Source organism: Sedimenticola selenatireducens, assembly GCF_007625115.1.
Classification (GTDB): domain Bacteria; phylum Pseudomonadota; class Gammaproteobacteria; order Chromatiales; family Chromatiaceae; genus Sedimenticola; species Sedimenticola selenatireducens_A.
The window spans coordinates 1-57,671 of sequence record NZ_VMNH01000011.1; the positions used below are offsets into that span (position 1 = coordinate 1).

The following is a 57,671-nucleotide window of genomic DNA, read 5'->3' on the forward strand; positions in this document are numbered from 1 at the left end:
CACTATCTGTCTCAAGGAGAGCGAACATGGAGATCAATGCATTACCCAAATACGACATGAGCGACAACCCGACCAGCTGTTGCCCGCGTTTTCATCCTGAGGGTTGGGATAATCAGGCGCTACACTTCAAAGACAAACTGTTTGTACGCGCAACCACTAACAGCCTCTTCCACATGCCCATCAACATGGGTTCTGTTTTTGCAAAAACATTGGGCGCCATCGAAAAGGCCGAAGCCACCAGCGACACTGATTTCATAGTCCTGTCACATGACCCTTCGGCTTGGCGTGCCGAGCACCTGTTTGCCGTCACAAAAGAGGTTCCAGAACAGGAGATGGTACGTCTATCCGGGGATTATTTAACGAAAGTATTTGAAGGGCCCTATAAAAACATGGGGCAGTGGGACAAAGCGATGCGGGACTTTGTGAAACAACAAGGCAAGCAGACAAAAAAGAGTTACTTCTTCTATACCACCTGCCCGAAGTGTGCCAAGTTTTATGGGAAGAACTATGTGGTGGCGGTTACACAAGTGCAGTAGTTTGACTTGCCGGAATGTATGATTGGAAACATACCTTATCCAGCGCCAATGACGATCATTGCCGATATAAACCACGAATCAAAGCGGGTATCTCACTCGGATGCATCACCGTATGGTGCGGCGTGATACCCAGCTCAGCATCCAGTGGTTGCTGGTGCTGTACCCATACAGAGGTGATGCAGCTACCCTGCGCACCCGCTATATCTGCTGCCAGACTATCGCCTACATGAATAGCTTCATGCGCTTCACAGTTAGCCAACCGTAGGGCCTTTTCAAAAATGGAACGCGCCGGCTTCTCTTCTGGCTCCTGACCACCGATGATAATATGATCCACATGGGCCGATAGATTTACCGCCTCAATCTTTGGGATTTGGGAAAATTCAGGGCCGTTGGTAATCACTACGGTAGTGAATAGCTGACGGGCCTCTGCAAGAAACGCTAAAATTCCCGGAAAATAATCAAAGGCTTCAAGACGATCCCGGTCAAACTGATCCTGTAGCGCTTGAGCCTCATCATCACTCACCGTCGCCACTCCCTGTTCAATCAACAGATCTCTAATCAACTGCAGTCGAAAGGCGTCTTCGCCTTGTTGCTGGATAATGGGTAAATAGCGCACTCGCTGGTCGTCACGCCATAAGCGATATATACCATCCAGATAACCGTTAGCAAACAAATCACCTTCAATATCGAATACAGAACCTACCGACTTCGCGAGTAACGCCTTGGCAAGATTATTGGCCTTTCTGGTATCACAGAGGGTTTCATCTAAATCGAGAAAAAGGGCTTTAAGCATAGTGAAGCTATTTCAATCACACTCGATCTTGCAATTATTGGCATCACCATCACAACTTGCACGTGTAACAACTGCAGAACTCGGTGCAGCACCAACCCTGCAAACATTACGAGTACGCATACTCAACGAAACACCTTTCTGATAATTGCAGGTTATTTTATACAAACCATTCGTCTGTGAAATTGCGACACTGGAGGGTTTTCCATTGCTGATCTCACTAGCTGGCGCATTACAAGTCACATAGCCCATAAACTCGCCGTCAAATGACTCCCAGAGCGCACTGTATTTTTTTTGCTTGAATTCAGCGTATTTTTCACACTCCATAGAATCTTTTAACTGCGGATCACACTCCAGCCCAAATGTTCTTTTGAACATGTTTTTTATTTCATCTTCCGTGACGCACTCACCAACCTGTTTTGCCTGTGACATATCTGGACAGAGTAATACTGTTCCCGCCAGCACATTACTGGTAGCAAGGGTTAAAGCCAACGTTATTATCAGGGTAATTACTGAATACTTCACAGGTCTCTCCAGGATCAAATCACATGAACGGCAATGGTAGGAAGGTTGCGCAGCTATTACAAGATAAATAGCATTTTCACTACTTTTTCGGATGATCCTACTGAGACAATTCCCCTGACGGCTTAGTTCAAGGAGGTGAACCTGTTTCTAATAAAACCTATCAACCACCTGCAGTAAGATCCGTTTGGGATTCGGCTCAATCTTCGCTGGGGAGTAACTTGGTATCGTTAAACTCGGTTTCATCCCACTCGGATTGATCATCGGGAAAGTCCGCCAGAGGACCAATCGCCGCCTTGTCACGCTCAAACATTGGACCACTCTGCATGTAGAGGCTGATCAGCCGGGCCACCGCTACCAGTGATTTTTCATGGGTTCGTTCATAACCGTGGGAACCATCCAGTGCAAAACAGATCAGCGCAGTACGGATATCATTACCCGCCTCCACTGCTGCTGCAGCGTCCGAGCGATAATAATTAAATACATCCCGCGAGTGCTCGATACCGTAGGTCTGGGATATGAAGATGAGTCGCCGGGTCAGATACCAGTCGAAGGGACCACTCGAGTCCTGCATGGTAATGGTTACACCGTACTCTGATGTATTCTGACCCGGTGCAATGGTCCCGTTGTCGACCGCTAACAGCTCCGCCACATCGCCGTGCAGAATATGCGAGGCCCCGGCACCGGTCTCTTCCGATATAGTAAACAGTAAGTGGCAATCCATCGGCAGCTCAGCCTTTGCCTCCAGCACCGCCTTGGTAGCCGTTAACAGGGCAGCAACCCCCGCCTTGTCATCCAGAAAGCGCGAGACCCAAAAGCCGTTTTTCAGAAACTCCGGCTGAGGATCGACAGCAATCATGTCGCCAGTGTGAATCTCAAGCTGCTGCAGATCCGCCTTGCTGGCTACCTGTTCATCAAGTCGTAATTCCAGGTTTGACCAGCTTGCCTCCTGGCTATCCACCTGTTTGCCAAACACGTGCCCTGACGCCTTCAACGGCATCAGGGTGCCGCGATACTGCCGCCCACCATCAGAAAACAACGTCACCCGCGCCCCTTCGGCAGAACGCGCCGGCCAAGTCCCCACCGAAACCACCTCCAAACGACCATTAGGCTTAAGGTTCTTGACCATCGCACCCAGAGTATCCAGATGCGCGGCAATGGCACGATCGGGTGAATGTACCTTACCAGGAAGATTGGCACGGATCGCCCCTCGCCGGGTCACCTCATAGCTAACACCCAACTCATTGAGCTTTTCGCAAACATACTGCACCACATTGTCAGTCATACCGGTCGGGCTGGGGACTTCAAGCAGACCCAGCAAAGTGTCGCGCAGGAATTGACGATCGATATCAATAGCTTTCATAACGGGTTCTCAAGGAGCGGTCGGCGGTCTGTGGAAACAGCATGTCCAGCATGCGTTCAGCGGTGGGTTGGGGTTCGTGGTTGGCAAGGCCCGGGCGTTCATTGGCCTCGATAATGGCGTAACTTGGCTGATCTGCGGATTCGACAATAAAATCAAGACCAACCAACGGCATACCCAGAACCTGGGCCGCCTCTACTGCTGCATCGCGCAGTATCGGGTGCAACTCTGCGGTTACATCATGCAGGGTGCCACCCGTATGCAGATTAGCGGCCTTACGCACCTGGATCTCCACTCCATTGGGTAAGATCTGCTCCATCTCGTAGCCGGCATTGCTGACGCAGCGCTGGGTTTCATCATCCAGCGGGATACTGCTTTCGCCCTGGGTAGCACTGCTGCGCCGGCGGCTCTGCTTCTCTATCAAGTGACGCACGGTATTGGCACCGTCCCCCACAATAGAAGCGGGACGCCTGATCGCGGCCGCCACAACTTCGTTGTTAATAACGAGAATGCGCAGATCCTCGCCCACCACAAAGGACTCACCCAGTACCTTGTCGCACAACTTGGCAGCAGTATGGAAGGCTTGCGCGGTCTCATCCGGCGCCCGAAGATCGACAAACACGCCGGCACCTTGCTCTCCCCGGGCCGGCTTGATCACCACCCGCGGGTGGCGGGAGAGGAACTCCAGGGCATCGCTTTCCGATTGCAGCTCCTGCTGATCTGGTACTTTGAGTCCAGCCCGTTGCAGGAAGCGCCGCGTGGTCGATTTATCATCGCAGCGACTCAAGGCCACCGCACTGGTCAGTTCGGTGAGGGATTCGCGACAACTCACTGTCCGGCCACCGAGGCTCAGATCAAAAAAACCACCCGATGCATCGACGATATCCACTGCGATACCCCGGCGACAGGCCTCATCCACAATGATCTGGGCATAGACATTGAGTGACTCCTCGCTACGCGGTCCGACGTAAAGCTGTTCGTTAATGACGTTCTTAGTCTTTACGCAATAGACCGGCACCTGATAGAAACCCAGCGACTGATAAAGCCGTATCGCTTCAGCATTATCGTGCATCACCGAAAGATCCATAAAGGCACGACCCGCTTGCTTAAACTCTTGTGCCAACCAGGTCACCAGCGCCCGGCCGATACCGGGGTGCAAACACTGTGGATCCACCGCCAGGGCCCATAGACTACAGCCGTTATCGGGATCATCAAAAGCTCGGTAATGATCGACCCCAGCCACGCAGCCGATTACATCCCCCGACTGCTGATCCACCGCCACCAGGGTCTGTAACGCCGGTTCAGACAACAGATGTTCGCTGAAGCGTGGCTTAAGCTCAACCATGCCGCGCGCCTTATAGATCCGATTGATGTGATACTCGTCCCAGCCACCGGTCAAGGCTCGAATCTGTACCCCCTCGGGTAATTTCAACTCCAGCTCTGCGGTCGGTAACTCCAACCGATAAGTCAGGGAGGGATCAATGAACAGTGCCTGGGGATCCTTCGATACCACTACGTGAGGGTCGCGTGTATACAGCGCAACATCACGCCGACCCGGTTGCTCGTTTTTCAGTTCTTGCGCCAAACGGCTATTCGAACCGAAGGTCTGGCCAAAGATCAACCGCCCCCAACCACAGTCGACCACAGTCTCCTGGGTGAGTTCAGGGGCAAGGGCGCTGGGGGGATCCCCCCAACTCTTGAGCGAGGCCATATTTTCGATTTCAAGCTGGCGTTGTGGTTTGTTCTTCCGAGTCTCCATTTCAGGCATTCCTATATCCCATGGGTTTGCAGCCACAACTCGAGCAGCGCCACCTGCCACAGCTTGGATCCCCGTAGAGGCGTGATGTGCTCCTTGGGCTCCTTGAGCAACAGGTCAACATAATTACGATTGAAAAGGTTGCGCTGGGCGCAAGCATCAGAGTGCAGTGTGTCTGCAACATAGTCCAGGTAGGGTCCCTCAATATACTTCAGGGCTGGCACCGGGAAGTAACCCTTGGGCCGATCAATGACTTGGCTGGGAATCACCTGCCACGCCACCTCCTTGAGAATCCATTTACCTTCATCGCGAACTTTCAATTCAGCGGGCATGCGACCGGCCAGTTCGACCAGTTCATGGTCAAGAAAGGGCACGCGCGCCTCCAGCCCCCAGGCCATGGTCATGTTATCCAGACGTTTGACCGGGTCATCGGTCAACATCACCGTGGTATCCAATTGCAGCGCCTTGTCTACCGGGTCACTGCCGTCGTTAAAAGCAAACCGCAGGTCGATGAATGCACCGGCGAAATCGTGATCAATAAAGTCTCCGTTGACTACCGAGCTGTACTCGGCAAAATCCCGGTCCATGAACAGGCGACTATAATCAGCGGAGGCGTTACGACTGTCGAGCAGTGGCGGGTACCAGTGATATCCACCGAACACCTCGTCTGCCCCCTGGCCAGATTGCACGACCTTAAGATGCTTGGATACCTCCTGTGAAAGCAGGTAGAAACCAATATTATCGTAGCTGACCATCGGCTCCGACATAGCACGAAAGGTCTCAGGCAGGGTCTCTAGGAGCTTGGCCGACGGCACCTCAATCTTGTGGTGATCAGTACCGAAATGCTCGGCAATCAGGTCCGAATACTTGAATTCGTCGCCCTTTTCACCACCCGCCGATTCGAATCCCACCGAAAAGGTGGCAAGGCCGGTCTGGCCCTGTTCAGCGAGCAACCCTACAATCAGGCTTGAGTCGACACCGCCTGACAACAGCACACCCACCGGCACATCAGCGACCATGCGGCGCTTAACCGCCAGACGCAAGGCCTCAAGAAGCTGCTCCTTCCAATCGTTTACGGTCAACGCTTGATCAGCGTCGCTACAGCCCACTTTCAGACGCCAGTAGCTCTCGCTCTGCTCTTTGCCCAGGCCGTCATAGACCCGAACTGTGGCAGGTGGTAGCTTCCTTATGCCTTTCAGGAGGGTGTAGGGAGCCGGTACCACGGCATGAAAACTCATGTAGAAATTGAGTGCCACCGGATCGATGGATTTATCGATACCCGGGCACTCGAGCAGTGCCGGCAGAGTCGACGCAAAGGCCAGACCGTTGGCAGTCTCGGCGATGTAGAGTGGCTTGATCCCCAGACGATCACGAGCCAGTATCAGGCGCCCCGTATCGCGCTCATGAATGGCAAAAGCGAACATGCCATTAAAACGCTTTACGCAATCGACACCCCAGGCGTGGTAGGCCTTGAGAATGACCTCGCTGTCACCTTGGGAAAAGAACCGGTAGCCCTGTTGCTTGAGTTCTTCACGCAGGGCTTGATAGTTGTATATGCAGCCGTTAAATACCATATCCAACCCGAGTTCCGGGTCGCACATCGGTTGTTGGGCATGCTCTGACAGGTCAATAATCTTTAAACGGCGGTGCCCCATAGCAATGCCATTGCGCACCAAAACACCCTCTCCGTCTGGCCCCCTGGGGGCCAGTCTTCGGGTCATACGCTCCACCAGTGAAACATCCAACTCCCCGGCATCGGGCGCGTACAGCCCGGCAAAACCGCACATATTTACTCCATTTACTTAGCTTCTATAGTTAGGGGTTGAAGTTTACACCACTAATGTTTAGAGTTCAAACTACATGGTTATTTTTGAGGAACAATAAATGACGAGCCGCTATACTGCGACCTCAACCCAATACCGAGATCTCAATTACATGCACGAGAACCTCTACTGGCAGGACGTCCTGGTCTCCCTGCGCCGCATCATTCGAGCCACCGATCTGCAGTCCAAGCGAATGGTGAAAAATTGCGGCCTAACCATCCCCCAAGTGATGGTACTGCGGGCCATCGACATGCTCGGAGATGTCACGGTCAAACGCATTTCGGATGAGATCTCACTCAGCCAGGCAACGGTCACCACCATCCTCAATCGACTGGAGGACCGTCAACTGGTTGAGCGCGTACGGAGCAAGACCGACAAGCGTATTGTCAACGCCCGCCTGACCGAATCGGGGTGTGAGATTCTGACCTCGGCACCGCCCCTGTTGCATGAAAAGTTCATTGAACGCTTCGAGGGACTTCAGGACTGGGAGAAATCCCAAATACTCTCATCCTTGCAGCGAGTCGCCAGCATGATGGATGCCGAGACCATCGATGCTGCACCACTGCTCGATATCGCCTCGCCCATCCCCCCAAAAAATAGCGCACCGTAGCACTGGGGACAGCACTTTGCTGGGCTACCACATTGCCCCTGACACTACCCAAGGGCGCACTACTCCACCAGCCTTACTACCTGACCTGGAGCGATCTGCCTCCACAAAGATTTGCACGCTTGCTATTTGAATTAAAACTAAAAGTCCTGCGGAACAACAGACCTGGCTCTTCAGTGAAGGCAAATACCTCGCACCGACTGCCAGCAACAAACGGAACGACCGAGCAGACCGCAGGCAAGTGATACTCTTGGTTATTTGCTGCTGTTTATCTTAAATAGTTCCAATATTAAAAGCTTAAATCAGTGAACAGTACAGACCATACAGGGATCGAATGACCTAACTATATGTTGCACCGCCACCGGTTCATTCTCACCTTCTCGTACAGGCGCACCGACCAGTGCCTGCTCAAGCGGACCGGTGACACCCGCTTGATCACGGGGTGAGAAGTTCCAGGTGGTGGGCGCGACGATCTGGTAGTTGAGAATACGGCCGTTCTTGATCCGCACCCAGTGGCCGAGACTGCCACGCGCGGCTTCTGTCAGACCGAATCCTTCCGACTCTCGAGTGACACCGCTGTCGACACAGAAGGGTTCTTTCGGCTTTAGCTGTCGACACCACTGCTCCATCTCAATCAGTACACGGGGTATTTCCAGCAATCTGGCGATGACGCGGTTGCGCACATTGCTGCCGCTGCTTGCTACCAGATCATTGATCAGCGGTTGCCCATCAATCAGTTGCCGTGCCAGTGCGCCCACTTCCACCACTTGCCCATCCAGACGAGGGGCTTTGCACCAGGTGTATCCGGAATCCATATCGGCATTGGGTAGTGTTACACCGTGATAGGGATGTGTTGGATCAGCCTGTCCTTCCATCCAGCTATGGCTGATATCTTCTGTGATCTTATTCGGATTCAATTCGGTTAACTGACCTTCATACCAGACACCTGATTTGAAAGTGCGCTCCCCATCCAGCGGATAGACACCGTAGCTCATGAACCGACCCGTTGTCTGGCCCAGCGTTTCCAGCCGCAGGTCCTGCGAGAGCTGCAGAAGACGACGGAAGTCACTCTGACCGGGGTCGCCTGCATCCCGCCAGTTATCGAGCTGTTGTTGATTGGTAATCTCCAGTATAGCTTCGAGTTCGGTTCCAAACAGTCGCGCTTCAAGAAAGCGTCTGAAACCAGAAATGATAGACAACAGTCGCACCTTTTCCGTGGCTTCGATACTTCGGGCACTGCCACCCGGCTGTATCCCCAAGGTGTGCGGCCACTTACCGGCCATGATCCCCATCAGGTGCATGAACTCAGCCCGGGCCTGCATGACATCAGCCGCGGCCCTGCCCTTCACCGCCTTGAAGCGTTTTTCGACTGCTTCAAACCAGGGCTCTTTGGTATAGATTGCCCGAGCAAAATCGGGCATGAAGAAGAGATAAAAATGGGTAAAGTGATCTGCCAGGTTTTCACAGGCGTGAATCAGATTGAGTGACAGTTCACCATTCATTGGGCGTTCAACACCCTGGGCATTGGCCAGTGCATCTGCCGCTGCAATAGATTGGGAAACAGAACAGATACCACAGATACGGGGGGTGTAGATGAGGGCATCGCGCGGATCCTTACCGTGCAGGATCTGCTCAAACCCCCGATACATCGGTGACACCACCCAAGCCTCACTTACCTTACCGTCGGCAATCTCCAGCTGTACCTCGAGATCGCCCTCGACTCGATTGAATGGACCGACGATGGTTCTGCTCATTATGTTCCCTTTTTCTTGGTCTGTGGTGGAACAACAATATGATCTGCTACGGCATTCTGGCGCAGTCTTTTAGGTGTTGCCGCCTTGGAGAGCGAGGCCAAGGCGACAAACCATGCCTTCGGCATATCCGATGGCAGGCCAATCGGTATGCCAGCAATCTTCGGAGTCTCCTGGAAACGATGCCCCGGCTCTTGGAAGCCCGGTGCCGTACAATTGATGCAGGCGTAACCACCACGCAGACAGGAGCCCTCGCCATTCCAGAGGCGGGTATTACAATCGGCATGAGCCTGTGTACCCAAACAGCCCATGTGTTCCATCATGCAACCGAGTTGTGAATGCTCTTCGGCGCTCGCCTTGAATTCGTAATATTCATTACGGGGGCAACCGTGATGAACCAGATGATCGGCATACCCCCGAGGGCGCTGCCATTCATCCAGGTCCTCCTCAGTGAAATCATCCAGTGCCAACTGCATCAGGGTTTCAGTAATCCAGTTGGGATGGGTGGGACAACCCGCCACATTGATCACCGGCATATTACTGAGTGATCGATAAGACTCACCGAGCGCTCCACCCCGTTCTGTTTCTGCATACTGAAGACCACAGGCATCGGTTGGGTTGCCGCCCCCCGCAGTGATACCACCAAAGCTGGCGCCAGTGCCAATGCCTAGTGTGTATTTCGCCACGACTGAAAGATCACGCACCCAATCAAGCATTGAGCGACCCGTTCCCGCCAGAATGTGAAAACGGCCTGTCTTATTTGGCCCGCGAAGAATTGCGCCTTCGATACAGAGGGCGTCCAATCTTATTTCACCAGCCACAATCTGTGTTAGCAGGGCAATCATCTCTGATCCAGTCTCTTCACTCAACATGGGATGCCACAACAGATTAATCCCTGCGCCTTCCAGTGTATGAAGCAGAGTGGGCGATTCAGCATTCAGCAGCGACAGGCTGCAGCCGCCGCAGCCGCCCGATTGCAGCCAGAGTACGTTGAAGCCTGTCTGTTGTGTCATTGGATTGCCATCTCTGTTGCCGCTTTCCATTATATGCATGGGCACACATAGTGTGCCGATGCCGTTATGCCATATCGTGTTCGCGTGGGCATGGACAACATCACATCACCCTACGCTGACATACCGAATATCGATTGCAATGGGCGCCTTGGGATTCCATTCACACTGCCTTCAGTGTGAGAGTAAACATGGCACCCCCATCCGGGTGGTTGGATGCTATCAGGGAACCTCCCTGATCACTTGCTAATCCATAGCTGATATAAAGACCAAGACCCGTACCTTTCCCCACATCCTTGGTGGTAAAGAAGGGATCGAACACTCGCATCAGATCCTGCTTGGGTATACCGGGACCAAAATCCCTTACCTCAATGCGCACATTATCCCAATCCTGCCAGCCACGGATCTGTAAGCGCGGCGCATCAACTTCATCCATTACATCAATCGCATTTTGTACCAGATTGACCAATATCTGGTGAACAAGCCCCTTAATACCAACAGCTTCCAGTTCTTCAGGAATATCAACGGATACTTCCGGTTTTCTACGAGCAGCCTTCACCACCCAATCCACCGCTGTAGCGACAACAGGTGCCAGTGGGAACGGCTGCGTATCTTCTTGTTGATTACCGGAGAAACGCCGCAAGTCGAGCACGATATCGCTGACCCGCTCAGCACCTTCCAGGGTGCCATCAATCAGTGATCCGATATCCGACAAGATATGATCAATCTTGAGCTGTTTGCGTAAAGCTTCTCGCTCCTCTTCGGCTGTTCCTTTATGAATGGCATCAAGATATTGAGTGATACGACTGCCGTAGCGTTTGAGTGCATGCATGTTGCCAAATACAAAACTGATAGGGTTATTCAACTCATGGGCCACGCCCGCCACCAGACGACCCAGTGAGGCCATCTTTTCAGAGTGCACCAGTTGTTCCTGCGCTTGCTTCAGCTCTCGATGCGTGGCATGCAACTCTTCATAGGCACGGCGCAGTTCACCGACGGGCCGACCAATCAGCACCATACCCACCAGCCGACCATTATGGTCATAACGTGAACTGCAATTCATCGCCAGCGGTGTTGGCTTACCATCTGCACGAAGCAAGTTAACTTCGCAATCATAGACCGTCTCAGAACGGATCTTGTCGGCAAAACCATCTACAAGATGTTGCGAGGATTCACCAAACAACTCTTTAAACGAGCGATTCAGCAACTCTTTTTCGGAGCGACCGGTGATTGTTTCCAAGGCCTTGTTGGCCTGTTGAATACGACCTTGAATATCACAGACAATCAATACATCAGTCATGGCCGTCTGCACACTTTCAATAAAGTGCTGCGCCTCTTCCAACGCACTGTTCTTCTCTTCAAGCTCTACTTGATAGCGAACCAGATCAGCATAAACCAAATCCATCTTTTGAATGACTTCGATCCACGCCTCTTCACTACCTGAGTCATGCATCATCTGATTATCCGTACCAAGGTTGGCAATCAAACCGCCAGAAGGTTTTGCTGAATAATCAGTTACCATGCCACCACCGCCCGGCTAGCGCTTGAGCAACATGGCCGCGCAATTATGCCCTGTGATTTAGATATTAGAATCGACATCCGCTTCACCACACACCTCGTCCACCTGAGAAATCTGCTCCAATCCATAGCGTTCCAATTTACTACGTAAACCAACTCTGGACAGGCCAAGATCCCGTGCAGCCTGGCTCTTGTTCCAGCGATGTCGGATCAGTGACTCACGCAGTATGCGCGCCTCTATGGACTCGATACGCTCTTTCAAAGAACCGTCCAGTGTTGCAAGCACATCCATCTGCGCCTCATCCTCTTTCGGAGCCGCACGCAGCACTCGTGGAGACAGCAGTTCTGCGCCCAGTATTTTATCGTTGCTCATTACCAGCATGTGCTGAATTTCATTCTGTAATTCACGTACATTGCCTGGCCAGTGATAGGCCTGCATGCAGGCCAGTGTTTCCCGACTGAATCCGTTGACCTGCTTGTTCAGCGATCGCATGGCAGATTGCAACAGCGCATTGGCAATGGGCGGAATATCGATCTTGCGATCACGCAAGGGCGGCAGATGAATAGAGATGGTTGAGAGCCGATAATAGAGATCCTGCCGAAAGCGTCCCGCACGCACTTCGGTCTCAAGATCTTTGTTAGTTGCGGCAATTATGCGTACATCCACATTGCGTCTGCGGGCACAGCCAAGCGGGCGAATCTCCCCCTCCTGAATAACCCGCAACAGTTTCACCTGAAATGCGGGTGATACTTCGCCGATCTCATCCAGAAAAATAGTGCCGCCATCGGCTCGTTCAAACAGGCCAGCCCGATCTTCCACTGCGCCAGTGAATGCGCCACGCTTGTAGCCGAACAGTTCACTTTCTAATAACTCATCGGGCAGTGCAGCGCAATTCTCCACGACAAAAGGTTTATCGCCACGCAGACTGTTATAGTGCAGCGCTCGTGCGCACAACTCTTTACCCGTACCCGACTCACCAGAGAGCAACACCGTGACATCGTATGGTGAAACGCGATTGACCTTGGCACAGACCACATCCATCGGACTGCCTTCGGCACGGACAATGCCGTCATCACTATGGTGCTGCTGCTTAAGCTGTTTCCGTTTATCACTGACCTTCTTTTCCAGTACATCCGGATTACGTTTCAGTTCTATATTGAGCAGTTCATTTTCACGTTGCAGCTTGAAAAGATGAGCAGCATTTTTCAAAGTCAACAGTAAACTATCGGGATGCCAGGGCTTGGTGATGTACTGATAGATACCTGCCTCGTTAATACCCTGAATAATATCTTCGGCATCGGTATAGCCGGAGATAATCATGCGTACCACATCGGGCCACTGTTGGCGTACTTTGGTCAGAAACTCTACACCGGTTGTCTCCGGCATACGCTGATCACAGAGCACAATACTGACCCACTCCCGTTCCAATATCTGTTCTGCATCCTTCGCATTGGTTGCCGTCTTAACATCAAAGTCATCTTCCAGAATACGGGCCAGCGCCTCCAGGCCACGTACTTCATCATCGACAATCAACAGGGTGGGTTGTCTGTTCATGAGACCTCACTCCAGTCTTCGCTGTTACGCCTTCTGATATCCCGGTGATGGGCAATGGTAACTGGCGTGCGTGACTTTGGTACTTTATAGACAAAGTTATACCGCGCTACATGGTAGCTGGGATCAAAGCCATAGAAGTTCAGGTTCATCCGCTCCAGCTCTTCCCGACGATACTCTGCCAGAGGTTTTTCCTGTTCATCCGCCTGCCGGGTAGAGCACTTCTGTTCGAGTTTTTCTGCTAAAGCAGGATCTTCTGCCAGTAGCTTGGCCCGCTGTTTGAGCTGTTCAACGAAGGCCACGTTATCAATGGCGAAGTAGGCATCCAACAGTCCCAGCTCGTTTGCTTCAACCGTTCCCATCGGCAGCCGGGCCTGGGTGATACGATGCGCACGCTCTTCGCCGACACGTTTCGGTAACAGATAGGTCCAGTACTCTGAACCAAACAGATTACCCATATCCTTGTAGTGAGGGTTCAGCACCACACCGCTGCGCGCCCAGACATGATCGGCCGCACGTGCGAGGAAGACACCACCCGCACCCGCGTTGCCCTGTAAGGCCGAAACCGTGACATGAGATTCTGTAGTGATGATCTCGCGAGCCAGATCATTGATGGCGTTGATATTGGCCCAGGACTCATCGGCAGGACTCTCAGCCGCTTCAATCGTATTAAGATGAATACCGTTTGACCAGAAATCCGGGCCACCCATCAGGACAATCACACGGGTATCCCGCTTGCGCGCCTCGATATAGGCCTCACGCAGGCGATTACACTGCGTGGTACTCATGGCACCGTTATAGAATCGGAAGTGCAGATAACCCACACCCTCCTGCTCTTCATAGCGGATATCACTGTAGCCATCCGTTATTTCAGTCAGCGTGGCTAACTGCTTACCCAACACCTGTGTTGCGGGCAACTTAAAGGGGTGCGCCCCCTGTTTGTCTTTCAGATGACCGATCCAGACTGCGCCATCCACGGTGGCACGACAGATCGCTACACCACAGTAACCCAGTATGGCGCCCGGCTCACCACGCAACCCTTCAGCCTTATGGGCATCAAACAGTGACAGCTCTTTTCCATACAGCATGTCCTGTACGCCAGGAAAACCATCCGCACTACGTATCTTGCGCAATACGGTTTCTGTATTATCCTGCTGCCAATCAATACGCCTATCTGTCTGGCGCATCAGTGGTTGCAGTTTTCCACGCACATCAACCTGGTTGTAATCCAGCGGCTCGGGTTTGAACTGCTCTTCACGCATAGAATCGACCGCCAGCAGTACACCCTTCAGTGCGGCCTCAGTCACCTCATTACGATAGAGACTCGCCTTGGTGGTTTCACGCATGGGGAAGTTGACACTGGCCCAGATATCGCCAGCATCCATCTCTTCTATAGCCTGAAGAACAGTGACACCCCACTCTTTCTCGCCATTGAGGATTGCCCAATCCAGAGCCGAGGGTCCGCGATCACCTTTAATACCTGGATGAACAATCAGACACAGGTATTTCGACCAGATCGATTCCGCTATGGCACGTTTGAGAAACGGTGCCAGGATAAGATCAGGAGTGGATTGATCAACTGCCTGCTGGGTAACCGCGTCATTGACATCGAACTCCACGGAAACGGCGTGACCCCGTTTTTTTAGTTCAATATGCAGTCGCTGAGTCAGGCTGTTGAAGGCGTGAGTTAAGAGTAAGATCTTCATATTCGATTCCGCTCAGCAGATTCTGGGTAACTGTTCGCCAGCCAGCCAGTCAACAATCCGACTGCCACCAAAACTGGTTTCCATCTGGATAAAGTTATGCTCATCTTCAATCACATCACCGATGATAGAGGCATCTTCTCCTTTTGGATGGGCACGCATGACCGCCAATAACTTGTCTGCGTCATCCGCTGAGCAGATAGCAATCAGCTTCCCTTCGTTCGCCACATAAAGCGGATCAAGACCCAGCAACTCACAGGCCGCATGTACCTCGGGTTTGATCGGGATATCTTCCTCACGCAATTTCATCCCGACATTTGACTGCTGTGCCATCTCATTCAGCGTCGATGCCAGTCCGCCCCGAGTGGGATCACGCAGGCAGTGAATCGTTGGAACCGCCTGCACCATCTCCGCTATCAGATCATGCAGGGCCTGCGAATCCGATTCGATGGTGGTTTCAAAGGTGAGGTTTTCACGTTTGGACATGATGGCCACGCCATGATCGCCCATACTGCCGGATACAATAATCTTGTCACCGGGTCGCGCCAGATCACCTGATATATTGACCCCTTCCGGCACCACGCCAATACCCGTGGTGGTGATGAATACGCCGTCACCTTTACCCTTTTCAACCACCTTGGTGTCACCGGTAACAACCGGCACACCCGCCAGGTTTGCAGCGGCCGCCATACTTTCGACAATACGTTTAAGATCAGCCAGCGGAAAACCCTCTTCCAGGATAAAGCCGGCAGAGAGATAGAGTGGCTTGGCTCCCGACATCGCTACATCATTGACAGTGCCATGTACCGATAACGAGCCGATATCACCGCCCGGAAAAAACAACGGAGAGATCACATGACCATCCACACTCATCACCATACGGCCCTTCTCAACATCAAAGGCCGCCTGATCATTACCCTGCCTGAGCAGTTCATTATCCAGATTGCTGATAAACAGCTCTTCAATCAGTTGCGCCATGGCACGACCGCCACTGCCATGGGTCATATCCACGGTACCGTTCTTAATATCCAAGCGTGATGTGTATCTTTTTTTGTTCATCTGATTGAATTCGTCTTGTTAGATTTCGGGGTCGGAGTCAACTTTGACTCCGACCCCTCGGTTCGTAACAGCGTGGGCACACACAACGTGCCCACCCTACAATACTTATGATGCCGCCTGTTCTCTGAAACGACCGTAGGTCCAGTAGGCGGCACAGGCGCCCTCAGAACTCACCATGCAGGAGCCCATGGGGTTTTCCGGCGTACAGACCGTACCGAACAGTTTGCAATCGGTAGGGCGTTTTACCCCGCGTAGAATCGCTGGGCATTCACACCCTTTAATATCCGCAGCAGGTACCTCTTCAACCGGAAAGCGTAACTCGGCATCGTACTCAGCAAACGGCTTCTTGATACGCAGCGCGCTATAAGGCACTAATCCAAGGCCGCGCCATTCGAACGTACGACGCAATTCGAAGATCTCTGCCACCAGCTTTTTTGCTTTGACATTGCCTTCAGCTGAAACAACCCGGGTGTATTCGTTCTCTACGTCATGCCGTCCTTCATTGAGTTGTCGCACCAACATCAGGATCGACTGCATCACATCCAGCGGTTCAAAGCCGGCAATCACTACCGGACGCTGAAACTCTTCAGCAAAAAACTCGTAGGGCTGGCTGCCGATAATGGAGCTGACATGAGAAGGGCCAAGAAAACCATCCAGTGAGACAGTTCCAAGTTCACGCACTTCGGGTGACTCCAGAATATTTTGTATCGCCGCCGGTGTAAGTACATGGTTACAGAAGACAGAGAAATTCTTCAGCCCCATGGTTTGGGCCTGTTTTATGGCGACAGCAGTAGGTGGCGTGGTTGTTTCAAATCCTATGGCAAAAAACACCACCTGCTTCTCAGGCTCCGCCTGGGCGATGTTCAAGGCATCCTGAGTGGAGTAGACCATGCGGATATCGGCCCCTTCTGCCTTGGCCTTCAGCAGGCTTCTTCTTTTGGAGGCTGGGACACGCAGCATGTCACCATAGGAGCAAAGGGTCACACCGTGTTGCTCGGCCATATTGATCGCCATGTCGATACGGGATATCGGCAGAACACAGACCGGGCAACCGGGGCCATGCACCAGTTTTACATTGTCAGGTAACAGATCCTGCACACCATAACGAAAGATGGCGTGGGTATGACCGCCACAGAATTCCATTAGATGGTATTTACGATCAGGGTGGGCTTCTGCCGCGATAGCGCGTGAAAGTTTCTGCGCAGTGGCCTTGGCACGAAATTCATCGACATATTTCATACATCGGCCTCCGTCAGGCCCGCCTCTTCAAACATCTTCAGCGTATTGGCGGCCTCCTCTTCACTGATCTTGTTCAGGGCATAGCCGACATGAATCAGTAGGTAGTCACCCAGGTTCACATCCTCAACCAAGGCAATGGAGACATCCTTTTTCACATTACCCACAGAGACCGTAGCCATATCCGTCGCTTCATCGAGGGCGACTACTTTTCCAGGTATTGCAAGGCACATGCGTTTAGCAACTCCAGATTGGTTTTACAAAAAAATCAAGACTGACTCATACGAGACTTGATCCACTGATACCAGAGATCCATTCCCTCGCCACTCTTGGCCGAGAGTTGAATCACTTCAATATCAGGATTGACCCGACGCGCATACTCAATGCACTTATCCACATCAAAATCGAGATAAGGGAGCAGATCTGTTTTATTCAAGATCATCAGGTCGGCCGCATGGAACATATCGGGATACTTGATCGGTTTGTCTTCACCTTCAGTGACAGAGAGAATTGCCACCTTGTGCGCCTCGCCCAGATCAAAGGCCGCCGGGCAGACCAGATTCCCTACGTTTTCAATAAACAGCAGGCTGTTGTTTTCCGGACGCAGTGTCTCCATGGCATGGCCAATCATATGGGCATCCAGATGACACCCCTTACCGGTATTGATCTGTAACGCCGGCACTCCGGTTTCACGAATGCGATCCGCATCATTGGCGGTCTGCTGATCACCCTCAATCACTGCGATCGAGAGATCACTCTTTAGATCATTAATACTGGCCGTCAGTAACGTGGTCTTGCCGGATCCGGGGCTGGAGACCAGATTCAGTGCCAGTATGTTGAGGTATTTGAACAGTTGTCTGTTGGCCAGTGCATACTGATTATTCTTGCCCAGAATATCCTGCTCAATCTGTACCATGCGCGATTGACTCAGACCTGGCGCATGCGCGTGAGCAGGCCCTTTGCCATAGTCATGATTATGGCCATCGTGGTGATGGTGATGCGCTTCATCATCATGGGTATGATCGTGTGAATGTGTATGGCCAGCATGGTCGTGCGAATGGCTGTGCGCATGCGCGTGCCCATGATGCTCATGGGTGTGATCATGATGGTGGTCATGGTCATGATCGTGGTGATGATGCCCCTCTTCCTGACCTTCGATGCGAGTCTCGCCCTCGCCACAGCCACATACGGTACACATCAGTCCACCTCCAGTTCTTTAATACGCAGCTCATCGCCGCCGGTAATCTGTAATTGAAAACTTCCGCAATCAGGACAGGCATCAAAGCGCTGTTTGATCGGGACATTTTTGGAACACTCCAGACACCAGGCCACACCTGGCATCTCGATAATCTCTAGTTTGGCACCTTCTGCCAGACTGTTTCGGGTGACCACATCAAAGCCAAATCGCAACGCTTCAATCTCGACACCCGCCAGCGGGCCAATCTCCAGCCAAACGGATTTCACCCGTTTGAACTGCTGGCTGCTGGCCTGTTCTTCCATGACCGTTAATATTCCTTCGCATATCGACATTTCGTGCATTCATTAGACCTGTGCGCTAATACATCCCTGTAGCTTGGTTCCGGCCTGGCCCTCCATGGCCAGTCGTTCGATACATCTCTGTAGCGCGTAGGGTGGGCACGTTGTTTGTGCCCACGCGTTTGCGCCGAATCATAAAGCTGTGTGGGCACAGAATACGTGCCCACCCTACCGCGGCTCGATGTGCAACTCATAACCCACACAGGGGTCAATCGCATTAATCAAAAAGGCTGCCTGCTGTTTCAACTGATCAATTGAATCCGCATTCAATACCTTTAAACTTTCAACGACCACACCAGATGGATGGAAATTCCACTCTGTTGGAGCCAGGATCTGGTAGCGTGTTATTAACTCATTGTCCATTACGACACGATGAATAAGCCTACCTCGGGCCGCTTCTATCTGGGCAATGCCCACGCCTTCCGACAACTGCTTATTCGGATCATCCGTTTGAACCGGCTCTTCCGTGTTTCGTAGATAGCTTGGTATACCGGCCAACTCTACCAGCCTTGCAAGCTGCCGGGTAAAGAGCCCAGCCCCATCAATCGCGCATACCGCTGCAACCAGGGGATGATCCTGAACCCGAGTAAAGGGTGATGTCTCAAAACAACAACCGTCAATTTGTGGGGCAGCTATAAACTGATCAGCCTCCACATCATCCAACTGTTGGTCATAAAATCCGTGGGACTGGTTTGGTAATGATGCAATAGAGGCCGCGCCCAGTGAATTCCACTCTTTGGTCTGAACAAACTGCAGCATGGCAGCGGCCGGTGTATCCACCTGATCAGCCCATTGCAACAACGCATCATATGAACCAAGGGCCAGCCACTCTGCGGCTGGCATTCCAAAAAACCGCTGCTCCAACAAGGTTTCCAGTTCAACGATTAAACCTGCGGCTGATCCATCAAACCCGGCCGCTGGGTGAACACCCGGAAAAAAGGGTCGCTCATTCGGATAACAAGCGAGTCGATAGCGCTTTATAAGCTGCATGGTTTCGCCAACACCCGTTGCTTCCGGCGAGAGTCCAAGCAGATCAGGCCAATCCAGCAGTACGCGCCAGAGGTGCTCTTTCGCGGTCTCTAGAGAGACCAGATGGCTTCTGGCCTTTGTACAGATGGGCTCTTGAGCAATGCCCAACGCCTGCTCACAAGCTGTAACCGCAGCATTGGCCTGGGCTGTACCACAAATGCTGTACAACAGAGGCAAGGTGGTAAGCAAATGCTCCACAGACTTGCCAGTGAAAATTCGGGGCGTGAGCAGAGGACGGGAGGATTGGATAGCCACATCCGTAATAGCCCCATCAACCAACCGAATATGGATATCCAAACGCCCTTCTATATTGTCACTACCGTTACCCATGAGCCAACCTAGCCCTCCAGATTACAGATTGTTATACCCAAGCCCGGGTGATTGAAGTAGAGCAAAATACAGGCCAGCCATAACCATTCCACTCGACTAAAGCACCGAGGCCTGCTGCAAAGCGATTAACCAGCACCATATTCCTTTCATTAAAAACCGACTAAAAGATCCTGTAATAAAGATATATTCCCTTATATTCAGTTAGTTAAAGGGATACAAATGATCTCATCAATGATCAAAACCAACCGATATAAGACTCCATACGAATCCTTTATCTGGGAGTAATTAGTAGAATGAGCAGCATAATTAAAAAATATGAAAACCTACTAACCGGTAACTTGATAACCAGTTTAGCGCAATAAATGGATAGTTTACTTGCTCTAGGGCAATTTGAAGGGATTAGCGCTGCTGACTCACGAAAGGAGAATAACCAGAACGAGATGCCTTCTATATAGTAGCTATTCAGATAACGACTTATTTACCGGGTCAGAGTCAAGTCGCTCACTGCAGTCCAGCCAGTATTATGAAAACCTGGTTCGCCTTAACTCTGACCCTGCCCTTAGAGAGACGATGCGGCACGCGCTGCCTGATCATAAAGCCCTGAGAGTGAACGCAGCACCTTGGCCAACTCACCGATCTCCTGATTGCCCGCCCCCAGAATACCGAGTGAGTCAACAAGGCAATCCTCACGAATCTCTTTATAACGGAGACAAAGCGCCTCCCCTTTTACTGTCGTCGAGAAAAAGTTCTCCTTACCCTGGCGTTCGGTCTCCACCAATTCCAGTTTGCTGAGCTTACGCAGCGAGTAGGTGGCCGTGTGGGTGTCTTCAATATTGAGATTGAAACAGATATCCGCGACCTTTTTGGCCCGGCCACGATGATTAACATTGTGGAGTATCAGAATATCGGTTGGATTGAGATCCGGCATGCCACTAGCGGTCATGCAGCGTTCAATCCAGCGATTGAATGCATTACCGGCGATGATGAGGCCATACTCTAGCTCACTGAGTTCGGTACTCTTCTCAGAGACAAGATGTGAAGAGGATACAATCGGCTGTTTCTTTTTTTCTGACATCAGGCAATACCTACGGCGAAAATCTAATCCCAGACTAGCACGCTGATCAACGCTCTGTCGTCACCAACCCGGCACCAGACTCAATGAAAAGACTTCACGTTTATTGGTTAATAGATGCAGCCGTTCTACCGGGGGTCAGAGTCACGCCGCTCACTGCAGTCCAGCCAGTATTATAAAGTATGGATCGGCTTGACTCTGACCCCAGTCCTGCAGACCATCATCAGATCAACGCTCTGTCGTTATCAGCAAGGAACCAAGTCCCACAAACAGACCACCCGACACACGATTAAATCGCCGCATCAGGTGACTCTTCAAAAAACAACGGCTGGATCGACTGGCGAGCAACGCATAGCCGAGTAAAAATAGAAATGAGAGCAGGCCAAAGGTGCCGGCTAACAAGGCAAACTGCGGTGCCATCAAAGCCGTTGGTTCTATGAATTGGGGAAACAGAGCTGTTATAAACGCGATCGCCTTCGGGTTGGTGACCGCCACAATAAATGCCTGCCGGAATAGCTGTCTCGGAGTGGGTGATTTACGGGTTGCACCAGACTCTGGCACAGGCGTCACCTGCATCTTCCACAAGCGTACTCCAAGGTAAATCAGGTAGATCCCCCCGACCCATTTGACTAACTGAAACACTAATTCAGAGGTCTGCATCAAGGCGCCAAGACCGGCAGAGGTTACTGCCGCCAGGAGAATCACCCCTAACACATTACCCAGGATAGCAATGACGGTGGGTTTGATACCATGGGTGACGGCATTGGTCACGGCCAGTAACACCGCTGGTCCCGGTGATGCCGTAGCCACAATCGCAATCAACAGGAATGCCAGATACTCAGTCAGCCCCATAGCCCCCTCCTCCTGGGGTCTCAATAATAAACAGATCACCGGGTTTCATCTCAACCTGCCCCTGATGCGCCAATTCGGTGACCCGGCCATCGCGGTGCTCAACAGTGTTATGCCCCACCCGTCCCGAGCCACCACCGGCTAATCCGTAGGGGGCCACCGAACGATGACCCGCCAGGATATTGGCCGTCATGGCTTCAAGAAAGCGTACCTGACGAATCGTCCCATCACCACCCCGATGCTTCCCTTCGCCACCAGAGCCGTGACGAATAGAGAAGGACTCCAGCCGCACTGGGAAACGCCACTCCAGCACCTCCGGGTCGGTCAGCCGGGAGTTGGTCATATGGGTATGCACGGCCGAGGTGCCGGGCCGCTGACGGGTAGCGCCAGCCCCACCACAAATGGTCTCGTAATATTGATACTGAGCATTTCCCCAGGTGAAATTATTCATGGTCCCTTGAGACCCAGCCGCCACACCCAAGGCACCCAGCAAGGTATCCACAATCACCTGTGACGTCTCCACATTACCGGCCACTACCGCCGCCGGATAATCGGGATTAATCATGGAGTGCGCTGGGATAATCACCTCAAGTGGTTTCAGGCAGCCTTCATTAAGCGGAATCATGTCGCCCACCAGACAGCGGAATACATAGAGTACAGCCGCACGGCAGACCGCCGCAGGGGCATTGTAATTACCCGGATGCTGCCCACTGGTACCGCTGAAATCTATCGTTGCCCGGCGCGCCGGCTTATCCAAGGTAATCTTCACACAAACCTGGTGACCATCATCCATGGGATAGCAGAATTCGCCATCATTGAGCACATCGAGTACCCGTCGCACAGACTCCTCAGCGTTATCCTGTACATGCTCCATATAGGCATGCACCACCTCAAGGCCGAAGTGATCTACCATGCGCATCAACTCCTGCACACCCTTTTCGCAGGCCGCGAGCTGGGCCTGAAAATCGGCAATATTGGTGTCGATATTGCGTGCGGGCCAGGGACCACTGGCCAGCAGAGTACGTATCTCCTGCTCACAGAAGCGCCCCTGATCGACCAGCTTGACGTTGTTGATCAGGATCCCCTCTTGTTCAACCGAGGTTGAATCTGGCGGCATGGAACCGGGCGTCGTACCACCAATATCGGCATGGTGTCCACGGGATGCGACATAGAAAATCACTCGATCACCCGCCGGATTGAATACCGGCTTTATCAGGGTCACATCCGGCAGATGGGTGCCACCGTTATAGGGATCGTTCAACAGATAGGCATCACCCGGTTGCATCGTGCCGGTTCGCTCCCGGATAACGGTCTTGATACTCTCACTCATGGAACCCAGATGAACCGGCATATGGGGCGCATTGGCGATCAGATCACCCTGCAGATCAAACACCGCGCAGGAGAAGTCGAGCCGCTCCTTGATATTGACCGAGGCGGCCGTATTTTCCAGCACCATACCCATCTGCTCAGCAATGGACATAAACAGATTATTGAAGATCTCCAACATCACCGGGTCAACCTGGGTGCCGATAGCCACTCGTTCCGGCAGCGGCAGGTAGCGCTCCATCACAATGTTGTTATCCGGGGTCAGGGTCGCCTGCCAGCCCGGCTCGATAACGATCGTCCCGGTGCGCTCCACCAGCACCGCAGGCCCTGATACTGGCTCATCACAGGGGAGCTGGTCCCGGTCATAAAAAGCTGTATCACAAACATCACCTGCCATGCGGGTGGTATGCATGGCACCAATCTGCAGTTCCGTTTTATCACAGGCATTAACGCTGGACAGATCTGGCTGCTCACCGGCACCGATAATCTCTACCTGAATCGCTTCTACAACCAATGTTTTTTCAGGCGACGTAAATCCGAAACGTTGCTGATGGGCCTGCTCAAATTCCGCCTGAATCTTTTCCAGGTTTGCAAAATTCACCAGCAGCGCCGTGTCTGAACCCTGGTAACGCAGGTGCAGTTTTTGCTCACACCGGATAGCAGAATACGCAACGCCCTGGACCCGCATCTCTGCCACACCCTCTGCCTCTAACGCCTCAAGCCCCCGCTTTAGTTCAGCCATAAGATCTGGTTCAAGGGACGCTTCCACCGCCTGATCCCGCATCAACCGACGGTCGGCCAACCCCATACCAAACGCAGACAGTACCCCTGAGTAAGGGTGCAGGTAGATCCGTTTCATCCCCAGAGAATCCGCTACCAGACAGGCATGCTGTCCACCCGCCCCTCCGAAACAGCAGAGGGTATATTCAGAGACATCATAACCACGCTGCACCGAGATCCGCTTGATGGCATTAGCCATATTCTCAACGGCAATCGCCAGGAAACCTTCCGCGACCTGTTCAGGCGTGCGCTGGTCACCCGTCGCCTGGTTTATCTGTTCGGCCATCGCTGAAAACTTTTGTCGAACAATGTCCACATCCAGTGGCTGATCGGCCTCTGGACCAAACACCCTGGGGAAATGATCTGGCTGGAGTTTTCCAAGCATTACATTGCAGTCGGTCACTGTCAGTGGCCCACCATTGCGGTAACAGGCCGGGCCAGGATTGGCGCCGGCAGACTCCGGTCCAACCCGAAAACGTGATCCATCAAACTGCAGCATCGATCCACCACCCGCTGCGACGGTATGAATCAGCATCATGGGCGCCCGTAACCGGATACCCGCCACTTGGGTTTCGAAGGCTCTTTCATACTCACCGGCATAGTGACTGACATCGGTGGAAGTACCACCCATGTCGAATCCGATCAGCTTATCAAAACCGGCCGCCTCGGCGGTGCGCACCATGCCCACCACGCCACCGGCAGGGCCCGACAAAATGGCATCCTTTCCTTGAAAACGATAGGCATCGGTCAAACCGCCGTTTGACTGCATAAACAGCAGACGTCCCCCGGACTCCTGCATACCGCCCAATGCAGCAGCAACCTGCTCTACATAACGGCGCAGAATAGGTGAAAGGTAGGCATCTACCACCGTGGTATCACCCCGACTAACCAGCTTCATCAAAGGGCTCACTTCCGAGCTGACAGAGACCTGGCTAAACCCAATCTCTTTTGCAATTTGTGCCACCTGCAGTTCATGGGTGGGATAGCGATAGCTATGCATAAAGAGGATCGCCAGGGTTCGCACGCCCTGATCATAGGCCTGCTGCAATCCTATGCGCACTTCCGCTTCATCCACGCCCTTGATGAGTTCGCCCTGTGCATCCACACGCTCATCAACTTCAAGCACCTGGCTATAGAGCATCTCTGGCAGCTCTATATCCAGTGCAAATAGATCCGGTCGCGTCTGATAACCAATTCTCAGCGCGTCACGAAAGCCCTTGGTCACCACCAATAGCGTTGGCTCGCCTTGACGTTCCAACAGGGCATTGGTGGCTACCGTAGTGCCCATTTTGACTGCATCAATCGTCTCTGCCGGAAGAGGCTGATCCTTTGCCACACCCAACAGGTCACGTATACCCTGAATGGCTGCATCCCGATACTGTGCTGGATTCTCGGACAACAACTTGTGGGTCACCAACTCACCATCAGGCTTGCGCGCTACCACATCGGTAAAGGTGCCACCTCGATCAATCCAGAACTGCCATTTACTATCAGCACAGTGATTCACATTTTCTGAAACATCGCTCATAAATCATCATTCCTGAGACAGCGTATTAACCCCGGGTCATCAATGCAGGCAACCAGGTGGCAATCATTGGAAAGGCCGTAACCAGTACTACCGCGATCAGCAGCAATAGAAAAAACGGTAACGAATAACGGGCAATTAGCAGGATGTTTTTACCGGTTAATCCCTGCAACACAAACAGGTTGAAACCGACCGGCGGTGTGATCTGGGACATCTCCACCACCAGTACCAGATAGATGCCAAACCAGAGCAGATCAATACCAGCCTGCTCCACCATCGGCAACACCACCGAGGTGGTCAGCACCACCACTGAGATGCCATCCAGGAAACAGCCAAGCAAGACAAAAAACAGGGTCAGGACAACAATCAGACCCAAAGGTGAAAGGCCCAGCGTGGCGATATATTCAGCCAACGCCCGGGGAATTCCAGTAAATCCCATCGCAATGGTTAAAAACGCTGCACCCGCCAGAATGAACGCAATCATGCAACTGGTACGGGTCGCCCCCATGAGACTGGCCATGAAGGTCTTACGGGTCAGCGTTCCTGTTAACCAGGACAGGACCAGCGCGCCAAATACACCGAAGACAGCCGCTTCGGTCGCCGTGGCCAACCCACCATAGATTGATCCCAACACAAACAGGATCAAGCCAATCACCGGGAACAGACTCATTGAGGCCTTGAACTTCTGAACGAGCGGCATATCCGGTTCAGCGGGTGGCATCTTACTGTGGTTCAACAGCGCCCAGATCATGGTATAGCCCATGAACAACATAATCAGCATCAGCCCCGGTAATGCCCCCGCGACAAACAATCGGGCAATAGAGACTTCAGCAGAGACACCATAGACAATCAGGATAATAGAGGGTGGAATCAGCAGACCCAGCGTGCCCGACCCCGCCAGTGTGCCAAGCGACATCCGCTCATCATAGCCACGCCGCTCCAGTTCCGGTGCCGTCATACGACCGATCGTCGCGGCGGTCGCAGCGGATGAGCCAGAGACGGCTGCAAAGATGCCACAGCCTAAAATATTGACATGCAGCAGCCGGCCAGGCAGATGATTCAGCCAAGGCGCCAGACCACTGAACAGATCCTCGGACAGTCGGGTACGGAACAGAATCTCTCCCATCCAAATAAACAGAGGAAGGGCCGTTAATGTCCAACTGGACGAGGCACCCCAGGTTGTAGTCGCCATGATCAAGCCGATATTACCGGTCTCATTCAGCACCAGGCCAACGAAGGCTACCAGGAACAAGGTAATGGCAACCCAGAGTCCACTGGCCAACAGACCAAACAACAACAGCGTGAGAATCAGTGTAAGCAGCAGAGGATCCATCTCATTCACCCTCACTCTGTATCAGCGCATCATCATGCTGCATATACAGCGGTTTCCGACCACGCAGAAGCAGGATCAATTCATCCAACACGGCTATAGAGAGAATAATCAGACCCAAAGCCATCGGTACCTGGGGTATCCAGAGAGGCACTGGAATATAACCTTGGCTCAGTTCTTCAAACTGATAGGACTCAATAACAAGCCACAGGACAGACCAGGCCGCATAGCTAATCAGGGTCAGCGCCAGTAGCAAGACCATGCCCTCAATCATATATCGAACACGCCCCTGTAGATGCGTAATCACAAGGTTGACCCGGATGTGACCACCGCTACGCAGCGTATAGGCCAACGCCAGGAAGCTTGCGGCCGCCAGCAGAAAGCCTGAGAAATCTTCAGTGGATGGAATGACCACACCAAACCAGCGACCAACAATCTGCGCCAGAATAAGCATGGCCATGAACGCTAGGCAGATACCGGCAACGATGCCCGCCGTTAGATAGAGTCTGTCGAGTAATAGACGCATGGCTAGAGTGGCGAACAGGTAACCGGGTCACCCGTTCGCCTGTCCACTATTTCATCGCTTTGAGAATATCTGCTCCAGTCTCACCTGCCTCCTTGGCCCACTCATCCCCCATAATGCGACCGATCGCTTTCAATTCTGCCTTGAACTGATCTGCGGGAGAACTGACCTGCATCCCCTTCTCCTTCAGCGTGGCCGTCTTTTCAGCCGTTTCAGTGACAGCCATCTCCCAGCCTCGCGCCTCCGCCTTGGCAGCCGCATCCAATACAGCCTTCTGCATATCTGCGGATAGACGTTTGAACGCACGCACATTAACAATGACCATATTTTTCGGAATCCACGCCTGAGTATCGGTATAGTGACCAACAAAGTCCCATGCCTGACTGCTCACACCGGTGGAGGGTGAAGTGACCATGGCATCAATGATACCCGTACTAAAGGCTTGCGGAATCTCTGGCGTCTGGACCGTGGTGGGTGCGCCCTTTAGCAAAACCGCCAGACGTGACGTAGTCGGACTATAGGCACGCATCTTGACCCCTTCGAAATCTTTCACAGAAGAGACCGCTTTTTTGGTATAGAACCCTTGGGGTGGCCAAGGCACCGCATAGAGTAACTGCAAACCATCTTTGGCCAGACTCTTCTCAACATGGGGCCGGCTTGCCTTCCACAGCTGCTGAGTACTTTCAAAATCACTGGCCAGGAAAGGAATGTTATCGACCTTGAACACAGGATCCTGGTTACCCAATAAGCCCATAAACATCTCACCAATGCTGACCTGACCGCTCCTGATCGCCCGATGAATCTCCGGGTGCTTGAACAGTGAGGCACCCGAGTGAACGGTGATATCCAGCTCCCCATTGGTCGCACTTTTCACATCCGCAGCAAACTGCCGCACATTCTTGGTGTGGTGTACCCCATCGCCATAGGGGGTTGGCATATCCCATTGCGTAGCGGCGATGGCCAAACCACTGAAAAGCACACTGCAGAGAACGGGAACCAGTATTCGATCTAACAGGATCTTCTTCACGGGCAACTCCTCCTATCCGGGTATTATAATTTCGTTTTATATGCGATTTATAGATAAATCGTATGCATAAACATAGTAGAGACCACCACCCCTGTCAAGAAAGTGCCTCATTAAGTGCTTTTAAAACAACTAGTTGGATATATTCTAATAAAGAAGATGGCAGAGACAAGCAATCACCGACACCCTCAACAGATATGTATTAACGCTCAGATAACAACAGCTTAACTGCCAGCCCGGCAAACACAAAACCACTGAGGCGATTGAGAATCAAGGCACCTTTACCTTTGCGAAGAAAGCGGCCAATTCGACCTGCGGCGAGACTGATCAGGCCAAATACCGCAAAGGCGCTGCCCATAAACATCAAACCCAGCAGTGCAATCTGCAAGGTCACACTACCCAATTGGGGATTGACGAATTGAGGCAAAAAGGCGAGAAAGAAGAGTGATACTTTTGGGTTCATGATGTTCATCAACACCCCGCGAAAGTAAAGCCGCTTATAGCTCTCGCTACTGGTCGATGACACCAGCTCCTCAGCCGGCGCCCTGAAAATCTTCCACGCCAACCACGCCAGATAGAGCGCGCCGGCCAACTTGAGCAGAGAAAACGCCAGAGCTGACTCCTGAATAAACACCGCCACACCGAGGACTACCGCAAGCGTATGGACTACCAGCCCACTACAAAGACCCAGAGTCGTTGTGATACCCGCCAGCGGCCCCCTAGAGATCGAGATGGTCAAGACAAAGATGTTATCTGGCCCTGGCGACAAGGCCAACAGGATTGCTGATGAAACAAACAACAAAATCGTAGCGACTTCAAACATCACATATCCTCATAAGATGGCGACGACCTTGCGCTGAGCAGTGTTCAAAGTTTGATTCCGAGCATCAAATCCATCACATTGGTTCCGGTTGGGCCGGTATTGATCAGGTCGCCACTGGCTTCAAGAAAGGTACCACTATCCGCCTTCAGCAAACACACCTCATAATCCAAACCGGACGCTCGACTGCCTCGGCTGATCGTTGCACCATCCACCACGGCACCGGCATCCTCACCAGGACCATCCCCACCATCCGTTCCCGCAGAAAGAAAGCAGACATGTCGATTGCCGGCAATCTGCCCTGCCACAGAGAGGGCCAGGTGCTGGTTTCGCCCCCCTCTCCCTGGCTGTTCTGGAAGCTTGATCGTCGGCTCACCACCCCAGATATATAATCCAGGCCAGGCATCGCGTAACTCATAGGCTAATCGTCGTCCAACAACCTCTACATCGCCGCCGATATGGGCATGGTATACCGAAACCACGTAGCCCAGCTCACGCGCCTTTTCTGCCGCCGCTTCACGGGCCATTCGCAGTGAAGCGACAATATCCACCTGGATATGCGTTAGCCCCTCCACGGCAGGGTCAGTCGGTTCGGGTAGACATTCTAGCAGCCAATCTGGCAACTGGAGATCCTGCAGATCATCAGCCGCTGCCTGCTGTGGAACAAGCAAGCCCGACCCGATCACAGCAGGATCATCACCCGGCACATCAGAGATCAACAACACACGTGCAGGACGCCCCCCAAGAGTATTAATCAACCCACCTCCCTTGATGCATGAGATTGATTTACGCACCCGGTTCATTGCATCGATGGGCAGACCACTTCCGAGCAACCAGCTATTGATTCGTTGTAAATGGGCCAGGTCAACACACTCCCGTAAGCGCTCGACCAGACTGGAAGCCCCACCTGAAATCAAAAACACCATTTGGCGATCTTGCGGTAACGCCTCTATATAGCGAACCAATTCTTCGCCCGCCACCAGACTAGACGCATTAGGTACCGGATGACCACCCTGCAACCCTTTCAGCCCCTTTGACGCTAACCAATCAAGGTCCAGATGCCCTGGCTTGGAGATCACCAGCCCATCCACTACCCGGTGACCCAACACATCAACGGCCCCTTGGGTCATTGCCTGAGCGGCCTTTCCAATCGCCACCAGTGAAATGTTTCCTTGTAAGGTTTTGAGTGTCTCCTTGACGCATTCCCGGCCATCAACACGCGCCAGGCCCGCTTGAAAGACAGTCAGCAGATCGATTCGGGCACGTGCGATATCGAGCATGGAGCAACTCCTGTTTTGAACGAGCTATGAACTGACTCTATGCCAGCATAAAAAAAGGTCCATTCTATCCCCCAGACCCAGATATGATAAGCTGAAGCTCACGCCGGCTTGGGAACCGCATGGGGAATACACTTGGAAAGTATACAGATACGCCGTTATTTCAGCCGCAACATCCTCTTTCGCATGCTAGTCCTCGGTGCCATCGTTGCCGGGCTACTCTACTGGAAGCTGGATTTTATTAATGATATCTACTTCAGAGATCAGTTAACGCCGACGGGTCTCATCATCAACGGCGCCATTGTCGGGCTATTCGTACTGGGCCTACTCAGGATCATCGGCATCCTGCTCAGCTATAGCCTGGAAGAGCGTGCACTGATTCAGTTCATGCGTAATCTTCGGGACAAGGTCGACCCCATCTACGAGATCTCTGAAAATCGCATGATCGCCAGGCGCTATCGCAACCTGGAGGTCCTGAGCAATGCCAACACCCCGATTAATCACAATGCCCTGGCGACAACACTGGTTGCCTCAGAGAGCACGCGCAACAGTCTACCTAAATTCATTAACAATACACTGATCTTAACCGGCGTATTTGGCACCATTGTTTCGCTCTCTATTGCCTTGATCGGTGCATCAGACCTGCTAGCGTCGGCCGTCAACGTAAACGGAATGGGCCTGATCATTCATGGTATGTCCACGGCACTTTCAACCACGATAACCGCGATAGTTTGCTACATCTACTTCGGTTACTTCTATATGAAGTTGACTGATGTACAAACCAACCTGATCAGTGGCATTGAGCAAGTCACCGCTACCCACCTGATGCCCCGATTCCAAATTCAGACCGAGAGCGTCCTGTTTGAATTCAGCGGTCTGATCCGCTCACTGCAGAGCCTTATCAGCAAGATGGAAGCCTCGCAGTCCTCATTTCAGAACCTGGCCAATGAGATGCAGAATTCTCAGAGCAACATCGAATCACTGGAGCAATGCATCAGTAATGCCGTCAATAAGGTCTACGACGACCGTATTCAGCCGGTCACACAGGAGATGGAAGATATCAAGAAACTTCTCCGGGATGGCTTCAGGTTGCACGAGGATCTATGAACCCGGACAGCAGCTTCGTTGATCTGCGGTTGAACCGTCAGGATGGCCAGAACCAGGAGAGTTTCTGGCCGTCCTTTACCGACATAATGACCGTAATCGTGATGATCTTTGTTATCGCGATGGTTGTGCTGCTGTTACGAAATATTGAACTGGTCAACCAGTTGCGTTCCACCATGGAGGCTGAACGCACAGCCATGGAACTGGCCAAGGTGACCGGTGAAGAGAAGGAGAGCCTGGCGCTGAAGCTGTTCACTGCAGAGAATGATAACTCCATGCTGCGCATGCAGTTGATGCAGATGGAGGAGCAGGGACTGAAACAGGCGGGCACGATCGATCTGCAACACCGAGACATCGTAACCCTCCAGGCTGAAAAAGAGTCACTGCAACTGCTACGCGATCAGTTAAATGCAGAAAACTACACCCTGAATCAGCGACTGACTAAAAGCCAGGCGGCGCTTGCGCAGCAGCAGCAAATCTTGACTGAACTACAACAGACATTACGCTCAACAGAGAGTCAGCTCATACAGTTCCAGGCTGAAATAGCATCGACACGAGCTGAACTTAAAAACCTTGAAACCGATCATGCCGCCACCCAAGAACAGCTTCGCTTACTACAACAGCGATACAACACACAGACAGGGGATCTGTTGACATCACGAGTCGCTGAAAGAGAAAGTGGCCGGCAACTAAGCAGCCTGAAGAGTGACTTTGATCGGCTGAAATTGAAATATGACAAACTGGTTAGACCGGCGCGTACACCTGCGGGCCGCTATCTGGTTGAGGTCCGCTATACCAAACCCGCCGATAGCGTCATTGTTGAGTATCAGACCCAGGATAAAGAGGGCTACAGCCCCATCTCCCAGGCAAAACTGGAAAGCTTGCTGACTGATCTTAAACAAAAACAGGCGAGCGGACTCTATATCAAGGTTATTTTCCCAGAGAATAGTGGATTGACCTTCACAGAAGCCTGGAGTCTCACATCCCACCTGCACGGTCAGTATGACTACTATTTCCAGGAAGGGGGGAATGAACTGGTACCCGTGCTGCCGGAAGCCCGCGGCGAGTAGAAACGTCATTCTGAAGAAGTGCGATGCAGCACACGCCTCCGGCCGTCTATCGCCGTTACGCTTGCTATTAGGGGCAGACAACCATTTTATTGTTATACTTCGGGCAAGTACTTTAAAAATAATTACAACTCGGTCTTACTATGCCAACACCTGTCATCATCTGTGACGATTCAAGCTTTGCCCGAAAACAGGTTATGCGCGCCCTCCCAACCGGCTGGGATGTGGACATTACTTTCTGTGAAAACGGCCTCGAAGCGGTTGAAGCGATTGAGGCTGGCAAAGGCGACATCCTGTTACTTGATCTGACCATGCCGGTCATGGACGGCTTTGGTGTACTGGAACATATCCGAAAAAAAGATCTCCCCACTCTCCCGATCGTCATATCCGGTGATATTCAACCGGAAAGTTATAACCGAGTGATGTCCCTTGGTGCCGTTGCCTTCATTAAAAAGCCGGTCGATGCCGCTGAACTGACCAAGGTATTGGATGACTTTGGCGTACTGGGTCTGCTCACTGAACAGATCGTTACAGATTCTGTGCAAGTCTCCTTCAACGAATGGTGTCAGGAGATCACCAATGTTGCCATGGGGCGAGCAGCTGATCTGCTGGTGCGGGTCATTAATGAGAAAATAGAGCTGAGCATTCCCCATGTCAGCCTGATGGAAAGAGGCGAATTGGTAATGGCCCTCAATGCTGCAGCGCAGGGTGACAGTTTTTCCTGTATCAGCCAAGGCTTTATCGGTGGTGGCATTGCTGGAGAAAATCTGCTGATGTTCCACGACACCGATATCACTCATGTCGCTCGCATGCTGGATTTTGATGTTGCCCAATTGGAAGAGTCTAAAGAGATAGAGCTCTACATGGACATCGCTAACGTCCTGGTAGGCGCATTTCTTAAAGGCTTTGCAGAACAACTGGATGTCTGCTTCAGCCAAGGACATCCACGTATCACTATTCATACAGAAGACAGCGAGGGAATTCTGAATAAAAGCAATACCCACGATAAAATCTTGACCATTGAGGTCAACTACATGATTGGCGACAACCAGATAAGCTGCAATCAATTAGTACTCATCACACCTGAATCAATACCCGCAATGAAGATGCGGTCTGGTGAGGAGATTTTTGAACTATGAATCAACTCAGCGAAGATATTTCAGAAATGCATTTACTGCTGGGTATTATTCACAATGTCGACGTGGGGCTTGTGGTACTGGATCGTGGACACAGAATCAAGATCTGGAACCACTTTATGTGGAATCACAGTGGCATTAATCCCTCTACCCTAAATGATAAGAATCTATTTGAAGAGTTTCCTCTACTGCCGAAACAGTGGTTGCAAAAGAAATTGGATACCGTTTTTCTATTAAACAATCGCGCCTTCTCATCCTGGCAGCAGCGGCCGTATATTTTTAAGTTCAACAGCTATAATCCCATTACCGGCCGCTCTGAAACTATGTTTCAGAATATGACCATATTTCCGCTGACGGGCGTCTCCGGTGAGGTGGAACATGTCTGCCTGATGCTTTATGACGCTACTGATGCCGCCCTGGATGAACAGGCACTTCAATCAGCCAATCTGGAACTGGATAGACTGGGGCGCATAGACGGATTGACCGGGCTACTTAATCGGCGTGCCTGGGAAAATGCTATGCTATCTGAATTCAAGCGTTTCCCCCGTAGCGGCCAGAAATCAAGTCTGGTGATGTTTGACATTGACCACTTCAAGAAGGTCAATGATACTTATGGACACCAGGCCGGCGACGAAGTAATTCGCATCGTCTCGGCACTCCTGCAAGAGACTAAACGAGAAGTGGATATTGCAGGCCGCTACGGTGGTGAAGAGTTTTGTGTCGTTCTGCTTGGTTCTGACAAGCAAGGTGGAATGCTCTTTGCTGAAAGACTTCGAGAGGCGGTGGAGTCTACAGAAGTCATATACGAAGACCTGCTGATAAAATTCACCATCAGCCTTGGTATTTCTGAGATTGACGATTCATTGAAGAGCCATACCGAATGGCTGGAGCAGTCTGACAAGGCGCTCTATCAATCAAAAGAAGGGGGCAGAAACCGCTCCACCCTGTTTAAATAATCCGCTCACTGATAATTTTCCACCCGGTCCCTTCACGGATGAACACTAACTCCTTAGTTACGACATCCTGATAGTTACTGGCACTGTAGTGTTGTTTGAAGCGTACGGATATCTGTGCATTAGAGAGGGAGAATACAGGGGTATCGAATTGAATCTTGATCCACTCCGGGCGTTTCAGGGATCGCTCCCGCTGAACTCGCCATTGTGTGAGAGCGCTCTTCTTGGGTACAAACCGTACAGAATAAAAACCCAAATAGCGCTTCACATCCTGTGCTTCCCAAGCGGTACGCCATTGGCCCAGTGTATCCAGCACCTCATTCATAAGGGACTCGGTCAGCTCATCCGCATCAGTTTTAGCCGTCATTGGTTTTACCGGAACAATCGGCTTCGGCTCAACCACTTCACAGAACGCGGGAATCTTAATACTTGAACCGGCAGGAATCCGACCATAGGTACGACAAGCCATTTCAGCATGGACATCCCCTAGATTGCGGACGGCTTGATGGTACTCAGGCTTGATTTTAATGGCTTTTTCAAAGGCCTCTTTGGCCTTATCCAACTCACCCCGTTCGGCATGGATCACGCCAATGTTATTATGAATGGCCGCATCATTTGGATAGTTTTCAGACAACAGTTTAAACAGCGTCATCCCCTCATCAAGCCGCCCCATTCTAACCAGCACGGCCCCTTTAAGTAGCGTGAGCGAGGCCAGATCCGATCCATCCTGATTGTTCAAATCATCAATGCGCTTCAGCGCATCACTGTAAGCACCCTGATCAATTAATTTACCCACTTGCTCATCGGCCTGTACCACACCGATCATGATTACGAGTGAAACAGCCAGCAACAGGGCCTTCCTCGACCATTGGAGTCCATCAAAAAACATCATTTTCCTGCCATGCCCATAGAAATCACTGTAAAAGGCGATTATACCTAATATCGACACATTTGCCGCAACCGTCAGCTAATTGTAGAATCGCGAACCGACGCCAAATATTCGAGCCCAGATAACCCAGAACCGGCCATGATTGAGTGCACAACAACAACCGCCCTGCAAAACACTCCCTGTGCAATGCCGCTACTCAGTGGACTGCTCGCACTGGCACTTTCTGCCGGATCAGGACTAGCACATGCGGTGCAGGAGTTACCCAATCATATATTTTCAAGAAATGGCGGCAATAGCACAACGGTATTGGTGGACAAGCGCACGCGCTCAGCCTATCTGGTTGACCTGGAACAGGACGAGCCACGGTTAACCCGTAGTTTCGATGATCTGCTATTTGGAGAGATCGACGGCGAAAAGACACGTGAAGGGGATAAGCGCACACCCGAAGGCGTCTATCGCATCACCCACTACATCCCAAAAGATAAACTGGCGCCCATCTATGGTGATGGTGCTTTCCCCATCGACTATCCAAATACGCTGGATCAGATCGAAGGTCGCAACGGCAGCGGTATCTGGCTTCACGGGCGGGATGAGAGCGACCCCAAAAAACAGGTCACACGTGGTTGTGTCGCATTCAATAACAACCAAATTGACGAACTAAGGTCACTGTTGCAGAAGGACACACCGGTCATCATTACCCGGGAAACAGAGTTTATCCCGGCCACGGAGTATCAACAGCAAAGAGAAGCGCTGTTTGCCCTATTTGATGGATTTATAGATGCCTGGGAAACGGGCGATATCGATAAGCTAAGCAACTATCTTCATCCCGATTTCCATAGCCCTGGCGGAATCGATCGGGAGATGTGGGTTGCACGTAAGGCCCAACTAAGCCAACTTTATCCAAAGCGCCGCATCGAGACCGATGACATCTACGCCTTCAAAGAAGATGGCGAGCAGGTGGTATTTGACTTTACCCAGTTCTATTGTGCCGACAACATCAGCACTCGAGGAAAGAAAAAGCTCTTCTTCAAACGCATTGGTGGGCAGCTTAAACTGATTACTGAATCCTATGCAGGCCTCTCAACAGCCAGCTATACCGACCAGAAGATCGATCACTTCATCAATGACTGGCTGAATGCTTGGCGAAGCAAGGATCTAACCCAGTATCTCGGCTTCTACGGCGAGCAGTTCAAGGATGGCAGCGGTAAAAACCTCGCTCAGTGGCGAGACTATAAACAAGCCATCTTCCATGAACGCTCGGATCAGCAGATCAAGATCGCAGATATAAAGATCAAAGAACTGCGCGGCAATCGCTATCAGATCAAGTTTCGACAGGATTATCGTAGCGCTGATTATCAGGACACCGGGATTAAGACACTGATCCTTGAAGGCTGCCCTGGTGAATTTCAGATCGTCGCTGAAAAATGGCGCAAACTAAGGTAGCCCCAAGCACGTTTACTGATTAACCTGTTTAGGTTTGGCCGCCACCTTATCACGAAGATAGACGGGCAGTGCCTGCTCAGCAGCGACTGACTCACCCTCGTTAAACAGAGCGGCCCCCAGCAACGCCACGTCCTCGGCACTGCAGAACAATCCTGGCTCACATCCACTGAAGGCATTCCCCAGACGTGCTTCCAGCACAGATCGATAACTATCCCACCCTGCCCCAACACCCTGCCAATTCAACCCATCTGGCAATGTGACGCTTTCCGGGGTTGAAACTTCCTCATCAAAAACAGATCGAACGAGACCTTGTCCATCAACAACATAGCCGCCCCAGTACACCTCTTGCATACGCGCATCGTAGGCGGGTAACAGCTGTCTAAAGCCAAACTCCCGATACCCCCTTTGAGCAAGCGCCGCCAGGGTAGAGACAGGCACCACGGGTAAATCAGCCGCAAATGCGGCACCCTGCGCGACACCTACCGCGATGCGCACCCCGGTAAAGGCACCGGGCCCCCGACCAAACGCAATAGCATCCAGCGCGGAAAGGCCTATCCCAGCCTCGTTCAACAACTCCTCCATCATGGGGAGAATCAATTGACTGTGCATACGGGGTTGAACCTGATAGCGCAAAGATATCGCCCCATCGATCAGAAGGGCCGCTGAGCAGGCTTCGGTTGCCGTTTCAATAGCGAGTATTTTCATAGTAACGATTGTATCTCAGGTTGCCCTGTAATCGATCATTTTATACAGCATCCCTGCCATTTTCTGTCTACAATTGGGGTAATTATGTTTTTCATCTTGCGGAGCCCCTTATGTACTTTGGAAATAAATATGAGACAGCTCATCCGGGAGAGAGTGTCGGTGATGAGCGCAGGGCCGTTTTACGACGACACCTGATCTACTATTTGCGCGTCTGGGACACCGCAACCGATAAACAGATAGGCCATGTTGTTGATATCAACATAGACGGGCTGATGTTGATCAGCGAAAAACCCATTGAAACCGGCAAAGAATTTGAGTTGGAGATACGTAGCCATGACATGGAAGGTGCACCCAACATCATCCGCTTCAGGGCCGTCAGTCGCTGGAGCAACAATGACGTCAATAACGCCTTTTATGACACCGGTTTCCAGCTAATTGATCCAACCGAAGAGATACTGGACCCTATCCGTGACATGATTCAGCAGTATGGGTTTGGTGATTGAGACGAAACAGAAGACGGCTCTGACAAGAACCAAAGGCAAAACCTAGTCTAATTGAAAAAAATCTGCCACGTCACGGATATCACGCGTGCGAGCCATGGGAGGCATGCTGTCAAGGAAGACCTGTCCGTAACCTTTTTTCAGTAGGCGGGGGTCACAAATCACCAACACCCCGCGATCTGTTTCATCCCGGATCAGACGCCCCGCCCCCTGCTTTAATGCGATAGCGGCCTGTGGTACCTGAAACTCCATGAAGGGATTACCCCCCTGTTTCCTCAGGGCATCAATGCGTGCCTGCAGCACTGGATCACCGGGTGAGGCGAATGGCAGCTTATCAATAATCACACAAGAGAGCGCTTCGCCACGTACATCTACCCCTTCCCAGAAGCTGGCTGTACCCAATAAAACGGCATTCCCCAGATTTCTAAAACGGGCCAGTAACTCACCCTTTGGCATACTGCCTTGAACCAGCAAGGGGTACTCAACGCGGGATTCCAACGTCTCTGCGGCTTCACGCAAAGCACGATGACTGGTAAACAGGATAAATGCCCGCCCCTGACTCGCTTCTATCACCGGCACCACCGTATCCAAAACAGCTTTATTGTAGTGCGACTCTCGGGGTTGCGGCATACCTTTAGGGACAAACCAGAGTGCCTGTCTCTGATAATCAAACGGACTGTCCCAACAGGCAGTGATGGCATTCTCCAAGCCAAGTTGGCGCTGAAAGTGGTCAAAATTACCCCCAACCGCCAAGGTCGCTGAGGTAAAGATCCAACTGCCTGGATGGGCACTCATCTGCTCTTTAAACAGACCCGATATATCTAGCGGGGTGCGGTTTAAGCGAAAACTTTGGCGGTAGGTTTCAAACCAGCGAATATAGCCACTCTGCGTCTCATCTTCGGCTATCAGCTGATTAAGGCATAATCGAATTGATTTGCAACGGGTGAGGCAACTATCCAACCCCTTGCCTCGTCCTTCGATGACCGCCAACAGGTCTGTCATCTCTTGCAGACGCTCACTTACCAGGTTGAGACCTCTAATAATCTGCGGATCAGCAGACAGCTCTTTCCAGGCACCACGACGAAGATCCAAGCCAAATAACAGCCGCAGATCTCTAACACCTTTGCTAAGCGCGGCGGATTGTTCCGGGATCTCTTTCAGATCACCCGCCTCGCGCTGATACTCCGTTTCGATATCACGACAGAGATCAAGTAACTGTCGCCCACTGATACCGGAACCAAAAAAGTTCCCGGCCACTTCGGGTAGTTGATGCGCCTCATCGATGATAAAACAGTCGGCACTCGGCAACAGTTCACCAAATCCCCCCTCTTTTAGCGCAAAATCAGCGCACAGTAGATGGTGGTTGATCACTACCAGATCGGCCTCCTGAGCCCGACGGCGCGCCTCAACCAGATGGCAGGTACTGTAGGCACTGCACTCCTGCCCCAAACAGTTTTCGGTTGTCGATGTCACCAGCGGCCAAATCCGAGCATCCTCAGGGATATCAGACAACTCAGCCACATCGCCACTTCGGGTACGGCCTGACCAGCGTTGAATCTGCATCAACTGATCGACCATTTCACGACTATTCAACCTACCCTCCAGCAGGGTCATCTCCATTCGATGAGTACAGAGGTAGTTGGCTCTCCCCTTCAGCAGGGCCACTTCGACAGGAATGGCCAGCGCCTGCTTAATTCGCGGCAAGTCACGATGAAACAGTTGATCCTGAAGGTTTTTAGTGCCGGTAGAGATGATGACTTTCTGGGAGGAGAGCAGTGCCGGTATCAAATAGGCGAAGGTTTTGCCGGTGCCAGTGCCCGCCTCACTGATCAGCACCTCGCCCTCACTCATGGCCTGCAGCACGGCTTCAGCCATAGCCTCCTGCTGCGGACGATAGGCGAAGCCATCCACGCAATTAGCCAATAGACCATCCGGCCCCAAAATATCTGCAATTTCAGACATGCACCCGTTATCCGGCCTGATTGTCCCAAATTTCAGGGGCCAATCCTTGATCTCTTGACCAGGCCAAACGACCAATAATCTTGAAGCGGGCTACTGAGAGTGCGCCACGTTTGGCGCGGTTGCTGCTTGAGTGCTCCATGAATTCGAGCAGTTCATTGCGGTCAGCCTCGTATATTTCATAGGGCTCGTACTCTTCATCCATGAGCACCAGCACTACACAATCCCAGGACTGATCCGCCTTGACCTGACCAATTCGCTGCCCCGTCTTGCTCTCGTCAAAGATGGTGCGACTCTTGATTTGAATACGCCGATTATCACGGGAAGGATCCACAGCATCATAACCACCCGTAGAGGCATCAACTGGTTTCAGACGTAACAAACGGATGGCATCATGCAGCGCGATCTCATTGCTAATGCCTGGCAGTGGTTTGCCCATAGTTCGCCGATACTCGGCAGCTAGCTGTCGAGCCTGACCAATCAACTTGTCGGCGGCATATAGGCTCATGCCGATAAATCTCCACGAATTTCAATAGCTTTCTGCGGAATTGTATCCTAAACAGTTAGCAACTGCTGCATTGTTGCAAAAAAAGGTTCGTTGTAACAGGCAGGGAGAATTCAAGGTCACCCGTTTAGTGCAGCATACGTGCCTTACGTTCTGCCACCTTGGCACCCGTGATATCGCCAGCAGAACGTTTTGCCCTGGCGATCAACAGCCAATTTTTCTGTTTTAACTCTACATCGGCGCCTGCCAGTGCCAATGACTTTACGGCCAAATCACTTGCCAGCATTACCTTCCCCTGATCCAAGCGAAGATTTGCCAAGCGGTGCCATAGATGTGCATTGCGTGGCTCGATTCGCAAGGCACGCTCTATCGTACCGACTGCCCCATCCAGGTCATTGTTCTGCGCTTGCTGATTGGCACTTTTCAGCAATGCCTCAACCGCCTTGCTGTGCATGGGTACTAGGCTTACCCGACTGGCGGGTTCATAAGCGCTGATCTGAATACCCCCTCGTTCCTGTGCCGGCGCAATCACTGCTCCCTGCTCCAATTCAGGCGATTGCGGATAACTGGGCCGTTGGGTCATTGGCTCCGCGGGTCGCTGCGGGGGGGTATAACAGCCACCCAATAATAAAGTAGGCAAAATCGCCAAACATATGTGCTTCAAATTCATTCAAAAAAACTCCGAAACAGTCGCCGCATAGATGTCCCCACTTGACCGACACAAGAAGCCGTCACCGTAGGCGCCGTACCCGCGATAAAAGGATACTGGCGAGCCCCTTCGCACCCCTCATCTGCCCTGAAGCCAGACTCAGGATCAATCCACACAGTCTCTACCGAATCAGGCCTGAGCAGTTCCAGGGAGACAGGCTGTAGTCGGCGCATCATATCACCCCAGACCTGCAATGCACCTGTGGATCCAGTTAAACCAGCCGGCTTATTATCATCCCTTCCGACCCAAACCACGGCCACCTTATCGCCACTGAACCCAGCAAACCAGCTATCTCTCAACTTATCTGTTGTGCCTGTTTTCCCAGCAATATTCAGTGACGTATCAACATAATTAGCCAATCCTTTACCTGTCCCATTACGCACCACTTCCTGCAGATTTCGGTTTAACAGATACACTGGACCGGACGGGACTGATTGCTTTACGGTTAAAGGATAGCGTTGTAGTGGTTGACCACTATTGGACTGCACGCCCCGGATAGCTCTCAGGGGAGAATAAAACCCACCCGCCGCGAATGTTTGGTAGAGCTGTGCCACCTCGAGAGGTGAGAGTGAAAGCGATCCCAGCAGCATAGCCGGGACTTGCTGTATTGGCCGACTGATGCCCATCTGTTCCAGAAGATCGGATACCGTCCCCAAACCCACTTCCATACCCAACCTGACAGTAGCCAGGTTATAGGAGTTTGCCAGCGCGGTATGCAGGGGTACTTTTCCATGTGATACGTGATCATAATTGTCCGGCGTCCATAGTTCACCATCTTCACCCTTGATGCTGGGCGCTGTATCGTCAATCCGGGTTACCAAGTTATAGCGATCTGTTTGCATCAATGCAGCCAGATAGACTACCGGCTTAACCAAAGATCCTATCGGTCTTACAGCATCCAATGCGCGGTTAAATCCGGCATAGCGGGCACTTCTACCACCCACAAGGGCACGTATCTCTCCACTCTCACTGTCAACCAGAATGGCCGCACTCTCAAGCTTCCCCGATGGCAGGCGATACCCCTTTTCCAAACGGGATAGCCGCTCTGTAACAGCCTCCTCGGCCTGCTGCTGAGCCCATGGGTCCAGGGTTGTAAAAATCCGCAGCCCTTCAGAGGTCAGGTCCTCTTCACGATAGTCACGATGCAGTTGCCTGCGTACGAGATCCATAAAGGCCGGATAACTACCACGGCCATCCCCCTTCTGCTGAACCCCCAATGGGGCCTTTATCGCGGCCAGAGCCTCTTTTTGCGTGATCAGACCCTGTTCCTGCATCACGGTCAGAACCAGGTCTCTGCGCACTTTTGCCCGCTTGGGATGGCGGCGAGGATCATAAAAGGAAGGCCCCCTCACCTGTGCCACTAACAGTGCCAGCTGAGAAAGATTGAGTTCACCTAAGCTGCGATTAAAGTAGAAATGACTGGCCAGACCAAAGCCATGGATGGCTCGCCCGCCATCCTGTCCGAGATAGATCTCGTTGGCATAGGCCCCCAGGATCTCATCCTTGTCATAGTGCGCATCCAGCAACAGGGCCATAGCCGCTTCATTCAGCTTACGAATCAAACTTCGCTCACGGGTAAGATAGAAATTCTTAACCAGCTGCTGGGTCAAGGTACTTCCACCCTGCACCACACCACCCGCTCTCAGGTTGGCCCAAATGGCTCGCGCTATTGCCTTTGGGTCAACGCCGTGATGTTCATAGAAGGTACGATCCTCCATCACGATCAAGGCTTTGACTAACTTTTCTGGCAGTTCGTCTCGCCGGACCAAGACGCGATCTTCATTATGCGCCGGATAGATACTGCCAATTTCAGGTGCTTCCAGCCTGATCAGAGCCAAATCACCCTTACCCACTTCCGCGAGATGTTCGATCTGTCCGCCGGAAAAGCGCACATCCAGAAAACGACCCGGTTCTTCTCCATCCCAAAAATTGAAACTTCTGGATCGTATGAGGATGCGCTCTTTGTTGCGTGACCAACTGGCCGCCTGCTTTGGATGGGTACTCTTCTGATAACCCATTCGTTGCAATTCGGCCGCAAGCTGATCTGCTGACACAGAGGCCCCCGGATAGAGTTCGAGTGGTCTGCCATATACCCTGGCAGGTACCGCCCAGCGCTTCCCTTCAAATTTAACCCGAACGGTATGATCCAGGTACAGGACATAAACACCCAGAACCAAAGAGAACAGGAATCCAAGCGCTAAAAGGCGGCTAAACCAGCGCCCAAAGCGTCCGCCCTTCCGCGGCCTACGTTTTGTCGATTTAGCACGTCTCGCACGGGAAGTTGTCTTGCGTTTTGCTAGCGCTTTTTTAGTCGTTCTAGGAGTTTTGGCCATCAACAGCTACTTGATTGGTTGATCTGTGTGTATGGAGGAATCATCTGTTTAATCGAGAGAAAAGCCGGTACATCACCAGCTACGCTTGTCAGCCAAAGGAAACCGCCGCAAATGACTGGAAATCCGTGTATTCAACTCACCCGTCCAAGCAGGTAAATTATCCGCAACGGGTAGCTGTGGGCGAAATCTAAAATCTCTTGGTGTGATCAATACAGAAACATTCTGTTCACCGATCATAGCCGCCATGATAAACAACTCTTCAGCGGCTCGATCACCAAGTGCCAAACATCCCTTTGACGATCGCCCCCCATGAATAAAGATATCCCCCCCCAAGTCTACCCGGCCATCCTGTTCCGCCTGTTGACGATCATAGGCATTCGGGTAATCCAGTTTGAGTGACAGGTGATAGGCACTATTAGGGTTTAAAAGTTCAATGCCATAGGACCCCTCTGGTACTTGATAATCCCCTTCACGCAGTTTGGGGCCACGCGTTCCGCTCATCCCTTTGACACGATAATCCTTGATGTGTTGCCAACGGCCAGCAGTATACGCCCACAATTCCAAAAGCCGGGTGTCCTTGAAAGCAACCAGGGCAACTTTCTCTGGCGGCCAATCCACATCGGCAAAATCAAATCGGGGCTTCAGCCGCTGCTGTACTTTCTCCTGATACAACCCAAGCACATCGTCAATAGTAAGGCGCTGCTCTAAAGCATGTGATCGCGCAGGCGCAAACAGGTTAAGGATAATTAAAATCACTAATAAAAGAACAGGATTTAGGGTTGGCCGCCGCAAACAACCCATAGTTTTTATAGGGAGGTGTCTCATAGCACAGCATATCTACACCATACGGGTAAAAAATGAAACCTTAGCGGTCCGATCAAAGACACTCAGAAACGTAAATTTATCCCGCAATCAGCAACTTCAGCGCCATTCAATCTGCGATCCACTGCACAACAAACCGTACTAAGATCGCTAGAATGACTATCCATTGACCTCTCATTTCTGACAAGGAGCGGTAGAATATGTGGATCATCATCCAGAAAATCCCACTGACCACAACCCAGAGAGAACTGAATCTGTTTCTCAACAAGCAAATCAACGGTAACCGCTGGTTTGGCTTGTCATCCAACCAGCAAACTCGTTTGAAAAGTTTTTCGATCCTCCGGATGACTGATCGAACATCCGGAGAGATAGAGTGTCATGGACTAGCCGAAGTGGAAACATCCAAGCCAGAAGAAGAGATGCTTAGAGTACTGAATGGGCATCAACTGCATGGTCAAACGATCGCTGTTCGCAAATACTATCATCGATCAAACATCAGCACCCAAACAGCCCACACTAAAAGCACATCCAGCTTTCCGGGGCTGCGTGATCGCAGACGGCACTCTTTGCATATCGAGATGCTCAAAGCCAACAGCGGTGGGCTTGCTATAGGCATCTTCTGACAAGCGTTTATTTCTAAACAGCGCTTCCTAAAACGGAGTGAACAAGGATTAACTTAACTGGCTTCCCCTAGCCACCAAAACCGCCTCTATAGCGTGGACAATCGTGTCAGATTTCTGCGAATTAAGCGCATCGGGATGGGGTGAGGTGAATTGACCTGAATCGTTATCGAAATACTGTCCGGAAGTTGTGGCGAACTCATCTGCCAGTGCGGCACGAATCAATATATCAGCACCAATACGGATGTCGTTGCCAGCCATCCCAAAGCCCTCTTTTACCATTTTGGTAGCCAACAGCGATCCTGGATTCACCGCGATAAAAATTGGGCCTTTATCCTTAATCGAAAGCGCCATAACGCGAGACCACATGGTGATGGCCAGTTTGCTTTGCGCATACGCCTCATAGTCATCAATCAGCCTGACTTGGCCAGCCAGCGCTTCTGGTTTAACCGGCGACTGAGCTGCTGATGAAAGGTTGATCACACGCCCGGAATCATTAAGCAGTGGCAGAAGCCGTTGCGTTAGCAGATAAGGTGCAATGGTATTCACCGCAAAGCGCACATCCAGCCCGTCCTGGGTGATGGGATCGGGGGTTTTAAAGATACCGGCGTTATTAATCAGCACATCAAGCTTATCGTGCTTCTGGACCACTGCCTTCGCGAAGGCCTCAACACTACTCATGCTTGACAGATCCACGACATAACATTCCACTTTCCCGCCACCCGATAACTCAGCAAGTTCTTTTTCCGCTTGTTCCAACTTTGCTGGGTTGCGTCCGTGCAGCAAAACATGGTGCCCCATCGAGGTAAGCGACTTTGCTGTTTCCAAACCGATGCCGTCAGTAGAGCCCGTAATTAGAATGGTTTTTGGCATGCTAGTATCTCCTCATCCAGGGAAGTCTGGGAGAAGCGCTTCAGCCAGACGTTGTAGCGTTGTTTCAATATCACGCTTGTTAAATCGCAAGTTCAACGCCACATGGTTGATGCCAATCGCTTCCAGTGATTTCAAATAAGCTCGAAGATGATTAACTCCCGACCGGAATCCCAGATGGATGGGCTCCGGAGGAGCGTCGGACGATTCGACCAGATCGATGTATAGCGACTGCACTGCTGGCTTGGCAGGACCACCCACGGCCTCAACGCGCGCGCGCCAATCGCTAATGATTTTCCCCTGCGCGATTACATTGCGGGGATAGGTTATCCAGCCCTCACCATTACGCGCAATCCAGTCCGGGTCTTGCTGGCTGCCACCCGTGATGAGCAAAGGCAGTTTTCCCAACACGGGTTTGGGTAGCATGTCCATGCCACCATAGGGACTACCATATATATTCTCGAACGAGGGTGCGTCATCCCACATGCGGTTTATATATTCAAAGCTTGCGCGAAAACGCTCACTACGATCATCAAAGTTCATATTAAGCGCTGGGTACTCTTCTGGTCGATCACCTGAAGCAATACCCAGGATGAGTCGCCCACCGGATAACAGATCAACACTGGCCGCTGCCTTAGCCACATGTGCCGGATGGCGCAGTGGTAGCACGATACTTGCGACACCCAAGGCAATGCGCTCCGTCTGACCTGCCAACAAACCCAGGTAGACGAAAGGATCAAACAGTTGTCCGGCATCTCCAAATGTTGGTACGTTAAACGGCACGTCTCGCAACCAGATGGCCGAAAAACCCAGCGTCTCAGCCAGCTGTACTCGCTCAATATGCCGAATCATGCGAGGCACTGGGCCCGTTGAGTAAGACTCCAGCGGCGCCACCAAACCTAGGCTCAACCGTTTCGGACGGAACGTGGTGTTGTATCCCCGGTTGATAGCCTGGAATTCAGTACTATCGACTAGCGTTGGCATTTTGAGCTCCGTTGAAAGAATACTCCGAATAACGCTTAAGCAATTTGCACCATCTCGTTCAGAGTAAAGAGTTCTACCGCGCCATCTGTTGCAGCCATATAATTCTTTAAGTGCTGGCTGTTCATGTGCGCCTCCCACAATTCATGCGATGCCCAATTCTCATAAAACAGGAAATGAGCCGGGTTTTCATTATCCTGATGCAAATCATAATTAATGCAGCCTTCCTCAGCACGGGTAACATCGATCAACTTTTTAAGTTCAGCTTTCACCCGATCTATCTGATCAGCTTTGGCAGTGACATTTGCAACGATAGTTAATTTTTCCACATTATTTCCTCTATTACAGTTAGCTGATTTGATCTCATACCCAGCTGACAACAGCTTCCATCTTACGACGAGTCTTGGGGAACACTGGTCCGTCAGCACGATAACCAAAGGCCCCCATAACAGCAGGTTTGTAAAGTTTAGGGTCTATACCAAAGCGCTCTTCAAGAACAGCGATGGTTTTGCCCATCTCGAATCCTTCGATTGGGCATGAATCAATACCCATCAGCGCAGCAACCGTCATCATGTTGCCAAGCGCGATGTAGGCCTGACGTGCCGACCAATCGACAATCTGGCGGTCACCCTCAATATGAAAATCATGCTCTTGGAATTTCTGAAAAGCATCGTTAATGAATCCGATCACCTCATCCGGGAGTTGTTTAACCTCCTTCATGTGTTTTTGCTGATAATCTGAATGGTGCGCCATCGTCGCCCCGGTATGTGCCAGGAAGATACAAAAATGGCTGGCTGTACCAAGCTGCCCAGCAGTCCCATTGGTGGCACCATTTGCCCCCCAAGCAAACTCACGAAACAGCTCACGCTTTTCAGTACTTTGGATAACCAAAAGCTGCCACGGCTCCATTCCGAAAGAACTTGGAGAGAGGCGTGCCGTTTCCAGGATCGTGTTGAACTCGCTCTCACTGATCTTGGCCTCTGAATCAAAGACTTTTGTGGCATGGCGGAAGTTATTGGCTTCCATGATCTGAGCTTGAATGTCATTCATTGTCATCGACTTAATCTCTTGAGCAATGCTCATCATCATTCTCCAGTTAAATAATCCCTGCAGTAGGGAAGCCAGTAGTCCACAGGGTCAAATCCAGTGGCTATCTGAGCGAAATAGTAATCCTTGATTACCCATTGAAAAACAGCATAATGGAAGAATCATTTTCTAATATTTTTTGATAATATGCTGCTAGAAGACCTTCTCGTCATCCAAAAAGTGGCTGAATTCCGCAGTATTACTGCAGCTGCCACTGATTTGGATATGCGTGTAGCGACGGCCAGTGCCGCACTCAAACGTGTGGAGAGTGCGTTAGGCGTGGAGTTGTTCATCCGCACAACGCGTCAGCTTCGACTCTCCAGTGCAGGTGAAAAGTATATTCCCCAGTGTAACCAGGCCCTGCTGATGCTGGAGCAGGCCAAACAGAACATGAAAGATGATCTGGATATTGTTGATGGTGAACTGCGTATCTCACTGGCCTCTGATTTGGGACGAAATCTGGTGACTTCCTGGCTGGATGAGTTCATGGAAACCTATCCAAGCATCACGTTAAGAACACACATCAGTGACAGTAATATCGACTTTTACCGCGACTCGGTTGATATTGCCCTGCGCTATGGTTCGCCGGATGATGCCAATCTTTATGGATTCAAGATCTGTAATGTCCCAGGCCTACTCTGTGCTACACAGGAGTACCTTGAAAAATATGGCACGCCCAAGCACCCTTCCGATCTGGAGTCTCATAACGGCCTTTTTTACCAGCTTTACAATATCACTCACGATAACTGGACGTTCTCGCACCGTGACGAGGAGTACAAAATCAAGATGAGTGGTAACCGCGTATCCAATGATGGTGATCTCGTCAGACGCTGGTGTGTCGCAGGCAAAGGAATTGCCGTTAAATCCTGTCTCGACATGTCCAATGATCTTTTATCAGGAAAGGTTGTTAGCGTCATGTCTGAGTTTAAACCCAGATCGACTGAACTATGGCTCATCTGCCCGAGTCGACAATCGATTACACCTGCAGTCCGATTGCTCAGAGATACCTTTAAAGAGAAATGCACCGGCATACTGAATCAACTAATCAAAAAGGGAATTATAGATGACAGCGCACTTGCCTAGACGTTGGCAGGCATCATAAATGGAAGGATTCAAATGTTAATCTTGATGTCTGCAGATGGGCTAATAGCTGAGCACGTGACTGCTCTGACTTAATCTTCCAGCGCCGTCTCAAAGGCCTTTACTACATCCTGGAATTGAACACGATTTGCTTCATTCAACGCCATCAAGGCACGATGTGCTTCTAGAAGGAGTTGTGTGGTTTTGACATCACCCGAGGTAGTGACTGGGATTTCTGAAAGCTTAGCTAGCGCACCCTCTCGGGTTTCAACAATATCAAATACTCGATCAAAACCGACCGCTTCCAATAATTCATTAATATCAGGTTGATCTGATATTAATGTCACCTTGGGCAGACCCTCTTTCTGCATGACTCTTGCCAAACGCGCCAAGATACCCAGATTGGTGCTATCAACACTTTCAGCTTGCGTAAGATCCACAACAAAACCCTTAAGATCTTTTTTGTCCATTAGCGTTTGCAGATAGCGATCCAACGCCACGCAGAGGGTATGCCTTATATCACCCTTATAACAGAGGATCTCCACACCATCCTGCGATCCATGCAATATCTGACCGCTACTATTCATCATTTCCACCATGCACTATGGATAAAAAGGCTATATCATCAGGTATCTCATCGAGTCCTTCAATATTGAAGCGTTCTATCAAATCATCAATCTCAGGACTGCCATCAGCGACCATCTGCAATAACCACTCCGTTCTTCTACGAGCTGAATCCCTGGGAAACAACTCAAGGATGCCATCTGAAATCATCAACATCTGCTTAACAGGTGTGAAATCGATTTCGTGCTGCATGAAGATGGAATCTTCAAACAAGCCGACCGGCTTATCATGACTTGTGAGCGTGCTAATGCCTTCATTACTAAAAAGCATCGGATATGGAAACTGTCCGCCTGAACAGAAACGTAAGCGTTGTTCCCGAAGATCCAGCACACCATAGAATATGGTCAGATATTTCTCGATGGGAGAGAGGTAGAGCGCCCGATTCAGATGATCCAACATTTCCCCAGGTTGTCTAATAATATCTTCCTGATCACGCTGAAAAGCATCCAAGTGCTTTTCAAACAAAGTCTTCAGCATCACGGTCACAAAGGCAGAAGCCGCTCCGTGTCCGGAGATATCGGCAATGTAAAAACCAACCTCATGATCGCCTATGGGAAAATAATCGACAAAATCCCCGCTCAACAGGAGCGAAGGAAAAAGCTGGCGGCGAAACTCATAATCACCAAACCGGGCCCTGGGAGGCGGTAGCAAACTGGATTGTAGCGCCCGTGCAGCTTCTTCATCCTCTCTCAGTTGCCCCAACGCCACAGAAAGCTCAATATTCAGCGTCTCCAGATGCTTTTGATACGCCCGGTTCTCTTGGATCAATCGCGCCCGATTCAAGGCCCGTTCAATAGCCGTATCCAGAATCTGAAAATCCACAATGGGCTTGGTGATGTAGTCCCAAGCCCCACGCTTCAGGGCCTGGATCGCGTCCGCAACCTGATTAGCCCCGGAAACAATAATAATCGGTGTATCAGGTGAACGCTCCGCAAGTGTCGAAAGAACATCCAGCCCATCCATTCCTGGTAAGCGCAAATCACAAAGCACCAGGTCAGGTTTCGTCTCATCGAACAGCGCAATCCCTTCGCGGCCGCTGGAGGCTTCTATATAGTCATACTCCAGATCTTCAAGATGTGCCACCAAGCTCCGCCTGACAGCCATTTCATCTTCTATCGTGAGTATTTTTACCACCGCTCCCATTATTAATCTGCCAACCCTAAACTGAAATCCCAAAAAGTAATGCCCATTTGTGGACCACCCACCGATTTTATTAAGCTATCTAGTAAGTTTAGACAGCATCTAACCTGACAGGGTAGTTTATATTGACGAAAGCGTGGTTTTATTTACTGATGGGGCAAACAAAAGGCCCTTATCTAGCCTGTTCAGGCGTTGGAGTGGTTCTGAATGCACAAAAACGGCCGTTTCTCAGGACAGCACAGAGGCATGGCTTCTGTGCTGCTGCAAGTTCTGAGCCTCACCATTTGACACCCCTTTCATCCCAAAAGGGTCTGATGGCTTCTCTTTCGGCATCCGCACGACTAATACCAATATCCTTGAGCATATAATCACTCATACTCATGAGTTGGTATCGCTGCCTTGACAATATACGCCATCTATCCAATCTGTTCGCCAGCAATATCAATAGTGTACGCAGGCTGAAAATTTTTACAGCCACCTCTTCACCTGAGCAACATCCGCCACCTGAAATGGCTTGCCCTGCATAAATGAGTTTTTTCATAGTGCCTCCTAATCGGGAAAATCCAATACGTTGAATACCTGTTGCAGAAAGTCTGGGCTCATGCTAAAGATTAATCTAACGAATAGTTTTGATTGAATACATCAATAGAACTGATGGATTAAAATATGACACCCGTATTTGATAACGAGCTCCTCCGTACCTTTGTAGCCATTGCAGATTCAGGCGGATTTACCCGGGCCGCCGAACAGGTACACCGCTCTCAATCAGCCGTCAGCATGCAGATGAAAAAACTGGAAGAGATGGTAGGCCGACCGCTTTTTGAAAAAGTGGGGCGCAGTATGGTACTCACATCCGATGGCGAGATTCTGCTCAACTATGCGAGACGGATACTCAGGCTTCACGATGAAGCGGTATCAACGCTGCAACAACCCGATATGGTTGGTAGCGTTCGACTCGGTATCCCTGATGACTATGTAGCAGCCTTTATACCGCGCATCATGGCCCGATTTGCCAAATCTTATCCCATGGTTCAGGTTGAGGTGATCTGTAACCACAGCGAGCATCTGACCAAGGCTATTAAGGGCGGTGAAATTGATCTAGCTATTGTCACCACGGTTCCTGGCAGCATGGAGGGTGAAATATTGCGGCGTGAGGCGACTGTCTGGGCAACATCAAAACATCACTTCATCCATGAGGAAGAGCCACTGCCTCTGGTACTTTTTCAACCGGGTTGCATCTTTCGCCATTGGGCAATGAAGGCGCTTGATAAGATTGATAAACCTTATCGTGTCGCCTATTCCAGCCCCAGTATTACTGGCATTGAGGCGATCGTCGGTTGTGGGCTGGGCGTAACCGTGCTGGTCAACAGCATTGTGAACGACGCCATGCGTGTCCTGACAGCCGCTGAAGGATTTCCACTTTTGCCTGAATCAGCAATCACACTGCTAAAAACCAAGACTTCATCTTCACCGGCTATTCAGTGTCTTTCAGAATACATCACTGAAGGCTTCCGTGACCATCAAGCCAATGCCGCCTGATTGGTGCATGTTAAAATTGATTAGCTGTCATTCATAGGAGATCACTCGATGTTCACCGGCATTATCCAGGGCACCGCAGAAATCATAAAAATCGAAGCAAAAGAGCAGTTCCGTACCCATGTTATTCGACTACCAAAACAGTATATCGACGGCCTGGTAAACGGCGCATCGGTAGCCCATAACGGTTGCTGTCTTACAGTTACTGGAATCGAAGATGATCTCGTGTCATTTGATCTCATGCAAGAGACTCTGCGCGTCACCAATCTTGGCTTATTAAGTAAGGGTGACAAAGTAAACTTTGAACGGGCTGCACGCTTTGGTGACGAGATAGGCGGACACCAGATGTCGGGTCACATTCTCTGCATGGCCACGATCACCCGAATAATCCGAAGTGAAAACAATCGGCAAATCTGGTTTGAGATCCCACAGGAGTACACAGGATACATCTTTACCAAAGGGTATATTGGCATTGATGGCATAAGCCTGACGATTGGAGAAGTGGTTGGCAATCAGTTTTGCGTCAACCTGATTCCCGAGACGCTAGAACGTACCAACATGGGCTTTAGAGCAGAACAGGATCAGGTGAATATAGAGATAGACCCACAGACACAGGCCATCGTGGATACGGTAGAGCGGGTACTGGCTGAAAGGAGAGATTAATGCGGTTAGTCTCGACCTTAATCAGTCAGCAACTGAGCAATTCGATTTTGCAGTACCGGTATCACCTCCTGCTCAAACCAGGGGTTACGCCGCAACCAGAGATTATTACGCGGACTGGGATGAGGTAGCGGTAAAAAAGCTGGCCAATATTCTTGCCAATGCGCCACAGTTTGGGTGAGATTGGATTTACGCATCTCTTTTAGGTGGTAGGCCTGCGCATACTGCCCAATGGCCAGCACCAACTGAATATTTGGGAGGTGCGCCAATAAACGCTCATGCCATTGTTTCGCACACTCTGGACGAGGCGGCAGATCACCGCGCTGCCCTGTACCCGGATAGCAAAAACCCATCGGAATTATAGCAATACGTGTAGCATCATAAAATTGCTCACGATCAATGCCCATCCAAGATCGGAGGCGGTCTCCACTGGGGTCATTGAACGGTATGCCGGTTTCATGTACGCGTCTGCCGGGAGCCTGTCCCGCGATGAGAATGACGGCGCCTGGATCGGCGCGAAACACGGGATTACAACCAGCGGGAAGATGATCACTGCAGAGTGTGCAGTGCTTAATATCTTGGACGAGTGAGTTAAAGGCTGTTTTGCCCATTCTGCCAATCTCTACAAAGAAGTCAGTATCGACGATAACAACTCCAGAGAGAAATGTGTAGCGAGACAACACCCGGAAGTGGGTGCTGCCTCACTATGAAAGATGCAGTCGCAGTACGAGCTTAAAAGAAGCGTTACATTCCAACGGCGACCGGAGGAGTTGCCGTCTTGCTGCCCGCCATATTGGCCTGGAATATGGCTTTATGGACATCACCCAGACTGAGCATGCCCTGCAGCACACCCGCTTCAGCAACAGGAATGCGTCTGAACTTATGACGCACCATCGTGGTAGCGGCTTGCAAGATGTGTTGATTTGGGGAAACAGTAATCACATCGGTCGCCATAAGATCTGACACCTTAAGATTCACCACATCTTTGTATTTATCCATCATGTTGGAATAGTCACCCGCACCCAAACCATCAGACATCATATCCTCAAGGGTTGGGAACAAACGGTGGAACACATCTTTCTCGGCAATAAAGCCGACCATCTTCTCACCTTCCATCACGGGTAATCCACTGTAGCGATAGAGACACATCAGTGAAACGACTTCCAGAAGACCGGTATCCGGAGTAACTGTCCGTGGGGACTTGGTCATTATCTCTTTAACCTGCATATCATCATCCTCCAATTAATCAGCACAACATCGGTTGTTAAATGCAACCCGTTCCAAACTACTGCGCTGTTGTTATTGTTATTACTAACGACGTATGACTACCTACAAAACCGACTCTCTTCACGCTATGAATGAGGTGATAAACAGCGGTTTTCACTTTCCGTCAGTATCGGCCTGAAACAGGGCTGACCCTAGTAATCGCTGATTTATCACCCCTTTGTCCACCCGGATTGTCTTTATGTGGTCATAAAATGCGGGGGATATATTATTAGATTTTTGTAATATACTCTCAAATTCCCAACAAAATCTGCTCACCTTCCATGCGCACTGGATAATTCCTCGTACAACCCACATCCGGCGCAACTGCTTCGCCATTTTCCAATTCAATCACCCAGTTATGCAGCGGACAGGTCACACGATGACCGTGCAAGATACCTTCCGACAGAGGTCCTTGCTTATGCGGACAGCGATTGGAAAGTGCAAAAACCGTATCATCTGCCGCGCGAAAGACAGCAATCTCGTCATCCTTGGTTTGAACTACCCGCGAACCTAATCGCGGGATCTCTGACAGACGCCCAACTTCGACCCATTTTTCAGTCATTACTGCAGACATATCACTCTCCAAGCTTTTTCATTGGTGTAAATTCATGTGCTTCAGCACCCTTGGCGCGAGCAGTCCAGGGGTCATGCTGCGCCACATCCTGGGAATCAACAAAGCGACGACGCAACTCCTTTCTTCCAACCGCATCCTCTACAACACGCTTTTTGATATAGGAGAGGCCTATACGTTCAACCCAGGGTGCTGTGCGTTCCAGATAACGCGCCTCTTCTCTATAGAGCTGAATGAAAGCGGTGCAGTACTCCATCACTTCTTGTTCTGTATTCACACGACACAACACATCAGTCGCCCGAACCTTTACGCCACCATTACCACCAATATGTAACTCATAACCGGAGTCGACACAGACAACACCAAAATCTTTGATTGTCGCTTCAGCACAGTTTCGAGGACAACCTGACACGGCCATCTTGAATTTATGCGGCATCCATGAAGCCCAGGTCGCCTCTTCCAATTGCATGCCGAGCGAGGTTGAATCCTGTGTACCAAAACGACACCAGGTTGATCCCACACAGGTTTTTACCGTGCGTAGCGCCTTACCATAGGCATGTCCTGAAACCATTCCACGATCGGTAAGAAACTCCCACATTGCCGGTAGATCTTCCTTTTTTACTCCCAGCATATTGATACGCTGCCCGCCGGTGAAATGAACTTCACCCACGTTAAATTTCTCCGCAGCTTCGGCAATGGTGCGCAACTCATGGGGTGTAGTACGTCCACCTAAAATTCTTGGAATAACAGAGAAGGTGCCATCTTTTTGAATATTGCCATGTACCCGCTCATTAATAAAACGTGACTGCGCATCATCCTTTGCCTTACCTGGCCATGCTGATATCAGATAATAGTTGATCGCTGGCCGACACACATGGCAACCATCCGGTGTACGCCAATCCATTTTGTCAAAAACGGCTTGTTTATCCATCAGTTCATATTCACGAATCGTTGAACGAACCTGATCATGGGTAAACTCAGTACATGCACAGAGTGGCTTGGCTTCTGGTGCAGAATAATCACCACCCAGAGTATTTGCCAAAATCTGTTCAACCAATCCGACACAAGAGCCACAAGAAGCACCCGCTTTTGTATGGGACTTCACCTCATCTACAGTAAAGAGGCCTTCGCTGGTAATGGCCTTAACGATGTCACCTTTGCAAACCCCATTACAGTCACACACCTGCGCGGCATCACTCATGGCAGAGGCTTGCGTCTCACCCCCATGCCCTGAACTACCAAGATGGGCTGACTGCCCAAATAGCAGGCTCTCACGCATATCAGAGATATTCGTCCCTTCACGCATCAACTGGAAATACCAGGCACCATCAACGGTATTACCGTATAGAACAGCGCCACTGATACGATTATCCTTTATCACCAGCTTCTTGTAGGTACCTCCTGCGAGATCCTGAAAAACAATCTCTTCCGTGGTGTCATCGCCGTGAAAATCACCGGCTGAAAAGAGATCAATACCAGTTACTTTTAATTTCGTTGAAGTAACAGAACCCTCATAGCGTCCATAGCCCAACTCGGCAAGATGATTGGCACACACCTTGGCCTGCTCAAATAAGGGTGCGACCAATCCATAACAGGTTTCACGATGTTGCACACATTCACCCAATGCATAAATCCGAGGGTCGTAGGTCTGCATGGTGTCATTCACCACCACACCCCGTTCACAATAAAGGCCTGCCTTTTTAGCGAGTTCAATATTGGGGCGTATACCCACAGCCATCACGACAAGATCGGCTTTAACAATCGAGCCATCTGCAAAACGAACACTTTCAACGCGCTTATCACCCAGGATAGCATCCGTCTGCGCCCCCATCAGGAAATGCATACCGTTCTCTTCCAGTGAACGCTTCAGCATAGCGCCTGCAGCGGCATCAAGCTGTCGCTCCATCAGCGTATCCATCAAATGAACAACCGACACTTCCATGCCCTGTTTAATCAGTCCATTCGCTGCTTCAAGTCCCAGCAAACCACCACCAATGACAACGGCATTCTTGTACTGTTTTGATGCTGCCAGCATCTGCTCAACATCATGAATATCCCTGAAGCTTATAACACCCTCAAGATCAGCCCCTGGCACAGGAATAATGAAAGGTGAAGAGCCAGTAGCCAGTAGCAATCGATCATATTCGGCTTCACTGCCATCCGCCGTAATCACCTTACGTTTGACGCGATTGATCTCCACTACAGGAGAACCGGCATGCAGAGTAATACTGTTTTTGTCATACCACTCTCTTTTATTGAGTACGATCTCCTCAAACTTTTTCTCACCGGCTAACACAGGAGAAAGCAGGATGCGATTGTAATTAGGATGAGGTTCAGAACCGAAGACAGTGATGTCATATTTATTGGGCTCCAGCTTCAACAACTCTTCAAGGGTTCTAACCCCCGCCATGCCGTTTCCAATCAATACCAATCTCTCTTTCATGCGATGCCTCTTTACATTCCGGGTC

54 protein-coding genes are annotated in these 57,671 nt (G+C 51.1%); 12 read left to right on the forward strand and 42 right to left on the reverse strand.

The genetic code is table 11. The features are described 5' to 3' along the window. Positions 1 to 536 (forward strand): hydrolase (locus FHP88_RS10590; protein WP_313957293.1); only part of this gene is annotated, 536 nt, incomplete at its 5' end. 55 nt (positions 537 to 591) lie between these two features. Here the strand turns inward: FHP88_RS10590 and FHP88_RS10595 are convergent. From FHP88_RS10595 to FHP88_RS10615, 5 genes are all read right to left on the reverse strand, one after another. Beyond that, on the reverse strand, positions 592 to 1,329 hold the full coding sequence (locus FHP88_RS10595; RefSeq protein ID WP_144359033.1) for an HAD family hydrolase: 738 nt from the start codon (positions 1,327 to 1,329) through the stop codon (positions 592 to 594). A gap of 12 nt (positions 1,330 to 1,341) precedes the next feature. After that, positions 1,342 to 1,851, reverse strand: coding sequence for a hypothetical protein (locus FHP88_RS10600; protein WP_144359034.1), 510 nt, complete (start codon positions 1,849 to 1,851; stop codon positions 1,342 to 1,344). Positions 1,852 to 2,047: 196 nt separating this feature from the next. Then, a complete protein-coding gene (locus FHP88_RS10605) occupies positions 2,048 to 3,211 on the reverse strand; it encodes an osmoprotectant NAGGN system M42 family peptidase (protein ID WP_144359036.1) in 1,164 nt (387 codons plus the stop codon). After that, entirely contained in the window at positions 3,198 to 4,976 is a 1,779-nt protein-coding gene (gene ngg / locus FHP88_RS10610; RefSeq protein WP_260843249.1) for an N-acetylglutaminylglutamine synthetase, read from the reverse strand. Before ngg ends, FHP88_RS10605 begins: the two co-directional genes overlap by 14 nt. A gap of 2 nt (positions 4,977 to 4,978) precedes the next feature. Next, on the reverse strand, positions 4,979 to 6,751 hold the full coding sequence (locus FHP88_RS10615) for an N-acetylglutaminylglutamine amidotransferase (protein ID WP_144359037.1): 1,773 nt from the start codon (positions 6,749 to 6,751) through the stop codon (positions 4,979 to 4,981). Positions 6,752 to 6,848: 97 nt separating this feature from the next. On the opposite strand from FHP88_RS10615, the gene FHP88_RS10620 reads away from it, so the two are divergent. Further along, on the forward strand, positions 6,849 to 7,397 hold the full coding sequence (locus tag FHP88_RS10620; protein ID WP_335341577.1) for a MarR family winged helix-turn-helix transcriptional regulator: 549 nt from the start codon (positions 6,849 to 6,851) through the stop codon (positions 7,395 to 7,397). Positions 7,398 to 7,696: 299 nt separating this feature from the next. Here the strand turns inward: FHP88_RS10620 and FHP88_RS10625 are convergent, their stop codons facing one another. The 19 genes from FHP88_RS10625 to FHP88_RS10715 all read right to left on the reverse strand — a co-directional run bounded on the left by FHP88_RS10625 (position 7,697) and on the right by FHP88_RS10715 (position 30,647). Beyond that, positions 7,697 to 9,148, reverse strand: coding sequence for a nickel-dependent hydrogenase large subunit (locus FHP88_RS10625; RefSeq protein WP_144359039.1), 1,452 nt, complete (start codon positions 9,146 to 9,148; stop codon positions 7,697 to 7,699). Beyond that, a complete protein-coding gene (locus FHP88_RS10630) occupies positions 9,148 to 10,197 on the reverse strand; it encodes a HupU protein (protein WP_260843250.1) in 1,050 nt (349 codons plus the stop codon). The genes FHP88_RS10625 and FHP88_RS10630 overlap by 1 nt, the downstream gene beginning before the upstream one ends. Before the next feature lie 121 nt (positions 10,198 to 10,318). Next, on the reverse strand, positions 10,319 to 11,677 hold the full coding sequence (locus tag FHP88_RS10635; RefSeq protein WP_144359040.1) for a PAS domain-containing sensor histidine kinase: 1,359 nt from the start codon (positions 11,675 to 11,677) through the stop codon (positions 10,319 to 10,321). Positions 11,678 to 11,734: 57 nt separating this feature from the next. Next, on the reverse strand, positions 11,735 to 13,228 hold the full coding sequence (locus tag FHP88_RS10640; protein WP_144359041.1) for a sigma-54-dependent transcriptional regulator: 1,494 nt from the start codon (positions 13,226 to 13,228) through the stop codon (positions 11,735 to 11,737). Further along, positions 13,225 to 14,931 (reverse strand): hydrogenase maturation protein, encoded by a 1,707-nt coding sequence (locus FHP88_RS10645; protein ID WP_144359042.1) that lies wholly within the window; start codon positions 14,929 to 14,931, stop codon positions 13,225 to 13,227. Before FHP88_RS10645 ends, FHP88_RS10640 begins: the two co-directional genes overlap by 4 nt. A gap of 12 nt (positions 14,932 to 14,943) precedes the next feature. Beyond that, positions 14,944 to 15,987, reverse strand: coding sequence for a hydrogenase expression/formation protein HypE (gene hypE, locus FHP88_RS10650; RefSeq protein ID WP_144359043.1), 1,044 nt, complete (start codon positions 15,985 to 15,987; stop codon positions 14,944 to 14,946). A 105-nt stretch (positions 15,988 to 16,092) separates the two neighbouring features. Further along, complete coding sequence (gene hypD / locus FHP88_RS10655) at positions 16,093 to 17,226, reverse strand: hydrogenase formation protein HypD (RefSeq protein ID WP_144359045.1); 1,134 nt, start codon at positions 17,224 to 17,226, stop codon at positions 16,093 to 16,095. Next, entirely contained in the window at positions 17,223 to 17,456 is a 234-nt protein-coding gene (locus FHP88_RS10660; RefSeq protein WP_144359047.1) for a HypC/HybG/HupF family hydrogenase formation chaperone, read from the reverse strand. Before FHP88_RS10660 ends, hypD begins: the two co-directional genes overlap by 4 nt. A gap of 35 nt (positions 17,457 to 17,491) precedes the next feature. Next, positions 17,492 to 18,421 (reverse strand): hydrogenase nickel incorporation protein HypB, encoded by a 930-nt coding sequence (gene hypB / locus FHP88_RS10665; protein ID WP_144359048.1) that lies wholly within the window; start codon positions 18,419 to 18,421, stop codon positions 17,492 to 17,494. Beyond that, positions 18,421 to 18,753, reverse strand: coding sequence for a hydrogenase maturation nickel metallochaperone HypA (gene hypA, locus FHP88_RS10670; protein WP_335341578.1), 333 nt, complete (start codon positions 18,751 to 18,753; stop codon positions 18,421 to 18,423). The genes hypB and hypA overlap by 1 nt, the downstream gene beginning before the upstream one ends. Before the next feature lie 174 nt (positions 18,754 to 18,927). Next, positions 18,928 to 20,118 (reverse strand): nickel-dependent hydrogenase large subunit, encoded by a 1,191-nt coding sequence (locus FHP88_RS10675; protein ID WP_144359051.1) that lies wholly within the window; start codon positions 20,116 to 20,118, stop codon positions 18,928 to 18,930. 559 nt (positions 20,119 to 20,677) lie between these two features. Continuing rightward, entirely contained in the window at positions 20,678 to 21,193 is a 516-nt protein-coding gene (locus FHP88_RS10680; RefSeq protein ID WP_144359052.1) for a winged helix DNA-binding protein, read from the reverse strand. A gap of 225 nt (positions 21,194 to 21,418) precedes the next feature. Beyond that, complete coding sequence (locus FHP88_RS10685; RefSeq protein ID WP_144359054.1) at positions 21,419 to 22,042, reverse strand: LysE family translocator; 624 nt, start codon at positions 22,040 to 22,042, stop codon at positions 21,419 to 21,421. After that, the gene (locus FHP88_RS10690; protein WP_144359056.1) at positions 22,029 to 25,673 is read right to left on the reverse strand and encodes a hydantoinase B/oxoprolinase family protein; all 3,645 of its coding nucleotides are present in this window, start codon (positions 25,671 to 25,673) and stop codon (positions 22,029 to 22,031) included. The genes FHP88_RS10685 and FHP88_RS10690 overlap by 14 nt, the downstream gene beginning before the upstream one ends. A gap of 25 nt (positions 25,674 to 25,698) precedes the next feature. Continuing rightward, positions 25,699 to 27,003 carry a TRAP transporter large permease gene (locus tag FHP88_RS10695; protein WP_144359058.1) on the reverse strand — a complete coding sequence of 435 codons (1,305 nt, stop codon included), beginning with the start codon at positions 27,001 to 27,003 and terminating at the stop codon, positions 25,699 to 25,701. 1 nt (position 27,004) lies between these two features. Continuing rightward, a complete protein-coding gene (locus FHP88_RS10700; protein ID WP_144359059.1) occupies positions 27,005 to 27,526 on the reverse strand; it encodes a TRAP transporter small permease in 522 nt (173 codons plus the stop codon). Positions 27,527 to 27,572: 46 nt separating this feature from the next. After that, positions 27,573 to 28,550, reverse strand: a complete 978-nt coding sequence (locus FHP88_RS10705; RefSeq protein ID WP_335341579.1) for a TRAP transporter substrate-binding protein — start codon at positions 28,548 to 28,550, stop codon at positions 27,573 to 27,575. 199 nt (positions 28,551 to 28,749) lie between these two features. Then, complete coding sequence (locus tag FHP88_RS10710; RefSeq protein WP_144359061.1) at positions 28,750 to 29,370, reverse strand: LysE family translocator; 621 nt, start codon at positions 29,368 to 29,370, stop codon at positions 28,750 to 28,752. A gap of 44 nt (positions 29,371 to 29,414) precedes the next feature. Next, positions 29,415 to 30,647, reverse strand: coding sequence for a glycerate kinase type-2 family protein (locus tag FHP88_RS10715; protein ID WP_144359063.1), 1,233 nt, complete (start codon positions 30,645 to 30,647; stop codon positions 29,415 to 29,417). 132 nt (positions 30,648 to 30,779) lie between these two features. On the opposite strand from FHP88_RS10715, the gene FHP88_RS10720 reads away from it, so the two are divergent. The 4 genes from FHP88_RS10720 to FHP88_RS10735 all read left to right on the forward strand — a co-directional run bounded on the left by FHP88_RS10720 (position 30,780) and on the right by FHP88_RS10735 (position 34,907). Then, the gene (locus tag FHP88_RS10720) at positions 30,780 to 31,751 is read left to right on the forward strand and encodes a hypothetical protein (RefSeq protein ID WP_144359065.1); all 972 of its coding nucleotides are present in this window, start codon (positions 30,780 to 30,782) and stop codon (positions 31,749 to 31,751) included. Then, positions 31,748 to 32,818, forward strand: a complete 1,071-nt coding sequence (locus FHP88_RS10725) for a hypothetical protein (protein WP_144359067.1) — start codon at positions 31,748 to 31,750, stop codon at positions 32,816 to 32,818. The genes FHP88_RS10720 and FHP88_RS10725 overlap by 4 nt, the downstream gene beginning before the upstream one ends. 140 nt (positions 32,819 to 32,958) lie before the next feature. Further along, positions 32,959 to 33,954: a response regulator gene (locus tag FHP88_RS10730; RefSeq protein ID WP_144359069.1), complete on the forward strand. Its 996-nt coding sequence runs from the start codon at positions 32,959 to 32,961 to the stop codon at positions 33,952 to 33,954. Further along, positions 33,951 to 34,907, forward strand: coding sequence for a sensor domain-containing diguanylate cyclase (locus FHP88_RS10735; RefSeq protein ID WP_144359070.1), 957 nt, complete (start codon positions 33,951 to 33,953; stop codon positions 34,905 to 34,907). Before FHP88_RS10730 ends, FHP88_RS10735 begins: the two co-directional genes overlap by 4 nt. On the opposite strand, the gene FHP88_RS10740 is transcribed toward FHP88_RS10735, so the two are convergent. After that, positions 34,900 to 35,796: a tetratricopeptide repeat protein gene (locus tag FHP88_RS10740; protein WP_144359072.1), complete on the reverse strand. Its 897-nt coding sequence runs from the start codon at positions 35,794 to 35,796 to the stop codon at positions 34,900 to 34,902. The two genes, FHP88_RS10735 and FHP88_RS10740, sit on opposite strands and share 8 nt — an antisense overlap. Before the next feature lie 135 nt (positions 35,797 to 35,931). Here FHP88_RS10740 and FHP88_RS10745 point away from each other — a divergent pair, with 135 nt between their 5' ends. Then, positions 35,932 to 37,236: a L,D-transpeptidase family protein gene (locus FHP88_RS10745; protein ID WP_144359074.1), complete on the forward strand. Its 1,305-nt coding sequence runs from the start codon at positions 35,932 to 35,934 to the stop codon at positions 37,234 to 37,236. A gap of 12 nt (positions 37,237 to 37,248) precedes the next feature. Here FHP88_RS10745 and tsaB read toward each other — a convergent pair whose 3' ends face one another. Then, positions 37,249 to 37,941 (reverse strand): tRNA (adenosine(37)-N6)-threonylcarbamoyltransferase complex dimerization subunit type 1 TsaB, encoded by a 693-nt coding sequence (gene tsaB, locus FHP88_RS10750; protein WP_144359076.1) that lies wholly within the window; start codon positions 37,939 to 37,941, stop codon positions 37,249 to 37,251. Between the two features lie 110 nt (positions 37,942 to 38,051). Here tsaB and FHP88_RS10755 point away from each other — a divergent pair, with 110 nt between their 5' ends. After that, on the forward strand, positions 38,052 to 38,444 hold the full coding sequence (locus FHP88_RS10755; protein ID WP_144359078.1) for a PilZ domain-containing protein: 393 nt from the start codon (positions 38,052 to 38,054) through the stop codon (positions 38,442 to 38,444). A 42-nt stretch (positions 38,445 to 38,486) separates the two neighbouring features. Here the strand turns inward: FHP88_RS10755 and FHP88_RS10760 are convergent, their stop codons facing one another. The 5 genes from FHP88_RS10760 to FHP88_RS10780 all read right to left on the reverse strand — a co-directional run bounded on the left by FHP88_RS10760 (position 38,487) and on the right by FHP88_RS10780 (position 44,703). Continuing rightward, positions 38,487 to 40,403, reverse strand: a complete 1,917-nt coding sequence (locus FHP88_RS10760; RefSeq protein ID WP_144359080.1) for an ATP-dependent DNA helicase — start codon at positions 40,401 to 40,403, stop codon at positions 38,487 to 38,489. Between the two features lie 7 nt (positions 40,404 to 40,410). Further along, positions 40,411 to 40,908: a hypothetical protein gene (locus tag FHP88_RS10765; protein ID WP_144359081.1), complete on the reverse strand. Its 498-nt coding sequence runs from the start codon at positions 40,906 to 40,908 to the stop codon at positions 40,411 to 40,413. 124 nt (positions 40,909 to 41,032) lie between these two features. Further along, positions 41,033 to 41,488, reverse strand: a complete 456-nt coding sequence (locus FHP88_RS10770) for a tetratricopeptide repeat protein (RefSeq protein ID WP_144359082.1) — start codon at positions 41,486 to 41,488, stop codon at positions 41,033 to 41,035. Between the two features lie 83 nt (positions 41,489 to 41,571). Further along, the gene (gene mrcB / locus FHP88_RS10775) at positions 41,572 to 43,947 is read right to left on the reverse strand and encodes a penicillin-binding protein 1B (protein WP_144359083.1); all 2,376 of its coding nucleotides are present in this window, start codon (positions 43,945 to 43,947) and stop codon (positions 41,572 to 41,574) included. Between the two features lie 72 nt (positions 43,948 to 44,019). Then, positions 44,020 to 44,703, reverse strand: a complete 684-nt coding sequence (locus FHP88_RS10780) for a L,D-transpeptidase family protein (protein ID WP_144359084.1) — start codon at positions 44,701 to 44,703, stop codon at positions 44,020 to 44,022. 266 nt (positions 44,704 to 44,969) lie between these two features. On the opposite strand from FHP88_RS10780, the gene FHP88_RS10785 reads away from it, so the two are divergent. Next, a complete protein-coding gene (locus tag FHP88_RS10785; protein WP_144359085.1) occupies positions 44,970 to 45,392 on the forward strand; it encodes a hypothetical protein in 423 nt (140 codons plus the stop codon). A gap of 48 nt (positions 45,393 to 45,440) precedes the next feature. On the opposite strand, the gene FHP88_RS10790 is transcribed toward FHP88_RS10785, so the two are convergent. The 4 genes from FHP88_RS10790 to FHP88_RS10805 are packed head-to-tail and all read right to left on the reverse strand — an operon-like array spanning position 45,441 to position 48,323. Beyond that, on the reverse strand, positions 45,441 to 46,262 hold the full coding sequence (locus FHP88_RS10790) for an SDR family NAD(P)-dependent oxidoreductase (protein WP_144359086.1): 822 nt from the start codon (positions 46,260 to 46,262) through the stop codon (positions 45,441 to 45,443). A gap of 12 nt (positions 46,263 to 46,274) precedes the next feature. Next, on the reverse strand, positions 46,275 to 47,243 hold the full coding sequence (locus tag FHP88_RS10795; RefSeq protein ID WP_144359087.1) for an LLM class oxidoreductase: 969 nt from the start codon (positions 47,241 to 47,243) through the stop codon (positions 46,275 to 46,277). A 35-nt stretch (positions 47,244 to 47,278) separates the two neighbouring features. Next, on the reverse strand, positions 47,279 to 47,569 hold the full coding sequence (locus FHP88_RS10800; RefSeq protein WP_144359088.1) for a putative quinol monooxygenase: 291 nt from the start codon (positions 47,567 to 47,569) through the stop codon (positions 47,279 to 47,281). 34 nt (positions 47,570 to 47,603) lie between these two features. Then, positions 47,604 to 48,323 (reverse strand): NAD(P)H-dependent oxidoreductase, encoded by a 720-nt coding sequence (locus tag FHP88_RS10805; protein WP_335341580.1) that lies wholly within the window; start codon positions 48,321 to 48,323, stop codon positions 47,604 to 47,606. 150 nt (positions 48,324 to 48,473) lie between these two features. Between FHP88_RS10805 and FHP88_RS10810 the strand changes: the two genes are divergently transcribed. Next, positions 48,474 to 49,409 (forward strand): LysR family transcriptional regulator, encoded by a 936-nt coding sequence (locus FHP88_RS10810; protein ID WP_144359089.1) that lies wholly within the window; start codon positions 48,474 to 48,476, stop codon positions 49,407 to 49,409. A gap of 89 nt (positions 49,410 to 49,498) precedes the next feature. On the opposite strand, the gene FHP88_RS10815 is transcribed toward FHP88_RS10810, so the two are convergent. The 3 genes from FHP88_RS10815 to FHP88_RS10825 form a co-directional block, all read right to left on the reverse strand. Beyond that, entirely contained in the window at positions 49,499 to 49,993 is a 495-nt protein-coding gene (locus FHP88_RS10815; protein WP_186297689.1) for an STAS domain-containing protein, read from the reverse strand. Continuing rightward, positions 49,986 to 51,173 (reverse strand): response regulator, encoded by a 1,188-nt coding sequence (locus FHP88_RS10820; protein ID WP_144359091.1) that lies wholly within the window; start codon positions 51,171 to 51,173, stop codon positions 49,986 to 49,988. Before FHP88_RS10820 ends, FHP88_RS10815 begins: the two co-directional genes overlap by 8 nt. 274 nt (positions 51,174 to 51,447) lie before the next feature. Further along, the gene (locus tag FHP88_RS10825) at positions 51,448 to 51,711 is read right to left on the reverse strand and encodes a DUF1127 domain-containing protein (RefSeq protein ID WP_144359092.1); all 264 of its coding nucleotides are present in this window, start codon (positions 51,709 to 51,711) and stop codon (positions 51,448 to 51,450) included. A 125-nt stretch (positions 51,712 to 51,836) separates the two neighbouring features. Here FHP88_RS10825 and FHP88_RS10830 point away from each other — a divergent pair, with 125 nt between their 5' ends. Both FHP88_RS10830 and FHP88_RS10835 read left to right on the forward strand, forming a co-directional pair. Next, positions 51,837 to 52,709 carry a LysR substrate-binding domain-containing protein gene (locus FHP88_RS10830; protein WP_144359093.1) on the forward strand — a complete coding sequence of 291 codons (873 nt, stop codon included), beginning with the start codon at positions 51,837 to 51,839 and terminating at the stop codon, positions 52,707 to 52,709. Positions 52,710 to 52,757: 48 nt separating this feature from the next. Further along, a complete protein-coding gene (locus FHP88_RS10835; protein WP_144359094.1) occupies positions 52,758 to 53,369 on the forward strand; it encodes a riboflavin synthase subunit alpha in 612 nt (203 codons plus the stop codon). 17 nt (positions 53,370 to 53,386) lie between these two features. Here FHP88_RS10835 and FHP88_RS10840 read toward each other — a convergent pair whose 3' ends face one another. The 4 genes from FHP88_RS10840 to nirB all read right to left on the reverse strand — a co-directional run bounded on the left by FHP88_RS10840 (position 53,387) and on the right by nirB (position 57,646). Next, positions 53,387 to 53,977, reverse strand: a complete 591-nt coding sequence (locus FHP88_RS10840; RefSeq protein ID WP_144359095.1) for a uracil-DNA glycosylase family protein — start codon at positions 53,975 to 53,977, stop codon at positions 53,387 to 53,389. Between the two features lie 133 nt (positions 53,978 to 54,110). After that, entirely contained in the window at positions 54,111 to 54,575 is a 465-nt protein-coding gene (locus tag FHP88_RS10845) for a CBS domain-containing protein (protein ID WP_260843251.1), read from the reverse strand. A 307-nt stretch (positions 54,576 to 54,882) separates the two neighbouring features. Next, positions 54,883 to 55,206, reverse strand: a complete 324-nt coding sequence (gene nirD / locus FHP88_RS10850; RefSeq protein WP_260843252.1) for a nitrite reductase small subunit NirD — start codon at positions 55,204 to 55,206, stop codon at positions 54,883 to 54,885. Position 55,207: 1 nt separating this feature from the next. Further along, the gene (gene nirB, locus FHP88_RS10855) at positions 55,208 to 57,646 is read right to left on the reverse strand and encodes a nitrite reductase large subunit NirB (protein WP_144359097.1); all 2,439 of its coding nucleotides are present in this window, start codon (positions 57,644 to 57,646) and stop codon (positions 55,208 to 55,210) included. Positions 57,647 to 57,671: the final 25 nt, after the last annotated feature.

Coding starts and splice junctions, on each gene's coding strand:
- FHP88_RS10595 (WP_144359033.1), bottom strand. CDS start 1,329: ATGCTTAAAGCCCTTTTTCTCGATTTAGATGAAACCCTCTGTGATACC.
- FHP88_RS10605 (WP_144359036.1), bottom strand. CDS start 3,211: ATGAAAGCTATTGATATCGATCGTCAATTCCTGCGCGACACTTTGCTG.
- ngg (WP_260843249.1), bottom strand. CDS start 4,976: ATGCCTGAAATGGAGACTCGGAAGAACAAACCACAACGCCAGCTTGAA.
- FHP88_RS10615 (WP_144359037.1), bottom strand. CDS start 6,751: ATGTGCGGTTTTGCCGGGCTGTACGCGCCCGATGCCGGGGAGTTGGAT.
- FHP88_RS10620 (WP_335341577.1), top strand. CDS start 6,849: ATGACGAGCCGCTATACTGCGACCTCAACCCAATACCGAGATCTCAAT.
- FHP88_RS10625 (WP_144359039.1), bottom strand. CDS start 9,148: ATGAGCAGAACCATCGTCGGTCCATTCAATCGAGTCGAGGGCGATCTC.
- FHP88_RS10630 (WP_260843250.1), bottom strand. CDS start 10,197: ATGCATATAATGGAAAGCGGCAACAGAGATGGCAATCCAATGACACAA.
- FHP88_RS10635 (WP_144359040.1), bottom strand. CDS start 11,677: ATGGTAACTGATTATTCAGCAAAACCTTCTGGCGGTTTGATTGCCAAC.
- FHP88_RS10640 (WP_144359041.1), bottom strand. CDS start 13,228: ATGAACAGACAACCCACCCTGTTGATTGTCGATGATGAAGTACGTGGC.
- FHP88_RS10645 (WP_144359042.1), bottom strand. CDS start 14,931: ATGAAGATCTTACTCTTAACTCACGCCTTCAACAGCCTGACTCAGCGA.
- hypE (WP_144359043.1), bottom strand. CDS start 15,987: ATGAACAAAAAAAGATACACATCACGCTTGGATATTAAGAACGGTACC.
- hypD (WP_144359045.1), bottom strand. CDS start 17,226: ATGAAATATGTCGATGAATTTCGTGCCAAGGCCACTGCGCAGAAACTT.
- FHP88_RS10660 (WP_144359047.1), bottom strand. CDS start 17,456: ATGTGCCTTGCAATACCTGGAAAAGTAGTCGCCCTCGATGAAGCGACG.
- hypB (WP_144359048.1), bottom strand. CDS start 18,421: ATGTGTACCGTATGTGGCTGTGGCGAGGGCGAGACTCGCATCGAAGGT.
- hypA (WP_335341578.1), bottom strand. CDS start 18,753: ATGTCGATATGCGAAGGAATATTAACGGTCATGGAAGAACAGGCCAGC.
- FHP88_RS10675 (WP_144359051.1), bottom strand. CDS start 20,118: ATGGGTAACGGTAGTGACAATATAGAAGGGCGTTTGGATATCCATATT.
- FHP88_RS10680 (WP_144359052.1), bottom strand. CDS start 21,193: ATGTCAGAAAAAAAGAAACAGCCGATTGTATCCTCTTCACATCTTGTC.
- FHP88_RS10685 (WP_144359054.1), bottom strand. CDS start 22,042: ATGGGGCTGACTGAGTATCTGGCATTCCTGTTGATTGCGATTGTGGCT.
- FHP88_RS10690 (WP_144359056.1), bottom strand. CDS start 25,673: ATGAGCGATGTTTCAGAAAATGTGAATCACTGTGCTGATAGTAAATGG.
- FHP88_RS10695 (WP_144359058.1), bottom strand. CDS start 27,003: ATGGATCCTCTGCTGCTTACACTGATTCTCACGCTGTTGTTGTTTGGT.
- FHP88_RS10700 (WP_144359059.1), bottom strand. CDS start 27,526: ATGCGTCTATTACTCGACAGACTCTATCTAACGGCGGGCATCGTTGCC.
- FHP88_RS10710 (WP_144359061.1), bottom strand. CDS start 29,370: ATGTTTGAAGTCGCTACGATTTTGTTGTTTGTTTCATCAGCAATCCTG.
- FHP88_RS10715 (WP_144359063.1), bottom strand. CDS start 30,647: ATGCTCGATATCGCACGTGCCCGAATCGATCTGCTGACTGTCTTTCAA.
- FHP88_RS10725 (WP_144359067.1), top strand. CDS start 31,748: ATGAACCCGGACAGCAGCTTCGTTGATCTGCGGTTGAACCGTCAGGAT.
- FHP88_RS10730 (WP_144359069.1), top strand. CDS start 32,959: ATGCCAACACCTGTCATCATCTGTGACGATTCAAGCTTTGCCCGAAAA.
- FHP88_RS10735 (WP_144359070.1), top strand. CDS start 33,951: ATGAATCAACTCAGCGAAGATATTTCAGAAATGCATTTACTGCTGGGT.
- FHP88_RS10740 (WP_144359072.1), bottom strand. CDS start 35,796: ATGATGTTTTTTGATGGACTCCAATGGTCGAGGAAGGCCCTGTTGCTG.
- FHP88_RS10745 (WP_144359074.1), top strand. CDS start 35,932: ATGATTGAGTGCACAACAACAACCGCCCTGCAAAACACTCCCTGTGCA.
- tsaB (WP_144359076.1), bottom strand. CDS start 37,941: ATGAAAATACTCGCTATTGAAACGGCAACCGAAGCCTGCTCAGCGGCC.
- FHP88_RS10755 (WP_144359078.1), top strand. CDS start 38,052: ATGTACTTTGGAAATAAATATGAGACAGCTCATCCGGGAGAGAGTGTC.
- FHP88_RS10760 (WP_144359080.1), bottom strand. CDS start 40,403: ATGTCTGAAATTGCAGATATTTTGGGGCCGGATGGTCTATTGGCTAAT.
- FHP88_RS10765 (WP_144359081.1), bottom strand. CDS start 40,908: ATGAGCCTATATGCCGCCGACAAGTTGATTGGTCAGGCTCGACAGCTA.
- FHP88_RS10770 (WP_144359082.1), bottom strand. CDS start 41,488: ATGACCCAACGGCCCAGTTATCCGCAATCGCCTGAATTGGAGCAGGGA.
- mrcB (WP_144359083.1), bottom strand. CDS start 43,947: ATGGCCAAAACTCCTAGAACGACTAAAAAAGCGCTAGCAAAACGCAAG.
- FHP88_RS10785 (WP_144359085.1), top strand. CDS start 44,970: ATGTGGATCATCATCCAGAAAATCCCACTGACCACAACCCAGAGAGAA.
- FHP88_RS10790 (WP_144359086.1), bottom strand. CDS start 46,262: ATGCCAAAAACCATTCTAATTACGGGCTCTACTGACGGCATCGGTTTG.
- FHP88_RS10795 (WP_144359087.1), bottom strand. CDS start 47,243: ATGCCAACGCTAGTCGATAGTACTGAATTCCAGGCTATCAACCGGGGA.
- FHP88_RS10805 (WP_335341580.1), bottom strand. CDS start 48,323: ATGAGCATTGCTCAAGAGATTAAGTCGATGACAATGAATGACATTCAA.
- FHP88_RS10810 (WP_144359089.1), top strand. CDS start 48,474: ATGCTGCTAGAAGACCTTCTCGTCATCCAAAAAGTGGCTGAATTCCGC.
- FHP88_RS10815 (WP_186297689.1), bottom strand. CDS start 49,993: ATGAATAGTAGCGGTCAGATATTGCATGGATCGCAGGATGGTGTGGAG.
- FHP88_RS10820 (WP_144359091.1), bottom strand. CDS start 51,173: ATGGGAGCGGTGGTAAAAATACTCACGATAGAAGATGAAATGGCTGTC.
- FHP88_RS10825 (WP_144359092.1), bottom strand. CDS start 51,711: ATGAAAAAACTCATTTATGCAGGGCAAGCCATTTCAGGTGGCGGATGT.
- FHP88_RS10830 (WP_144359093.1), top strand. CDS start 51,837: ATGACACCCGTATTTGATAACGAGCTCCTCCGTACCTTTGTAGCCATT.
- FHP88_RS10835 (WP_144359094.1), top strand. CDS start 52,758: ATGTTCACCGGCATTATCCAGGGCACCGCAGAAATCATAAAAATCGAA.
- FHP88_RS10840 (WP_144359095.1), bottom strand. CDS start 53,977: ATGGGCAAAACAGCCTTTAACTCACTCGTCCAAGATATTAAGCACTGC.
- FHP88_RS10845 (WP_260843251.1), bottom strand. CDS start 54,575: ATGACCAAGTCCCCACGGACAGTTACTCCGGATACCGGTCTTCTGGAA.
- nirD (WP_260843252.1), bottom strand. CDS start 55,206: ATGTCTGCAGTAATGACTGAAAAATGGGTCGAAGTTGGGCGTCTGTCA.
- nirB (WP_144359097.1), bottom strand. CDS start 57,646: ATGAAAGAGAGATTGGTATTGATTGGAAACGGCATGGCGGGGGTTAGA.